Source organism: Parazoarcus sp. PS-13 R2A, assembly GCF_057621855.1.
This window is the reverse complement of record NZ_JBYEXN010000003.1, coordinates 225,153-281,918: the sequence shown is the minus strand read 5'-3', so window position 1 is coordinate 281,918 and position 56,766 is coordinate 225,153. Positions and strand designations below refer to the sequence as shown.

The following is a 56,766-nucleotide window of genomic DNA, read 5'->3' as shown; positions in this document are numbered from 1 at the left end:
CATTGCAGGGAACGCACCTGCCACCTGTTGCCCGCCCGGTGGCCTGCAGCTGGCCGAAGCGCTGGCCGCGCGACTCGGTCTCGCACTCGACGCCGGCGCCGTCCAGATTCAGGTGCCGCGCATCGCCGAGGTGCGCGAGGAAATCTGCATCGGATGCACGAAATGCTTCAAGTCCTGCCCCACCGATGCGGTGCTGGGCGCCGTCAAGCAGATCCACTCGGTGATTCGCGAGGCCTGCACCGGCTGCGCGAAATGCGAAGAAGTCTGCCCCACCGGGGCCATCGACCTTGCTCCGGTGCCCGTCACACAGCAAACCTGGGTCTGGCCGAAACCGGTCAGCGCCTGAGAGTGATGCCATGAATACCCCCGCCTTATCGACCCCCTCCTTCCTGCGCCGCATGCTGCAGCGCTGGGGCGCCCACCCCGAAGGCCGCAAACATCCGGCCGCGGATACCGAGATCACGGTGCTGCCTCTGCCTCCGCGGCTGATCCTGCCGCTTGCCCAGCATATCGGCGCGCCGGCACGCCCACTGGTGCAGGCAGGGCAGTATGTGCTGCGCGGCGAACTCATTGCCGAAGCGCAGGGAGCAATCTCCGCGCCGATACATGCGCCGACATCCGGCACCGTGATCGGCATCGCCGAGGTACCGGTGCCGCACGCCTCCGGCCTTGCCGGTCCGGCCATCCTGCTTGATACCGACGGTCTTGATGAAGCCCTGCCACCGGATCACACCGACCCGTTCAGCCTCGAACCCGCGGAGATTGCGCGCAGGGTTGCGGCTGCCGGCGTGGTCGGCATGGGCGGCGCAACCTTCCCGGCGGCCGTCAAGCTCGCCCTCGGCCAGAAGAACCCGATTCCCACGCTGATCCTGAACGGTGGCGAGTGCGAACCCTACCTGTCGTGCGACGATCGTCTGATGCGCGAACGCGCCCCTGAGGTCATTGACGGCGCACGCATCATCCTGCGGGCCATTGGCGGCGAACGCGCATTGATCGGAGTGGAGAATAACAAGCCTCAGGCGATCGCTGCCCTGCGTGCGGCGGCCGAGGGCGTCGCCGATGTGGAGGTCGTCGAGGTTCCGAGCCGCTATCCGATGGGCTCGGAAAAGCAGCTCATTTCCTGGCTGACCGGGCGTGAAGTGCCTGCGGAAGGCCGTTCGGCAGATATCGGTGTCATGGTGCAGAACGTCGGCACCGCCGCCGCCATTCACCGTGCGATCCGCTTCGGAGAGCCGCTCACCCGGCGCATCGTCACCGTCTCCGGCGGCGCCATCCGCACACCGCGCAACCTTGAGGTGCGCATCGGCACGCCGCTCTCCACCCTGGTGGCATTCTGCGGCGGAACGACGGAACCGGTCGCGCGCTGGGTCATGGGTGGGCCGATGATGGGATTGTCCATCCACTCGCTCGACATTCCGGTGATCAAGGGAAGCGGCGGACTGCTTGGACTGGTCGAACACGAACTCGCAGCCCTCCCGGAACCCGGCCCCTGCATTCGCTGTGCTTCCTGCGTGGGCGCCTGTCCGATCGGGCTGATGCCGCTGGAGATGGCTGCACTGATCAGGAGCGGCGATCTCAAGGCGTCGGTCGAGATCGGACTCAAGGATTGCATCAGCTGCGGTACCTGCTCCTTTGTCTGCCCTTCCCAGATTCCGCTCGTCCAGTACTTCAACCATGCCAAGGGCGAACTCGCAGCCCAGGGCCGGAACCGCATGAAACAGGATGCCATCAAGGAGCTTGTCGAAGCGCGTGAAAGCCGCATGGAACGCGAAGCGCGCGAAAAGGCCGAGGCTGCGGAGCGACGCAAGGCCGAGCGCGCCCGCGCCAAGGCGGCTGCCGCCGAAGCCGCAGCGGCAAAGGCAAGCGCAGCCGCGAAAACAACCGAGGAGACCACGGCATGAACCCGATTTCCTCGCCTCACGCGCACGGAGCCCGCTCCGTTGGCCGTGTCATGCTGCTGGTGATGCTGGCACTGACCCCGGCAACGATGGCCGGCTTCTGGCACTTCGGCTGGCCGGCGATCACGCTATGGTGTGTCACCATTCTTTCCGCCCTGATCTCCGAGGCCTTCTGTGCGCGTCTGGCGGAGCGCCCCGCAGGCCCCTTGCTCGCCGACGGATCGGCAATGCTCACCGGCTGGCTGCTCGCCCTGTCCCTCCCCCCCTGGGCACCGTGGTGGATCGCTGCGGCGGGCGCGAGCTTCGCCGTCATCGTGGCCAAGCACGCCTTCGGCGGCCTGGGACAAAACCTCTTCAACCCGGCAATGGCCGCGCGGGTGATGTTGCTGATCTCGTTTCCGGTCGAAATGACGCAATGGGTTGCCCCCCACGCAGCGGGCTTGAGCGCAGCGCTTGACCCGATGACCGCACTGAGCGTGACCTTCGGCGGCAACGTGCCAGACGCCATGACGAGCGCATCACTGCTGGGCCACGTCAAGTCCGAGGCATCGCGCGGCATCGCCCTGTCGCAATCGCTGACCGGACACTGGGATCCGTTCAGCTTCGGCCTCGGCCAACGCGCCGGCAGTCTGGGGGAAACCAGCGCCCTGCTGCTCGCCGCTGGCGGCGTGTTCCTGATGCTGAAACGGGTGATCGGCGTGCAGATTCCGGCCGCCTTCATTCTGGGTGTGGTGCTGCCCGCAGCCTTTGCGCACCTCCTCGCTCCGGATCAGTATCTGCCGCCCCTGGCTCATCTGCTGACCGGTGGCGTCATGCTCGGCGCCTTCTTCATTGCGACCGACTATGTAAGCTCGCCAAGTACCCCGCTCGGACAGTGGATCTTCGGTCTGGGCTGCGGCTTGCTGACCTGGGTCATCCGCACATGGGGGGCTTATCCGGAAGGCGTGGCCTTCGCCGTACTGCTCATGAATTCGGCAGTGCCCCTGATCGATCGCGTCACGCGTCCCCGCATCTTTGGCCGCCGCCGCAACGGTCACTCGATGACTGCCCCGTGAATCAACTTGAAGCGCCGAATCCAGCCATGCGCAAATCGCCATTGTCCTCTCCGCCCATCGAGGCCCTGTGGTACCAGGGCGCCTCGCTTGGCCTCGTCGCCCTGACTGCAAGCGCTGCACTCGCGTTCGCGCATCAGGCCACCGGACCTGCCATCGCCGAAGCCGCGGCGCGCGACACCGCCGCCTCGCTGGCTCAGGTTTTACCGCAGGGGTTTGCCGACAACGACCTGCTCAAGGACACCATCAGCCTGCCGATGGCTGGCACCCCGCCGCTGACCGTCTATCAGGCGCGCCGGGCAGCCGAGGTCCGCGGCGTGGTCTTCGCCGTGACCGCCAAGGGCTATGCCGGGCCGATCCGCATCATGATGGGCGTCGATCGCAGCGGTCGCCTGCTCGGCGTGCGCGTCACCCGCCACACAGAGACGCCCGGACTCGGCGACAAGATCGAGTTCGCCAAGAATCCGTGGATCGACAGCTTCGCCGGCAAGTCGCTTGAGTCCCCGCCACCAGCGCGCTGGGCGGTGAAGAAGGATGGTGGTGACTTCGACCAGTTCGCCGGCGCCACGATCACCCCGCGCGCAGTCGTCAACGCGGTCCGTGGCGGGCTCGAACTGTTTGCGCACAACCGCAGCGCCATGCTGGGCGAGGACGATCACCTGCTGACCCTGAAGAAGGAACCGACATCATGAGTCTGCACTGCAAGGACACAGGCTCCGAACCTGAAGCGGCCCCGAGGCTGCCATTCGGCAACATCATCCGCGACGGTGTGTGGCGGCAGAACGTCGTGTTCACACAGATGCTCGCGCTCTGCCCCCTGATGGCCGTCACCAGCACGGCCACGAACGGCCTCGGCATGGGGCTCGCCTCCACCGCCGTACTGGTGCTGTCGAACGCCATCGTTGCAGCGATCCGCAACTTCGTTAGTCCCAGCGTACGTATCCCGACCTTCATCGTGCTGATCGCGACCCTGGTGACCCTCGTGGATATGAGCCTGAACGCATGGCTGCACGATCTGCACAAGGTGTTGGGGCTCTTCATTGCCCTGATCGTGGTCAATTGCGCGATCCTTGGCCGTGCCGAGGCCTTCGCCTCCCGCCAGCCGGTGCTCTCCTCCATCGTCGACGGCATCGCCATGGGGCTGGGCTTCACGCTGGCACTGATCGTACTTGGCGCGACACGCGAAGTGCTCGGCAGCGGCACGCTGTTTGCCAGCGCCAGCCTGCTGCTGGGCGAGTCCTTCCGCTTCCTCGAGATCACGGTCATCCCGGACTACAAGGGCTTTCTGATGATGATCCTGCCGCCCGGCGGCTTCCTCGCACTCGGCTTCCTCATGGCATTGCAGCGTCATGTCGAGACACGACGTGCACACCAAACCCCCGCACCCGAAGCCTTGCCGGCGGAAGGCGCCTCTCTCTGAGCGAGCATCCGGATGAGAATCGGCATAGCGTATTCCGATGGCGCCCAGCACTGCTGGCTGCGCATCGATGTGGCGGACGAGGCCACGGTAAAGGATGCGATCGAGCATTCGGGCGTGCTGGCCATGTATCCGCAGATCGACCTCACGCAACAGAAGGTCGGCATCTTCGGCAAGCTGGTCAAGCTCGACGCCCCTTTGCAGCCAGGCGACCGGGTCGAGATCTACCGTCCGATCACCTGCGATCCGACCCAGGTCCCGCGGCGGGGCGGCATGGAGGATGAGGACTGAGCATCGACACGCTGGCAGCAGCATCACACCTGGGACATACTGTCGTCATTGAATGACCCGGGGCGACCATGCTCGTTGCCATTGTCGACGACACTCCGCTGAACCTGACCCTGATGGAGACGCTTGTCGGCCGCGTGGGCGGCTGCCAGGCGGAGTGTTTTGCCGAACCGCTCGCCGCGCTCGACTGGTGCGAGCGCAATGAGCCCGACCTGATCATCGTCGACTACATGATGCCGGGCATCGACGGTATCGAGTTCATACGGCGTATCCGCGCCTTGCGCGACCATGATGACCTGCCGATCCTGATGGTCACGGCCAATAATGAACGCCGCACCCGCTACGATGCGCTTGAGTTCGGCGCCAACGACTTCCTCAACAAGCCGATCGACCCGCACGAGTTCGAACCCCGGGTACGCAACATGCTCAAGTTGCGCGAAGCTCACCTGGCGACACGCGACCGCGCGGTGCGACTTGCCGAAGCGGTGCGCCAGGCGACGGCGGAGATTCACGCCCGCGAACGCGAAACCATTACCCGCCTGGCTCGTGCAGCGGAGTTCCGTGATCCTGAAACCGGTGCCCATATTCAGCGCATGGCGCACTATTCAGCACTCGTCGCCCGACGCCTGGACATGGGCGAGCAGTATGCGGATGAAATGCTGCAGGCTGCCCCCATGCACGACGTCGGCAAGCTCGGGATACCGGATTACATCCTGCTGAAAGCGGGCCGCCTCAGCGCGGAAGAAATGACGGTGATGAAGCGCCACCCGGCCATCGGCTACGACATTCTCAAGGACTCGTCTTCGTCGGTCGTGCGGATGGGGGCGATCATTGCGCTCAGCCATCACGAGAAATTCGATGGCACTGGCTATCCGGGCAAGCTGCGGGCCTCGGCGATCCCGCTCGAGGGTCGCATCGTTGCCGTGGCCGACGTTTTCGACGCGCTGACTTCGGAGCGCCCCTACAAGCGCGCCTGGACGCTGGACAAGGCCATCGCCTTCCTGCGTGAAGGCCGCGGCAAGCACTTCGACCCAACCTGCGTCGACGCCTTTCTGCGCGGCTGGAAGGATGTGCTCGAAATCCGGAAGCGCTTTCAGGACGAATGGTAGGCGGCTTACCGAGGCAGGCGCCGCCTACCCGCCAGGCTCAGCCCGGCTTGCGCTCGATTAGTTCAACCTTGTAGCCATCCGGATCTTCGACGAAGGCGATGACCGTACTGCCGTGTTTCATGGGCCCCGCTTCGCGTACCACCTTGCCGCCACGGGCACGGATATCGTCACAGGCCTTTCCGGCGTCCGGCACTTCCAGCGCAATGTGCCCGTAGGCAGTGCCAAGATCGTACTTGTCCACGTCCCAGTTGTGGGTGAGTTCAAGCACCGTGCCCTCGTCCTCGTCCTGATAGCCGACAAACGCCAGCGTGAACTTTCCGTCAGGGTAGTCATTGCGGCGCAACAGCCGCATGCCGAGCACTTCGGTATAAAAGGCAATCGATCGATCCAGATCGCCTACGCGCAACATGGTGTGGAGCATTCTCATGGTTCAGTCCTCTTGTATTACGGGGGTAAGATCCCGCGCATCGATCAATGGCAGTCGGCCACCCTGCACGCGCAGACGCCGACGCGCATCCTGCCAGCCCGGATATAGCCGTTCCACCACCGACCAGAAACGCGGTGAATGATTCATTTCCAGCAGATGCGCAACTTCATGCGCAACGACGTAGTCGATCAGTGCGGGCTCGAGGTGGATCAGCCGCCAGTGCAGGCGAATACCGCTCCTTGAACTGCAGCTGCCCCAGCGCGTGCGTGCTGACGACAGTCTGACCTCGGGCAGCGGAAGCCCCAGGCGATGGCAATACTCCTCGACCCGACCGCGAAACCAGTCGATTGCGCGTGTGCGCAGGGCGCGCACGAACCGCGCCGTCGTCGCGGAAGCGGGCAGCCAGATTTCGTCCGCACCATCAGCCGCAAGCCGCCACTGCACTCGCCGCCCCGACTGCAGAATGCACAGGCGCGCGGCTCTGCCCAGCAGGGGAAACTCGGCGCGATCGGCCATGACGAAACGCTGGACGTCGGCTTGCGCCTGCTGCGCACTGAGGCGCGCGAGCAGCCAGCGGCCATGCATGCGGACGAAATCTTCCGCAGCCGCCACCGAGGTACCGTGGGGCACCGCAACCCGGGCGCCGCGGTGGTCGACCTGCAGCGCAAAGGATCGCCGGCGCGAGTGTCGCATCACGAGAGCCACGGTGCGGCCCTCGACCTCCATCACATGCGCCGCTTCCACCGTCGCAGGCGCACGCAGGACACTCAGGCCTTGTCTGCCCACTCAAAGCCTCGCTCGAGCACACCTGCCTTGAGTCTGGCCATGGCTTCATCAACGCGTGCGGCAGTGCCTTTCATTCCGAGCTCGAGCGAGCGCCGCTCGCCTTCTCCGGCAATCGTCGGCAGGCTGAACAGGGTCGTATCGGGAAAGCTTTCCGTCAGTTCGCGCATGAGCCCGATCAGTTGCCCCTCATATGCGTCCCACACGGTCACCGCACGCTCGACATAGTCCTCTGCATGATGCAGATCGGCATAGCAATGATCGAGCACCCACTCCACCATCGGCCAGGCCATGATCGGGAAGCCGGGCACGAAATGATGCCTGCTCACCGAGAAACCCGGAATGCGGTTGTAGGGATTGGGAATGATCTGGCTGCCTACCGGAATCACGCCCATCTGCAAGCGCTCGGGCGTCACCTCGCCACCAAAGCGGGCCCGAATCTCGGCCTCGGCCTGAGGGTGAAGCGCGACGCTGGTACCAAGGGCAGCGGCAGCACACTCACGGGTATGGTCGTCCGGGGTCGCGCCAATGCCACCGAAGCTGAATACGACATCGCCGGTGGCAAAGGTCTGGCGCAGGGTATCCGTCAGTTGTGCGGGCTCGTCGCCGGCGTATCGGGCCCACGAGAGCTTGAGCCCACGCGCGCCCAGCAGCTCGATGAGACGGGAAAGATGCTTGTCGCTGCGGCGACCGGAGAGGATCTCGTCGCCGATGATGAGCGCACCGAATTTCATTTGTTGATCCGGTTCGGTTTAGGGACGGGGGCAGAAGCGGGAGCAGGAGCAGGGTCGAGTATCGTCACACCGTTATGCAGGCGCTCACGACGCAGGGACTCGAGCATGAAGTGCACGAAAGACAGGCCGGAAAACGCCGGCGCAATCAGGTTGACCAAGGGCACGTAGGCCAGCAGCGCGGTCCCGCCCCCCAGAACCATCATCGGCATGCGCTGATCCTTGCGCAGACGGACAAGCTCGTCGCGGTCGGCATGAAACATGAGCGCGTCGTACCCGAAGGCGCGCTGGTTGAGCCAGCCGGTAAGCAACACCGGCACGATCAGGCCGACACCTGGAATCAGCCAGAACGGCAGAGACAGCAAAATCGCGCCCAGAAACAGCAGGGTCGCAACCAGGGCATTCCATCCGCTCCCCACGTTGGAGCCGCCCCTGCGCTGCTCGAGATCGGCATAGTCGCGCTTGGCCACGCGCTCCAGCATGAGCGGCAAGGCCACCAGCGCAACAAGTACCGCGGCAGTGACATAGATCAGCGGCACAAAGGCGAGCGCGACGGCGATCTTGACCAGCACGAGCAGGATGCCCGCCGCCAGCTCGGACGACGCCAGCCAGCCGCTCAACCAGTTCAGGCTCCCGATCCAGTTCATCACGCCGTCGATGATGAAGGCCCAGGAGAAAATCGCGACCACCGTCCACAGGACCGAAGCCAGCACGCCCGGCCAGATCAGGTGCCAGAAGATCCCGGTCCGCGTCAGGCTGCGCAGCGAGCGTCCGAGCGCAAGAAAGATATCGCCCATGGTGAGCCTTCTAGCGGGGCATCCCCGGCATGCCGGGCAGCATGCCTTTCATGCCACGCATCATCTTTGTCATTCCGCCTTTGGAGAATTGCTTCATCACCTTTTGCGTCTGCTCGAACTGGTTCAGCAGGCGGTTGACCTCCTGCACGGTCACCCCGGCACCGGCAGCGATCCTGCGCTTGCGGCTGGCCTTGAGCAGTTCGGGCTTGGCGCGCTCCAGCGGCGTCATGGAATTGATGATGCCCTCGATGCGGCCAATGGCCTTTTCCTCGGTACCGCCCTGCAACTTGCCGGCTGCCTGTGCAAACTGTGCAGGCAGCTTGTCGAGCATCGACGACAGCCCGCCCATCTTGCGCATCTGCCCGATCTGCTCCTTGAAGTCGCTGAGATCGAAGCCCTTGCCGGTTTTCAGCTTCTGCGCGAAGGCACGGGCCTTGTCCTCGTCGACCCCCTTGCGCGCCTCTTCGACCAGACCGAGGATGTCACCCATGCCCAGGATGCGGCTTGCCATACGATCAGGATGAAAGGGCTCGAGACCGGAAAGCTTCTCGCCCACACCGGCGAACTTGAGCGGCTTGCCGGTGACATGGCGTACCGACAGCGCCGCGCCGCCACGGGAATCACCGTCGAGCTTGGTCAGCACCACACCGGTCAGGGGCAAGGCCTCATTGAAGGCACGCGCGGTATTGACCGCGTCCTGACCAAGCATCGCATCGACCACGAACAGGGTTTCGATCGGGTTTACCGCCGCGTGCAAGGCCTTGATCTCGGCCATCATGGCTTCGTCGATCGCAAGACGACCAGCGGTATCGACCAGCAGCACGTCGTTGTGATGCTTGCGCGCGTAATCCAGCGCAGCCAGCGCAATATCGACCGGCTTCTGCTCTGCAGTGGACGGGAAGAAATCCACCCCGGCCTGGGCCGCGACGGTTTTCAGCTGCTCAATTGCCGCCGGGCGATAGACGTCGGCCGACACCACCAGCACTTTCTTGCCGTGCGTCTCCTTGAGATGCTTGGCGAGCTTGCCGGTGGTGGTGGTCTTACCAGCGCCCTGCAGACCCGCCATCAGTACGACAGCCGGGGGCTGGGTAGCGAGATTCAGCCCCTGATGGGCACCGCCCATCAGGATCTTGAGTTCGTCATGCACCACGCCAACGAGCGCCTGCCCCGGGGTCAGCGAGGCAATCACCTCCTGCCCGACGGCCTTTTCCTTGACGCGATTGACGAAATCCTTGACCACCGGCAGGGCGACGTCGGCTTCGAGCAGCGCCATGCGCACCTCGCGCATCGCGTCCTGAATGTTGTCCTCGGTCAGGCGGGCCTGACCACGCAAGGTCTTGACGACTTTGGACAGGCGCTGAGTAAGATTATCTAGCATGTTCTGGAGACCTTCGGCCGGGGTGACTTGGAGTAAACTGCGGGTCTGTATGCAACCAATTCTACTTCATCTCCTCCCTGCGACGCTCTATGCCGGCCTCGGTGCCTGGTTCTGGCGTACCTGCGTGCTGGCGGCGCCCTCCGCCCAGAAACGACAATGCATGTCGGGACGCGAGCGTCTCGTCCTCCTTCTGGCCCTTCTCGCCCACGGCGCGGCACTCCACGCAGCGCTGTTCCCGGGCACCGAGATGCGCTTCGGTTTCGGCGTCGCGCTGTCGCTGATGGTATGGCTCGCGATCTGCTTCTACTGGGTCGAAACCCTGTACACACGACTCGACGGCCTCCATGCAGCGGTTCTTCCTGCCGGTGTGCTGGCCTGCCTGCTGCCGCTGGTCTTTCCGGGCGAGCATGTACTGACCAACGCCACCTCACCTGCGTTTCGTGCCCACTTCATCATTGCGATGCTCGCCTACAGCCTGTTCACGCTGGCGGCGCTGCACGCGATGCTGATGGCCATCGCCGAACGGCAACTGCACAGCGCGCGTTTCTCGCGCATGCTCTCGGGGCTGCCGCCGCTGCTGACCATGGAGGCACTTCTCTTCCGCCTGATCGGTATTGCCTTCGTGCTGCTGACCCTGACACTGCTATCGGGCATCGTGTTCTCGGAGACGCTGTTCGGGAAGGCATTCCGCCTCGACCACAAGACCGTTTTCGCCATCGTTTCCTGGCTGTTGTTCGGCACGCTGCTGTTCGGTCGCCGTGCCTGGGGCTGGCGCGGCAAGCAGGCCCTCAGGTGGACGCTTGCCGGTTTCGTGGCGCTGATGCTCGCCTATGTCGGCAGCCGCTTCGTCATCGAGGTGCTGCTCCATCGGCCTGCCTGAGGCTGATGGGCTGTCAACCGGCATGCATGCCGGTTGACACCAACTCCCCGGGCCTTCGATACTCAAGGCCCGCATTCTGTAGTCCACTCCGTGTCAGATATCGGCCTTACGGCGCAATTCAGCGCTCTGGTTTTCCTCCTTCTGGTGTCCGGCCTGTTCTCCATGTCGGAAACCGTGATGATGGCGGCAAACCGATACCGTCTGCGCTCACTGGCTTCGCAGGAGCATCGCGGCGCCATCCTCGCCGTGAATCTGCTGAATCAGACGGACCGCCTTCTCGGCGTGATTCTGCTGTTCAACAACCTGGTCAATACCGCCGCGGCGACCCTGGTCAGCGTCATTACCATGGAGCTTTTCGGTGACGACCGCTGGGCGCTGGGTGCCGCCACCCTGTTCGTCACCTTCCTGATCCTGGTGTTTTCCGAGATCACGCCGAAAGTCATTGGTGCGCACCATGCCGACCGCCTCGCCCTGATCGTCAGCTACCCGCTGAGCGGCCTGTTGCGCGTGTTTTACTCGGTCATCTGGTTCATCAACCTGTTCTCGAGCGGTCTTCTTCATCTGATGCGCCTGCAACCACGACACGACAATGGTGCTGCAGCGCTGTCGGTCGAGGAGCTGCGGTCGATGGTGCTCGAATCAGGCCAGTACATTCCGCAGACTCACCGCAGCATTCTGGTCAATCTGTTCGACCTTGAGAGCATTACCGTCGAAGACGTGATGACGCCACGGGGCGCGATTGACGGCATCGATCTGTCCATGCCAATCCACGAGTTGCGTGAACGCATCGCGACCAGCTATCACACCCGCCTTCCAGTCTATGACGGCGACAGCGAACAGGTGATCGGTGTCCTCCATCTGCGCCGCCTTCTGGGCGAGGTACTGGCGACGGAGCTCAACGTGGAGCTGATCCGTGAGCTTATGACCAAGCCCTACTTCGTCCCGGCTGACACGCAACTCTACTCGCAGATCCAGTTTTTCCAGGAGAACCGGCAACGACTGGCCCTTGTAGTAGACGAATATGGCGAAATGCTGGGCCTCATTACGCTAGAAGACATCATCGAAGAGCTCATCGGCAAGTTCACCACCAGCACGCCGGAATCCGGCCGCCACCTGAAGTGGGGTGAGGATGGCAGCATTACCGTCGATGGCAGCACGAACCTCAGGGAGATCAACCGCGCACTGGGTCTGGACCTGCCGATTGACGGCCCCAAGACCCTCAACGGCCTGCTCCTCGAGTACCTGCAGGACATTCCTGAAACCGGTCTGTCCGTTCGCATTGCCGGCACACCGATTGAAGTCATTCAAACCCAGGACCGGCGCGTTCGCACCGCCCGCCTGTTTCGCATGCCGTAAGCTGGACCGGGCTGGAACGCCCGGCGATCAGTGCGTGGCCCGGCGCGGGGCTTTACAAGCCGTTACGGGGCGTGCAACATCGAATGTCACTTAATTACGATTACCGGCGCAGACATCGCCGGTGCTTCGAGAGCGGGAAATGGCAGCAAACCCACAGACCGCACTGAGCGGACTTGCCCGGGCACTTATTCAGAATGGTCGCCTCACCGAAGCCGACGCGCTGAGCTGTTCACCCACTGCAAACGGCTCGTCCAACGCCTTCCTGCTTGAGATCTGCCAACGCGGACTGATGAATCCGCGCGAAATTGCAAAATTCGCAGCCGACACGTTTGGCTACCCCCTGCTGGACATCAATGCGGTCGAGCGCGGCTCGCTGCCGCGCGATGCCATCGATCGCAAGCTGATGAACCGCCACCAGGTCGTCGCGCTTGGGAAACGCCAGAACCGGATTACGCTTGCCGTCGCCGACCCGTCCAACATGCGGGTACTGGACGAAATCCGCTTTCAGACCGGGCTGCAGCTTGACCTGATCATTGTCGAGGTCGACAAACTCGGCAAGCTCGCCGAAGCCCTCAGCGAGACGGCACAACAAACGCTGCAGGACTTGACCGGCGAAGATTTCGACATGGACCTCCTGCAACAGGACGGTCCTACCGATCAACCCGCAGACGACAGCTCGGAAGTCGATGACGCCCCTGTCGTCAAGTTCATTCAGAAGATCCTGATCGACGCGATCAATGAAGGTGCGTCCGACATTCATTTCGAACCCTACGAGAAGTACTACCGCATTCGCGTTCGTACCGACGGCGTGCTACGTGAAATCGCACAACCACCCCTGGTATTGAAGGAAAAGATCGCCGCGCGGATCAAGGTCATTTCGCGCCTCGACATTTCGGAGAAGCGCGTACCGCAGGATGGCCGAATGAAGCTGGTGCTGTCCAAGACCAAGGCCATTGATTTCCGGGTATCGTCTCTGCCGACCCTGCATGGCGAAAAAATCGTGATGCGTATTCTCGACCCGAGTTCGGCAATGCTCGGTGTCGATGCGCTCGGCTACGAACCCGAGCAGAGGAAAGCGCTCCTCGACGCCGTTGAACGCCCCTACGGCATGATTTTGGTCACCGGCCCGACCGGTTCGGGCAAGACGGTCTCGCTCTACACCTGTCTCAATCTGCTCAACAAGGCGGGCGTCAATATCTCCACCGCCGAAGATCCAGCGGAAATCAACCTGCCGGGCATCAATCAGGTCAACGTGAATGAAAAAGCGGGCCTGACGTTTGCTGCCTCGCTACGTGCCTTTCTGCGCCAGGATCCGGATGTCATCATGGTTGGCGAAATTCGCGACCTCGAAACTGCCGAGATCTCGGTCAAGGCCGCGCAGACGGGTCACCTCGTCCTGTCCACGCTGCATACCAATGACGCCCCCTCCACGCTGGAACGCCTGAAGAACATGGGCGTCGCACCATTCAACATCGCGTCGTCTGTGATCATGATCACGGCACAGCGCCTTGCACGCCGGCTGTGCACATGCAAGAAGCCAATGGACATTCCGATCGAAGCCCTGCTCCAGGCGGGCTTTCACGAAGATGATCTGGACGGCAGTTGGCAACCCTACGGCCCGGTCGGCTGCGAGCGTTGCAAGGGCAGCGGCTACAAGGGGCGGGTAGGCATCTACCAAGTCATGCCGGTCTCTGAGGAAATTGCGCATATCATCATGACCAACGGTAACTCGATGGATATCGCAGCCCAGGCTGAGCGTGAGGGCGTGAAGGATCTGCGCAAATCCGGATTGCTCAAGGTTCGCCAGGGCGTGACCTCGCTAGAGGAAGTGCTGGCAAGCACCAACGAATAAAACAAATACACAGGAAGATCCACTCATGGCGACTGCATCCCGAACTGCCAAACGCCGCGTGAGCGTCGGGCCGAAGGAAGAGTTGTACAACTGGGAAGGCAAGGACAAGACCGGAAAGATCATTCGCGGCGAGATGCGCGCCACGGGCGACGCCATCGTTCAGGCAACCTTGCGCCGCCAGGGGGTGCTGGTCACCAAGGTCAAGAAGCAGAAGATGTCCCGTGGCCACAAGATCACGGAAAAGGATATTGCCCTGTTTACCCGCCAGCTGGCCACAATGATGAAGTCTGGCGTGCCGCTGCTGCAGGCGTTCGAGATTGGTATCAAGGGCTCGGGCAACCCCAGTCTGGCGCGAATGCTGAACGAGGTCCGCACGGACGTCGAAACGGGCTCTAGCCTGTCGCAGGCTTTTAGCAGACATCCGGTTCACTTCGACAAGCTTTTTTGCAACCTGGTAGCGGCTGGCGAACAGGCAGGTATCCTGGACAACCTGCTCGACCGCATCGCGACCTACAAGGAAAAAATTCTTGCCATCAAGAGCAAGATCAAGTCTGCACTTTTCTATCCGCTCGCAGTCATCGTTGTTGCAGCGCTCGTCGTTGCAGTGATCATGCTGTTCGTAGTCCCGGAGTTCAAGAACGTATTTGCGAGTTTTGGAGCAGAGCTACCCGGCCCGACCCTGATCGTCATCGCAATGTCCGACTTCTTTGTCGATTTCTGGTACCTGGTATTCGGCATCATTGCCGGCACCATCATGAGCATCGCATTCCTGTACAAGCGTTCTTCGGCAATGCAGATCGCTGTGGACAGGTTGGTGCTCAAACTCCCAGTGGTGGGCGACATCATCCTGAAAGCCACTGTGGCGCGCTGGTCGAGAACCCTGTCGACCATGTTTGCTGCCGGTGTACCTCTGGTTGAAGCACTGGAGTCCGTAGGCGGCGCCGCCGGAAACTATGTCTATCTGACCGCAACCAAGGCGATCCAGAACGAAGTGAGTACCGGAACGAGTCTCACCGTGGCGATGCAGAACAGCAACGTGTTTCCAACCATGGTGGTACAGATGGTGTCGATCGGCGAAGAGTCGGGCCAGCTCGACAGCATGTTGTCGAAAGTCGCGGACTTTTTCGAGCAGGAAGTGGACGACGCTGTTGCCGGCCTGTCCACCCTGCTGGAACCCATCATCATGGTCTTCCTCGGCGTCGTGATCGGCGGCCTGGTGGTTGCCATGTACCTGCCGATCTTCAAACTCGGCGCCGTTGTCTGACCTTTCCAGGCCCGGCGACAGCCGGGTCCTGACCTTCTGCAAATTCAATCCATGTCAGAGTTCCTGAGCGACCCGCTCGCCTTCACCCCACTCGTCACGCTGCTCGGTCTCTTTGTCGGCAGTTTCCTCAATGTCGTGATCCATCGCCTGCCGCGGATGATGGAGCGCGACTGGCAGGTGCAGGCGGCGGAGATGCGCGGCGAACCTGCCCCCGAATCCGAGCGCTTCAACCTCGCAGCCCCCCGGTCACGCTGCCCCCATTGCGGACACCTGATCACCGCGCTTGAAAACATCCCGGTGGTCAGCTACCTGTTCCTGCGTGGCCGTTGCGGGCACTGCTCCGCGCCAATCAGCCGCCGCTACCCCATGGTGGAAGTGCTCACGGCCGTGCTCTCCGGCTACGCAGCATGGCATTTCGGTTTCGGCCTCGCCGCCGCCGGCGCATTGCTCTTCCTCTGGGCCATGATTGCGCTTGCCTTCATCGATCTCGACACTCAGTTGCTCCCGGACGACATCACGCTGCCACTGCTCTGGCTTGGTCTCGCGTTCAACCTCGCCGGCGTCTATACGGACCTGCCGAGCGCGGTGATTGGCGCAATGGCAGGTTATCTGGCGCTGTGGTCGATCTTCTGGCTGTTCAAGCTTGCGACCGGCAAGGAGGGCATGGGGTACGGCGACTTCAAGCTTCTCGGCGCCATTGGCGCATGGCTTGGCTGGCAGACGCTGCCGCTGACCATTCTTCTCTCCTCGGTCGTCGGGGCGGTGATCGGCATCAGCCTGATCGTATTCGCCCGCCACGGCAGAAACATTCCGATACCGTTCGGCCCATATCTCGCGACGGCCGGCATCATCGCGCTGTTCTGGGGTGAAGCGATTACACAGCGCTACATGGGCGTGCTCTGAGCATCACACCAACAGGGCGTACGAACGCCGTCTCATCAGTGACTGCCGCCAGGCGCTGAGCCACACATGCAGTGGCAGGCTAAGCCTGCAAGGGGCGCTTGAATTCGGGTCCGACAGCCCCCATATCCACCGCAGCCAACAAAGCGTGGCACTTTGCTTTTTCCTTATGCTGCATTGCGTTAGACTTGCGCACTTGCCTTTCCGGAGCTTGTCATGCCCATCTACGAATACCGTTGTGAAAGCTGTGGATTCCAGAAGGAACATCTGCAGAAAATGAGTGATCCGGTGCTCGACACCTGTCCCAACTGCGGAAAAGGAAGCTACGTCAAACAGCTGTCTGCTGCCGGATTCCAGCTGAAAGGCAGTGGCTGGTATGCAACCGACTTCAAGGGCGGAAGCAAGACCTCATCCGCGGCGAGTGCCGCGACGACAGCATCGTCGGATGCGGGCAGTGCGCCCGCATGCGCAGGCAGCTGTGCCTGCCACCCGTCCTGACCTCCTGTCCTTGCGAATCGTCGCGTGAAAAAATACTTCATCACCGGGCTGCTGATCTGGATCCCGCTGACCATCACCTTCATGGTGCTGGCATGGATCATCAACACCCTGGATCAAATCCTGCTGTGGTTGCCCACGGGCTCCCAGCCGAGAGACGTACTCGGGTTCAACATCCCCGGCATTGGCGTGCTGGCCAGCCTGCTCATCGTGTTCTTCACGGGCCTGGTTGCCGCAAACGTGCTGGGACAGAAAGTCGTGCAGCTATGGGAAGGCATCCTTGCACGCATCCCGGTGGTGAAGTCGATCTACTACAGCGTGAAGCAGGTCTCCGACACGCTGTTTTCGAGCAGCGGTCAGGCCTTTCGCAAGGCGCTGCTGGTGCAGTACCCGCGCCAGGGCTCGTGGACAATTGCATTCCTCACCGGCAAGCCGGGGGGCGATGCGGCCAAGCACCTCGAGGGCGACTTCGTCAGCGTCTATGTGCCAACCACGCCCAACCCGACTTCGGGTTTTTTCCTGATGATGCCCAAAGAGGATGTCATCGAACTCGAGATGAGTGTGGACGAGGCACTGAAGTACATCATCTCGATGGGGGTGGTATCGCCCCCGACGCGCAAGCCGCCGCAACGGCCCGCGCTGCTCAACGAATGACCATTACCTGAATCCCGCAGCCCCTCTCGGGCTGCGTCTGAATTGCCGGAACTCAAACCATGCGTACTCAATACTGCGGTCAGGTCACTGCCGCCAACCTCGACCAGACTGTCACCCTGTGCGGCTGGGTGCACCGCCGCCGTGACCACGGGGGCGTGATCTTCATCGACCTGCGTGACCGTGAAGGCCTGGTTCAGGTCGTTTGCGACCCTGACCGTGCCGAGATGTTCGGCGTTGCAGAATCGGTACGCAACGAGTTCGTGCTCAAGATGAGCGGCAAGGTTCGCCGCCGCCCCGCTGGCACGGAGAACGCCAACCTGACCTCCGGCGAAATTGAAGTGCTCTGTCACGAGATTGAAGTGCTGAACTCCTCGGTGACGCCGCCCTTCCAGCTCGACGACGAGAATCTGTCCGAGACGGTACGCCTGACCAACCGGGTCGTCGACCTGCGCCGTCCGCAGATGCAGAAGAACATGATGCTGCGCTACAAGGCCGCCATGTCCTTCCGTCGCTTCCTCGACGGTGCCGGCTTCATCGACATCGAAACCCCGATGCTGACCAAGAGCACACCCGAAGGCGCTCGCGACTACCTGGTTCCGTCCCGCGTGCATCCCGGCCAGTTCTTTGCCCTGCCGCAGTCGCCGCAGCTGTTCAAGCAGTTGCTGATGGTGGCCGGCTTCGACCGTTACTACCAGCTCACCAAGTGCTTCCGCGACGAGGACCTCCGCGCCGACCGCCAGCCCGAGTTCACCCAGGTCGATATCGAGACCTCGTTCCTGAACGAGGTCGAGATTACCGCCCTGATGGAAGAGATGACCCGCTTCGTGTTCAAGGAAACCCTTGACGTTGAGCTGCCGTCGCCCTTCCCGCGCATGAGCTACACCGAGGCCATGCGTCGCTTCGGTTCGGACAAGCCCGACCTGCGCGTCACCCTCGAGCTGACGGACGTTACCGATGCGGTGCAGGACGTCGCCTTCAAGGTCTTCTCAGGCCCGGCCACGACGGGCGGTCGTGTTGCAGCGATGCGCGTACCCGGTGGCGCCAGCCTGAGCCGCGGCGAAATCGACGAATACACCAAGTTCGTCAGCATCTACGGTGCCCGCGGTCTCGCCTACATCAAGGTCAACGATGCGGCGCAGCCCAACGAAACAGGCCTGCAGTCGCCCATCGTCAAGAACCTGCACGAAACGGCGCTGCGCACCATTCTCGAGCGCACCGGCGCCCAGTCCGGCGACCTGATCTTCTTCGGTGCAGACAAGACCAATGTGGTCAACGACGCCCTTGGCGCCCTGCGCACCAAGCTCGGTCACGAAAAGGGATTCGTCACCGGCGAAGCCTGGTGCCCGCTGTGGGTGGTCGACTTCCCGATGTTCGAATACGACGACGAGAGCAAGCGCTGGACGGCCTGCCATCACCCCTTCACCAGCCCGAAAGATGAGCACCTCGACCTGCTCACCACCAGCCCGGGCGAATGTCTGGCCAAGGCCTACGACCTCGCGCTCAACGGCTGGGAGATCGGTGGTGGCTCGGTGCGTATCCATCGCGCCGACGTGCAGGCCAGGGTGTTCGATGCGCTCAACATCGGCCCCGAAGAGCAGCAGCTCAAGTTCGGCTTCCTGCTCGACGCCCTCAAGTACGGCGCACCGCCGCACGGTGGCATGGCCTTTGGCCTCGACCGTGTAGTGACCATGATGGCCGGCGCCGAGTCGATCCGTGACGTCATCGCCTTCCCCAAGACTCAGCGCGCGCAGTGCCTGCTGACCAATGCACCAGGCGAAGTAGACGAAAAACAACTGCGCGAACTCCACATTCGTCTTCGGCAGAAAGTCGAGACGCAGGTCGAGGTCGGCAAGAGCTGATCCGGTCTGCACCAACGAAAAATGCCGCGATCCGATCGCGGCATTTTTTTGTGTCATGCGAATCAAACGCGCAACTCAGTGCATGAAGCGCTCCTCGGCGATGGCGTCAGCCACTTCGCCGGTCGGACGTGCTTCCTTCAGTGCGCGCTCGAAGACCTCCATCAGGTTGTCGTAAATGCCTTCGACGTGGCCCACCAGCGCAGCGCGGTCGAAGCCGATGCGCTCGTGGTAGACGTCGATGATGCCGCCTGCGTTGATCACATAGTCGGGCGCATACAGGATGCCTCGCTTCATCAGTTCGAGCCCGTGGCGCGACTCGGCGAGCTGGTTGTTCGAAGCGCCGGCGACGATGGAGGCCTTCAACTGCGGAATGGTCTGATCGTTCAGGATGGCGCCGAGCGCACAGGGCGCAAACACGTCGACATCAAGACCGAAAATCTCGTCAGGCGCCACCACGGTCGCACCGAGCACTTTCGCGGCCTCGGCCAGCGACTCGCGATGGATGTCTGTGATCCACAGCTTTGCCCCCGCCGCCTTCAATTGCTGCGCCAGATCCAGCCCGACATGGCCCACACCCTGGACTGCCACGCGCAGCCCGTCGAGCGAATCACGATCGAGCTTCGCCTTCACCGCCGCCTTGATGCCGACGAAGGTGCCGTAGGCCGTGGCCGGAGAGGGGTCGCCGCTGCGGGTGCCGCCATCGGTCGGCTTGTCGACGATGCCTGACACATGCGAGGTGAACTGGGCCATGTACTTCATGTCTTCCACGCTGGTGCCGGAGTCTTCGGCGGCAATGTAACGGCCGTTCAGATTCTCCAGCGCACGTGCAAACGCCGCGAGCAGGGCCGGGGTCTTCTCGGTGCGCGGGTTGCCGATGATCACCGACTTGCCGCCGCCGAGCTTCAGGTTGGCCATGGCGGACTTGTAGGTCATGCCGCGCGACAGCCGCAGCACGTCGCGCACGGCCTCCTCTTCGCTGGCATACGGCCACATCCGGCAGCCGCCGAGCGCAGGCCCGAGGTTCGAGTTATGAACAGCGATGATCGCCTTCAGCCCGCTCTTGTCGTCGCTGCAGAACACGACCTGTTCGTGATCGGCGAAATCGCTCAATGAAAATACAGCCATGGGGGTCTCCTTCCTTGTGTGGATGGTTGCATCACGACACACACCCTCGCTTGTGGTGCGGGCTGTGTCGTGATGCGGGGTGGTGGTAGATAGATTTATCGCGGCCCGGAACGTTCATGTCGTGTCCGGGCCTAGCGCACTGACAGGAAGGCTTAGCCTGCAATCACCGCAATCGTCTTGCGCGCCTTCCCGCCGACAGTTGCCGCAAGCGGCTGACGCGATTGAAACGCCGCAAGCAGTGCAGCCTCGCGCTTCCTGGCCTGCGCCAGATAGCGTTCGCGCACATGACCAAAGCCCCGGATCTGCTCCGGCAAGGCAGCGAGCTCGACCGCGGTCTCGTGGTTGGCGAGCTCCAGCCCGCGCAGCAACTCGTCGATCAGCTGCTCGTAGTCCGCAATCAGTTGCCGGTCGAGCTTGCGATCGTGGCTGCGCGCAAAGGGATCGAGCGCGCTGCCGCGAAGATGCCGGAACTTCGTCAGCATCCGCATCGCCTTGAGCATCCAGGGGCCATAGGACTTCTTCTGCAACTCGCCGCTCTGCGGGTCCTTGTCCGCCAGCATCGGCGGCGCAAGATGGAAGACCAGCGAGTAGTCACCTTCGAACTGCTCCTCGACGCGCTTAAGGAAGTCGCTGTCGGTATACAGGCGTGCGACCTCGTACTCATCCTTGTACGCAAGCAGCTTGTAATAGCCGCGTGCCACGGCCTCGGTCAGCAGCGTAATGCCCGGCATCACCTGCGCCTCGGCAGCGCGCACGCGATCGACGAGCCTGGTGTAACGGGCTGCATACGCGGCATTCTGGTAATCGGTCAGCTGGGCCTGGCGACGGGCGATCACCTCGTCGACGGTGGTCGAGAGGGTGTGGTGGGCAGGCTTGCCATGCTGCGGCTTCGCCGCCTCGCTCACGGCATTCAGATCCACTGCGGCCCGACGCCCCCACTGGAACGCTGCCTTGTTTGCCGCCACCGCGGCACCGTTGATCTCGATTGCACGCAGAATGGCATCGTCGCTCAGCGGCACCAGCCCCTTTTGCCAGGCATAGCCGAGCATGAACAGATTGGTGGCAATCGCATCCCCCAGCAGGCTGGTCGCCAGACGGGAGGCATCGATGAACTCGGCCGCCTCGGCACCCACGGCCTCGACGATCTGCTGCTCCATCGAACCGGCCGGGAACTGCGGATCCGGCACTTTCATGGCATCGCCACTGCGGGCCTGAGCCGCAAAGCCGCGCACGAACTCGCTGGTCATGGATTGATCGCGGTTGATCACGACCCGCGTGTGGCCGTTGCGCATCTTCGCCAGCGACTCGTCGCTCGCGGCCACGACCAGGTCGCAGCCGATCACGGCATTGGCTTCGCCAGCCGCCACACGCGCAGCAAACAGCATGTCCTGACGGTCGGCGATGCGAACATGCGACCACACCGCGCCGCCCTTCTGCGCCAGTCCGGCCATGTCGAGCACCGAGATGCCTTTGCCTTCGAGGTGGGCGGCCATGCCGAGCAAGGCTGCAATCGTCACCACGCCAGTGCCGCCGACACCCGTTACCAGAATGCCCCACGGCGCTGCAGTGGAAGGCAGTTGCGGGCGCGGCAAGTCATCCGTCCCTTGCGACGCACTGGCCTTGCCCTTGCGCAGCTTGCCCCCCTCGATGGTGACGAAGCTCGGGCAGAAGCCCTTGATGCAGGAGAAATCCTTGTTGCAGGAGGACTGATCGATCGTGCGCTTGCGGCCGAACTCGGTCTCGACCGAGCTGACCGACATGCAGTTCGACTTGTCGCTGCAGTCGCCGCAACCTTCACAAACGAGGTCGTTGATCACCACCCGCTTCGCCGGATCGGGGAAGGTCCCGCGCTTCCTGCGCCTGCGCTTCTCGGCAGCACAGGTTTGATCGTAGATCAGCGCGCTCACGCCCGGCACCGTGCGCAGCTCGCGCTGCACCGCATCGAGTTCGTCGCGGTGGCGGATGGGAATGCCATGCGGCAGGTCGGACGGGCCATAGGCGCGCCCGGTACCGTCATTGACCACGACGATATTGTTCACGCCCTCCGCCTGGAGCTGGCGGGCGATGATGGGTACCGACAGCGTGCCGTCATGAGGCTGACCGCCCGTCATCGCCACCGCATCGTTATAGAGAATCTTGTAGGTGATGTTCACCCTTGCGGCCACGGCTGCGCGGATCGCCAGAATGCCCGAGTGCATGTAGGTGCCGTCGCCGAGGTTGGCGAACACATGCGGCGTGCTGGTGAAGGGCGACTGCCCCACCCATGGCACCCCCTCGCCCCCCATCTGGCAGAAGGTCTGGGTGGATTCCGGCGACAGCCAGGTCGCCATGTAGTGGCACCCAATACCGGCGAGGGCACGCGAGCCCTGCGGCACCTTGGTCGAGGTGTTGTGCGGACAGCCCGAGCAGTAGTGCGGTACGCGCGCCATCGAAAGACGCGGGCGCGCGAGCGCTGCTTCCTTGGCATCGAAGAAGGCCAGACGCGCCTTGATCCGGTCCGAGGTATGGAAACGGGCGATACGCGCCGCAATCACCCGCGCCACCATCGCCGGCGTCAACTCGCCCGCCGCGGGCAGCAGCCACTCGCTGTGCGGCAGTGCCCACTCGCCTTTCTCGTCGAACTTGCCGATCACCCGTGGGCGGACCTGCTCGTTCCAGTTGTAGAGCTCCTCCTTGAGCTGATACTCGAGGAACTGGCGCTTCTCCTCGATCACCAGGATCTCTTCCAGCCCGTCGGCGAACTTGCGCACGCCCTCGGCCTCGAGCGGCCACACCATGCCGACCTTGTACACCCGCAGACCGATGTCGGCCGCGATCCTGTCGTCGATACCGAGATCATCCAGCGCCTGGCGGACATCGAGGTAGCTCTTGCCGCTGGTGATGATGCCGAGCCGGGCATTGGGGCTGTCGATCACCGTACGGTTGAGCCCGTTGGCACGGCAGTAGGCCAGTGCGGCATACAGCTTGTGATGGAGCAGACGCTTCTCCTGCACCAGCGGCGGATCGGGCCAGCGCAGGTTGAGCCCGTCTTCCGGCAGCGGAAAATCGTTCGGAATCACTGTCCTGACCTTGAACGGGTCAACATCGACTGAGGCCGAGGTCTCCACGGTGTCGGTCAGGGCCTTGAATGCGACCCAGCATCCCGAGTAGCGCGACAGGGCGAAACCGTGCAGGCCGTACTCGAGGTACTCCTGGATGCCGGCGGGTGCGAGCACCGGCATCATCAGCGCCTTGAACACATGCTCGGTCTGATGCGGCAGCGTGGACGACTTGGCAGCGTGGTCGTCGCCAGCAATCACCAGCACGCCACCGTGCTTCGAAGTGCCGGCGGCATTGGCATGACGGAACACGTCGCCGGTACGGTCAACGCCGGGGCCCTTGCCATACCAGATCGAGAACACGCCATCGTAGAGCGCATTGGGATCAAGGCTTACCTGCTGCGTCCCCCACACCGCGGTTGCAGCCAGATCTTCGTTGAGGCCGGCCTGAAAGCGGATATGCATCGGCTCGAGATACTTCTTCGCCCGCCAGAACTCCTGGTCCACATTGCCCAGAGGCGAACCGCGATAGCCGGACACAAAGCCGGCGGTATTCAGGCCGGCCGCCTCGTCGCGCATGCGCTGCATCATTGGCAACCTGACCAGGGCCTGGATGCCGGTCATCCAGGCACGACCTTCCTTCACGGTGTATTTGTCGTCGAGCGAAACGGGGGGCAGTGTATTGAGCATCATGTCTGTGGGGTCGTTGCGCCCGGTCGCCTGCGCTTGTGGCGCGACGCCCCGCCTGCGGCCCCTGTCTCCTTGTTGGTGGCGTTCTCGTGGGGTGCGCCTCATGAACCGACGCAGGTACATGCTAAGGAGACATGCGAGAAAAATTTATCCTCATTTGGCGGCTTTCATGCACCTATAAGAAATATCTTTTCGCACATCAGTAATTACTATCCAGCCACTTCGCATCAGGCTCACGACCATGGTGCGGAGAAATGACAGGGCTGACGGCCGGCAAGCGATGTCAAACACACGCCTGCTGCAGCCTTGCGCACTGCGCCACAAGTGCGGTGTCACCAGAAAAACAGAAGGAGACTTTCGTGAATCGAACCATCCCGGGCACCGCTTGCCTGCCCTTGCTGTTATTGTCTCGCCCCTTGAATATCTGCCAACAGGAGCGATGACATGGCAAAGACCCACACCCATGCACAGTGGTCCTCCCGGATGGGCTTCGTGCTTGCAGCCACCGGCTCCGCTGTCGGCCTCGGCAACATCTGGAAATTCCCCTACATGATCGGCCAGAGCGGTGGCGCTGCCTTCGTGCTGGTCTATCTGGCCTGTATCGCGATGATCGGGCTGCCCATTCTCGTGTCCGAATGGATGATCGGCCGGCGCGGCCAGAAGAACCCGATCAACACCATGTCCGAAGTCGCAGCCGCCAACGGACGCAGCCGCAACTGGGCCGTCGTCGGTGCAACCGGCGTTCTTGGCGCGTTCCTGATCCTGTCGTTCTACAGCGTGATCGGCGGCTGGGCCCTGTCCTACATGGGCGACATGGCCAGTGGCAACTTCAACGGCATGGACAAGGACGCAGTTGGTGGCGCATTCACCGCCTTCCTGGCCGACCCCGGCAGCCTGCTGGTGTGGCATTCGGTATTCATGGCACTGACCGTGGGTGTTGTCGCCATGGGCGTTTCGGGCGGCCTGGAGCGCGCATCCAAGCTGATGATGCCGGCGCTGGGCATCCTGCTCATGGTGCTCGTTGCCTACGGCACCACGACCGGCGGCTTCGGGGCGGCAGTTCAGTATCTGTTCAACCCCGACTGGAGCAAGCTCGACGGCAAGGTGGTCCTGGCCGCGCTCGGCCACGCCTTCTTCACCCTGTCACTCGGCATGGGCATCATGATGGCCTACGGCTCCTATCTCGGCCAGGACGTCAATCTGCTGCGCACCGCGCGCACCGTCGTGCTGATGGATACCGTGATCGCGATTGCGGCCGGACTGGCGATCTTTCCCATCGTATTCGCCAACGGCCTCGACCCCGCTGCGGGCCCCGGCCTGATCTTTGTCACGCTGCCGCTGGCCTTCGGCAATATCTCCGGTGGTCTGGTACTGGGTACGATCTTCTTCCTGCTCCTGACCTTTGCCGCGCTCACCTCGGCCATCTCGCTGCTCGAGCCCGTGGTGGAGCTGGTCGAAGAGCGCACGCCGCTCAGCCGTCTCGGCGCGACCGCGGTCGCCGGCATGGCCACCTGGGCACTGGGCATCGCAGCCCTGCTGTCCTTCAATGTGTGGGGAGATGTGCTGATCTTTGGTCTGAACATCTTTGACCTGCTTGATCAGCTGACCAGCAAGTTCCTGCTGCCCCTGACCGGACTCGGCGCGATCGTCTTTGCGGCCTGGTATCTCGACCGCGACAGCGTACGCAAGGAGCTGGGGCTTTCGGCCGGCGCCTTCGGTGTGTGGTCCTTCGTGGCCCGCTTCGTGGCACCGGCTGGCGTGCTGATCGTGTTCGTCAGCAACCTCTGAGCAAAAAAACAGGACGGCACCACACCGGTGCCGCCCACATTCAGCAGCCCTGCCCGCTCATAGCGGCAGGGCTGTTTCGTTCTTGATCTCGCGCAGCGCCACGCTCGAATGGGTGACATCGATCTCGGGGATCTTGAGCAGGAAATTGTGCATGAAGGACGAAAACGCCTCCAGGCTCGGCAGATAGAGCTTGAGCAGACAGTCGGTCTCGCCAAGCAGTTCGTAGCACTCGACAACCTCGTTGCAGCCCTTGACCACCTGCTCGAAGCGGTCGAGCACATCGGCACTGTGCTGCTTGAGCTTCACCCGCACCCACACGCAGGTGCCAAGGCCGAGCTTTTGCCGATCGACCAGCGCAACATAGCCGCGGATCAGTCCGGCCTCCTCCATCTCCTTCACCCGCCGCCAGCATGGCGAAGGGGACATGCCGACCTTGTCAGCCAGCGCCTGGGTGCTGAGGGTGGAGTCTTTCTGCAGCAGCGAAAGAATGCGCAACTGGGTCTGGTCGAGTTTCATGCCATCCACTCTTGCACGCCCCACACGGGGCACGATATGCGATGAAAACGCGCGGGCACCTTCACCTGCGAAGCCCGCACGACGCTCAGATGACCTTCAGCAACTCGACCTCGAAGACCAGCGTCGCGTTGGGCGGAATCACGCCACCGGCACCACGCAAGCCGTAACCCAGCGCCGGCGGAATGGTCAGCTTGCGTTTGCCGCCGACCTGCATGCCCTCGACACCTTCGTCCCAGCCACGGATCACATGCCCCTTGCCGAGCGGAAAGTTGAACGGATCGTTGCGATCCTTGCTCGAGTCGAACTTGCTGCCATCAGTCAGCCAACCCGTGTAATGCACCGAAACCATCTGCCCCTTGCTTGCAGTGTCGCCGCTGCCGACTTCGATATCTTCGATGATCAGGCCGCTGGCCGTGGTGGTCTGGGTCATGCGCGTCTCCAGGCTGGAATGTAAAGGCTGGGATTTTAACTGTCCCGACGCCTGCGACTGGCAAACTTCTCGCGGAACTTCGAGACCTTGGGTGCAACAACGTACTGGCAGTAGGGCTGATCGCTGTGATTGGCGTAGTACTCGTGGTGCTCGACCTCCGCCGGCCAGAACGGCACTGAGCGCTCGACCCGGGTGACGATCGCGTGTGGGTAGATGCGTGCTTCCCCGAGCTCTTCGATCAGCGCAAGGGCGACGTGCAACTGCTCGTCGTCATTGACGAAGATCACCGAACGATACTGACTGCCGATGTCATTGCCCTGGCGGTTGAGCGTGGTCGGGTCGTGGATGACGAAGAAGATCTCCAGCAGGTCGCGGTAACTGACCTTTGCCGGATCGAACTCAAGCTTCACCACTTCGGCATGGCCAGTCGTGCCCTCGCACACCTGACGATATGCCGGCGCGTCGACATGACCGCCGGCATAGCCGGATGTCACTGACACCACGCCCTCAACCTCGCGAAATACCGCCTCAAGACACCAGAAGCAGCCGCCACCAAGAATGGCGGTTTCAAGCGTCGTGGGCTCCATCGTGTTCGTCATCGTTCATCCTCATGAAGTTCGGCAACAAGTCCTGCATCCGGAAGGCTCTTACCCGGCATCGCAAGCCCGCGATTTCCGGTCCTTCCAGTAGTGTGACCGCAGCACGGCAATTTCATTCGTGTCATCCGTCATCTGTCTGCAAGAATCAACGGAAGGAAAAAGTGTAGTAGATGTCGACCGCGTTGTCGGTACCACCCCGCGCGACCACCGACACCCGGCGCCCGAGCTGGTAGGTCAGCTTGACCAGCGACTCGGCGCCACCGAGGCTTTGTTCGAAGGACAGTACCAGATCAGAGCTCAGACGTTTACCCACGCTCAACACCTGCCCCGCCACGGTGGGACCACTGCTGATGCGCGAGCCGCTGCCCAGCACCCGGCTGCTCGCCGAACGCGAGGCGCTGTTGAGCTCACCCTGGCCAATCGAGAAGCTGTCGAAACCGAGACTGCGTGACAGCTCCTCGGTCATGCCGCCGCCACTGCCGCCGAGCAGGGCCTGCGCAGCCGGCACCAGCAGCGCCAGATCGGCGCCGCCGCTTGCATCCGGCGCACGGCCGAGCACGATCCAGGAGAGTTTTTCCGGGTCGGGCACCGCGGGGTCGGACACCAGCTTCACCTGCGGACGTCTGGCGCTGCCGCTGATCGACACCCCGGCCTCCACCTCCAGCCCCTTGCGCAGGGCGACGATATTCAGCCCCGGGTTGTCGACAGGCCCCTGGAAGTTGATCAGCCCGCGCTCGATGCTCAGGCGTTGACCATAGCCCTGATAACTCCCTCCCACTGTGGAAATGGAACCAACGGCATTGAGCGGCACCCCGGGGGCCATGCGCAATTCGAGCGCACCGGCGAGCCGGGTATCGACGCCCATCGCCGACAGGTAGAGCGCATCGCCAAGCTTTACACCGAGACGCACGGTGAGCGCGAATCCACCCGGCGCAGACGGCTGACGACCAAGGACGACGACATCGTCTGAAAGACTGGGCGGGGGCGAATCGTCGATTGAGAAGAAGCCCGCATCGGCGCGAAAGTCCGCATCGAGGTCCAGCGAGGTCCAGGTCGAATGCGCACGCCCCTTGCCCGACAGAATCAGCCAGCGATCCTCACGCTGCAGCAGGGGCAACCGGTCGGCCTCAAAGTTGAAGAGCCCCTTGCCCGATTCGAGAGCGATTTCGCCCGAGGCACTGAGATGTCCGGGCGTTGCGGTCAGCGCCTCAAACGGCACCCGGCTGTCTCGCGGCTTCACCCGGTTGGCCGACACGAAGCGCAGCGTGGACAGGCGCAGGCGGTCGCGGTCGAAATCTGCAACGAGCTCGCCACCGGACAGCACCAGCCCCTGATCGACGAGCGCGAACTGCAGATCACGTCCGTTGATGCTTCCGCTGGCGACAGGCGCATCGGGCGTACCCGACACGGAGAACACCGCATCGAGGCTGCCCGCAGTCTCCACGTTCTCCCGCATCAGACGCCCGACCCAGGCAATGGAAGGCATTTTCAGGCGCGCAGACCCCAGCAGCGGGGACCTCTGCGCAAGCTGCCACGCGCCCGACTGGGTGCGTTCAGCCAGCGCGGTAAACGAGCCGGAGAGTTCTCCCAGTTCCGTTCCGAGCGCACCGAGCGACAAGGCCAGACGATTGCCACGCGCAATCAGCCGCGCTTCGAAGCTCTCGAGGCCAAGCCGGGTGCCGATCTCACCGCTGACGACCAGATCGCCCGACTCGCGAAACAGGCGCGCTTCGCCCTCGACCGTATCGGCCAGCCGCACATCCCACTCGGCGCCCAGCACCAGCGGGCCCGCCCCACGCCTCGGACGCCCTTCCGGGCGCGAAACCAGACCGAAGGCGAGGCCCGTCAGCGAGCCCTTGATGGCGCTGCCTTTTGGCGACCAGCGCGTCTCGTCGAGCCGTATCTGCCCCTTCTCTCCGGCTTCGAGCACCGCCGCGCCCAGACTCACCTCATCGCTGCCAAGCGACAACGCTGCAGGAGCCTGCAACTGCGAGACGAATCGCCCCAGGGTTTCCAGGCTCGACAGCGTTCCTTGCCACCTCGGCGGCGCGCCATCCGGCACCGTCAGCCCGCCCTCAAGCGCAAGACTCAGCTCGTCCGCCTCGGCGCCGTTCACACTGAGCTCAATGCGATGGCGATCGCGTCTGCCGTCCGCCGATATCCGTACCGCCGACACCCAGTCGGCCTCAACGCCCACCGCGCCGACGCTCGACACACCGACCGACAACGTGAATGGCCCATCGACGCCAGCGGCCAGACGGCCCTGCCCGTTAAGGCCCCCAATCCTGACATCGCCCGGCAGACGCAGCTTCTCGCCGAAGAACTGCAGCGATCCGGCAGGTGCCTTGGTGCCGCCGGTGAGTTCGCCCTCGGCCCCCGCACGTCCGCTCAGTCCGTATCCGAGTTGAGCCAGCGCAGGCGCATCGACGGAAATCCGAAGGCGATCGGCAACACGCCCCCAGTCACCTTCCGCACGCAGGCGGTTACCGGCGAGGTCGAGCATGAGCGAAACATCCGAAAAGGACTCTCCGCGCACCTTGAGGCGACCATTCCCCGACAGCGCATGCCCCTCGAACGCGCTGTTAAGCAGCTTGAACTGCGCTGACACCGCAGGCTCTGCAGCCAGCACGCCCTCGGCATCAAGGTCCAGATTGAGGCGCGCGACCGGCGCAGCTGGGTGGAACTTCCGGGGGTCGACCTGGCGCAATTGCCCGGTCAGCTTGAATCGCTGTCCCGCACCGGGTGCAGCCTCTGCCTCCAGCACCCCGCTTGCGTCCACTCGCGCATCGCCTGCGCTCAGCTTGACCGACGCGGTTTGCCGCGCTTCACTCCCTTCGGCCTCGACACGGCCCGCAAGCACCTGCTTCGGCAAACGACCGTCAATGCGTGAAGTATCGATGCCGGCAATCTCAAGCAACATCGTCAGGCGTCCAAGCCCGGCGCCCGGCCCTGAACCTGCCGCCTCAGGGGCCGGCGCGGACTCGCCCGCAGGTGGCGTCCACGCCATTGCGCCGGCAATCTTTCCAGCGCCGGGCAGACGCACATCGAGTTCATCGACACGGGCGCCCTGCGCAGACCAGGCAAGCGTGCCGCCAAGGCTTTCAAGCGGCAGCCCCCCGGCATCAAGCGCAGCAGGACGCGCGTTGCGAATGGAGAACGGGCCGCTCAGGCTCAAGCCCTCAGTCGCACCCGCCAGCAAGCGCGCATCCAGTCGCAGCAGCGCTTTGGGGGCGGAAGGGACGAACATGGATGGATCGAGCTCACCAAGCGCGAGCTCAAGCGCTCGCAAGGGCACGTCGGCGAACGGCGTCGCCTCGACCCGCCCCTCACCGCTCAGCCCGGCGCCATTCGCGCGCAGCTTGAGCACTGGCTCGGCCAGCACACCGTCGGCATCCAGCTCAATGCGGTAATCGCGGGCCTCGGCTGCGAGCGCAATGCCCTCAGGCACCTGCGCGGCATCGATGCGGCCCTCAAGCGCCGCCCTGAATTCGAGCGCGAAAGGTGCCTCGGTGTCGATCCCACCCGTCAGGCTGAGCTTGCCGAACGGCAACGCTGCATCGAGTTGCTGCAAGCGGTGACGCTTGCCGTCGCTGTCGAGCGCAAGCGTGACAGCACTGGCGCTGAATACGCTGGCGGAGTCCGAAGACAGCGGCTCACCGGCCGCGACCTGATGAACCGTCAGCGATTCCACGCTGATGCGCGACACCTGCAGCCCGACCGGAAGGCGCAGATGGTCAGGCAGGCTCAGCGGAGGCGACGGCTCGTCGCTTGCGCGTGTGCGCACATCGAGCTTGCCGAGCGTAAGTTGCGAGACTACGACGCGGCGTGAAAGCAGGTCCCGTGGCGCCCAGTCCAGCTTCAGCGCCTCGAGTTCGAGCTCAAGATCGGGCATGCCCAAGGCGAGATCATCGACTTCAAGCGGGCCGATCAGGCGCCCGCGAACCTCGCCCAGCGTGAGCACGTCCGGCGTCGCCGACCTGACGAGGCTGGCAACCGCCTTCAGACCGGACTCGGTTGCCAGCCCCCAGCCCAGCACTGCAAAAAGCCCGAAGACCGCAGCACATGCAATGGCAAACACGCGCCGCCAGAGACGGCGGGATTGCGGGAGATCTGCTGCGGGCTCGGGGTCGTTCATAGGCTAGCCAAACAGGGCGCGCAGCCCCTGACCCGGGTCGGGCACCCGCATGAAGGCTTCACCGACCAGAAAGGCATTCACACCCTTGCCACGCATCAGGCTCACATCCTCCGGTCGCAGGATTCCCGACTCGGTGACCACGATGCGATCAGCGGGGATGGCCGACAGCAGATCGAGCGTGGTCTGCAAGGAGACCTCGAACGTGCGCAGATTGCGGTTGTTGATGCCGACCAGCGGCGTCTGCAACTGCAGCGCCTGTTCGAGCTCGGTACCATCGTGCACCTCGACCAGCACGGACATGCCGAGCGCGCTCGCAATCGACTCCATCTCGCGCATCTGCGCAAGATCGAGGCAGGCGGCGATCAGCAGAATGGCGTCCGCGCCCATGGCACGCGCTTCAAACACCTGGTACGGATCGACCAGAAAATCCTTGCGCAACACCGGCAGCGCGCACGCCGCCCGCGCCGCCTGCAGGTATTCCGGCGCGCCCTGAAAGAAGGGTCTGTCGGTCAGCACCGACAGACAGGCCGCGCCCGCCTGCTCGTAGGCGCGTGCGATCTCGGCAGGGCGGAAGTCCTCGCGGATCACGCCTTTGGACGGGCTCGCCTTCTTGATCTCGGAAATCACCGCAGCACTGCCCGCGGCGATTTTGTCGCGAATGGCGCCGACAAAATCGCGAGCTGCCGGTTGCGCTTCAGCCTCGGCGCGAATCGTGCCCAGCGGTTTGAGCGCGCTTGCCGCAGCGACCTCTTCGACCTTGACCGCGCAGATCTTGTTCAGGATGTCGCTCATCAGGCGGCCCCGAAACGGCGTGTGTACTGCACGAACTCGTCCAGTTTGGCGCGCGCCGCACCGCTGGCAATGATCTCGCGCGCACGGACGATGCCATCGTCGATCGAATCGGCAAGGTTGGCGGTATACAGCGCCACACCGGCGTTGAACACCACGATCTCGCACGCCGGGCCGGGCTCGTTATCCAGCGCACCCAGCAAGGTACGACGCGATTCGTCGGCATCTTCGACCCGCAGGTTGCGGCTGCCCACCATGGCCAGACCGAAGTCTTCCGGATGAATCTCATACTCGGTGATCTGATCGTCCTTCAGTTCAGCCACCAGCGTGCCCGAACCAAGGCTGACCTCATCCATGCCATCAAGTCCGTGCACGACCAGCACATGGTTGGCGCCGAGGCGCTGCATCACACGCGCCTGGATGCCGACGAGATCGGGGTGAAAGACGCCCATCAGGGTATTGGGCGCACCCGCCGGATTGGTCAGCGGCCCGAGGATATTGAAGATGGTGCGCACGCCCATCTCGCGCCGCACCGGGGCGACGTTCTTCATCGCACTGTGGTGATTGGGCGCGAACATGAAGCCGATGCCGGTCGCCTCGATACACTCACCAACCTGCTCGGCGCTCAGTGCCAGATTCACGCCCAGGGCTTCGAGCACATCTGCGCTGCCCGACTTCGACGATACGCCGCGATTGCCATGCTTGGCCACGCGCGCACCGGCAGCTGCCGCCACAAACATGGTCGCGGTCGAGATGTTGAAAGTGTGCGTGCCATCACCACCGGTGCCGACCACGTCCAGGAAGTGATCGTGCGGCGGGTTCACCACCACCTTGGTGGCCAACTCGCGCATCACTGTCGCCGCAGCGGTAATCTCGCTGATGGTTTCCTTCTTGACGCGCAGACCGGTCAGGATGGCGGCAGTCATTACCGGCGAGATTTCACCTGCCATGATCTGGCGCATCAGGGACAGCATCTCGTCAAAGAAAATCTCGCGGTGCTCGATCGTGCGCTGCAGCGCCTGTTGGGCAGTCATCATGATGTTCGTCCTCATGTCGGTCAGGCCGCAGCCGGCAATGAATCGCCGCGGTCGAGGAAATTCCGGAGCAGGTCGTGCCCGCGCTCGGTCAGAATGGATTCGGGGTGGAACTGCACGCCCTCGATATCCAGCGTCTTGTGGCGCACGCCCATGATCTCGCCATCGTCCGTCCAGGCCGTCACTTCAAGACAGTCAGGCAGGCTTTCGCGTTCAATGGCCAGTGAATGATAGCGGGTGCAAATCAACGGATTGGGCAGCCCCCGGAACACGCCCTTGTCGAGATGATGCACCGGCGAAGTCTTGCCGTGCATCAGGCGCTGGGCGTGCACGATGCGGCCACCGAAGGCGGCACCGATGCTCTGATGCCCCAGGCAGACGCCTAGAATCGGCAGTTTGCCGGCGAACTCGCGGATCGCCGCCACCGAGATCCCGGCTTCGGCCGGGGAGCATGGCCCGGGCGAAATCACCAACTGCGCGGGTTGCATGGACGCGATCTGCTCGAGCGTGATCTCGTCGTTGCGGAATACTTTCACCTTGGCGCCCAGTTCGCCGAAGTACTGCACCAGGTTGTAGGTGAAGCTGTCGTAGTTGTCGATCATCAGCAGCATGTCAGTCGTCCTTGTCAGCCTTGAGTATCCAGGCCGCCTTCGGCCATCTCTGCCGCCCGCAGCATCGCACGGGCCTTGCTGTGGGTTTCCTGCCATTCGGCCTCGGGGTCGGAGTCGGCAACGATGCCGGCACCCGCCTGCACGTGAATCTGCCCATCCTTGATCACCGCAGTGCGGATCGCGATTGCCAGATCCATGTCGCCATGGAAGCCGACGTAGCCCACTGCGCCGGCATAGATGCCACGCTTGACCGGCTCAAGCTCGTCGATGATTTCCATCGCCCTCACCTTCGGCGCGCCCGACACCGTCCCGGCGGGGAAGGTCGCGCGCAGCACGGCGAGCGCGTTGAGCCCTTCCTTGAGCTTGCTTTCGACGTTGGACACGATGTGCATCACATGCGAATAGCGTTCGACGGTGAATTGCTCGGTGACCCGCACCGTACCGGTTTCCGACACCCTGCCGGCGTCGTTGCGGCCGAGATCGAGCAGTTGCAGATGCTCCGCGCACTCCTTCTCGTCGGAGAGCAGATCCTTTTCCAGTGCCAGATCCTCGGCCACGGTGGCGCCGCGCTTGCGCGTGCCGGCGATCGGTCGAACGGTGACGTTTTCGTCCTCGAGTCGAACCAGAATCTCGGGAGAAGACCCGACAACATGGAAATCCTCGAGATTGAAGTAGAACATGTAGGGCGACGGGTTCAGCGAGCGGATCGCGCGGTACAGCGCCATCGGGTGCGCAGCAAACGGTTTGCTCATGCGCTGCGACAGCACCACCTGCATGATGTCGCCGTCGACGATGTACTGCTTGGCACGGCGCACCGCGTCCTTGAACGCCTCCTCGCCGAAACTCGACTCCGCCGGGGCCGAGGCCGCGCGGGCTTCGACCGGGACCTGCACCGGCGCACGCAGTCGCCCAAGCAGATCCTGCAGGCGCTTCTGCGCACGCTTGTATGCACCGGGCACCTCGGGCTCGGCATACACCACCAGGGTGAGCTTGCCGGTGAGGTTGTCGACGATCGCAATTTCTTCCGACAGCAGCAGCAGGATGTCCGGGGTACCGAGCGTGTCCTTCTTCTCCGTCTTCGACAGCCTGGGTTCGATGTAGCGCACGGTGTCGTAGCCGAAGCAACCCACCAGGCCACCCGCAAAGCGCGGCAGATGCTCGCGCGGCGGCACCTTGATGCGGTTCATGAACTCGGCAACGAAATTGAGCGGATCACCGTAATCGCGACGTTCGACGAGGCGATTGCCTGTCAGCAGCAGCGCCGAACGGCCATAGACCTCGATACGGGTGGGCGACGAAAGCCCGATGAAGGAGTAGCGCCCGAAGCGCTCACCGCCCTGCACCGACTCCAGCAGGTAGGTGTAGGACTCATTGGCGAGCTTCAGGTAGATCGACAGCGGCGTGTCGAGATCGGCAAAGGTCTCGAGCGTGACCGGAATGCGGTTATAGCCCTCGGCGGCCAGGGCGTTGAATTCTTGTTCGAGCATGGGAGCTCCACTGGGAACGGGTTTGATTCGGACGGGGCACTGCAGGCGGGTGGCGGGTCAATCCGGAGTCCGGGGCAACCGGCGACCCGCAAGGGGTTCGCGTTATTTGTGGCCCACAGGCCAACGCCAGCCGGTCCGCCACGAAGGCTGGAGGCTGAGAGCAAAGGCCGGAGCGAGGGGCGAAACCCTGTTTGCGTGCGTCACGATTCGATCTGTAGTGGAGATGTCTGACGAGGCGAAAAGATTCATGGGCGGTCGATGTGATCCAGCACATGAAGTGCGTTCGATAGTAGCCCATCGCATTCGATACTGTCCACCGGCATGCCTTCGCTATAGCCGTAGGTCACCAGAAGCACCGGCATCCCCGCGCCACGGGCGGCAAGCGCGTCGTTCTGCGAGTCCCCGATCATCAAGGCCTCGGCGGCCTCAACCTGCAGCAGTTCGCAGGCGTGATGCAGCACCGCGGGGTCGGGCTTTTTCACTGGCAGCGTGTCGCCAGTCACGACCGCATCGAAGTACGCGCTGAGCCCCATGCGCTCGAGCAGCGGCAGGGTGAAGTCCCCCGCCTTGTTGGTCACGACGGCAAGCTTGAACCGGCTCTCGCGCAAGGCATCCAGCACCTCGGTAACGCCGGGGTAGATGCGCGTCGTGCGCCCATTGACCAGCGCATAGTGCTGCCGGAATACGGCCATGGCCGTCTCGATCTCCGCCTCGGTCGCGTGCGCATTCTCGGTCATGCAGCGGCGCACGAGGTTGGGCAGGCCCTTGCCGACAAAACTGTGGATCTCGTCCTGGCTGCGCGCCGGCCGGGACAGTTCGGCCAGCATGAGGTTGGCCGCCTCGGCCAGATCGCCAATGGTATCGAGCAGGGTGCCATCGAGATCGAACAGCACCGCCCGCGGCGAGAATCTCCGCCCGCTCATGCCTGCACCGTTGCCAGTTCGGCACGCAGACTGCCGATGATCGAGTCGTAGCGATGGGCGTCGGTGTCCTTGCCTGCACCGAATACCGCCGAACCGGCGACAAAGGTGTCTGCACCGGCACGCGCGATCTCGGCGATGTTGTCGGATTTTACGCCACCATCGATCTCGAGCAGGATGTGGCGTCCGGTTTCGGCCTCGTAGGCCTCGAGTCGCGCACGCGCGGCACGCAGCTTGTTGAGCGTCTCGGGGATGAACTTCTGCCCGCCGAAGCCCGGGTTGACGCTCATCAGCAGGACGACGTCGATCTTGTCCATGACGTGATCGAGGTAGTGCAGCGGCGTGGCGGGGTTGAACACCAGCCCGGCCTGACAACCCGAGTCGCGGATCAGACCCAGGCTGCGATCGATATGCTCTGAGGCCTCGGGGTGAAAGGTGATGATGTTGGCGCCGGCCTTGGCAAAGTCCGGAATGATCCGGTCGACCGGCCGCACCATCAGGTGCACGTCGATCGGCGCCGTGGTCACCGGCCGGATCGCCTCGCACACCAGCGGACCGATGGTGAGGTTGGGCACGTAATGGTTGTCCATCACGTCGAAATGGATCCAGTCGGCACCGGCGGCAACCACATTGCTCACTTCCTCGCCCAGTTTGGCGAAGTTGGCGGAAAGCAGACTGGGGGCGATGCGGAACATTGGCGGACTCCGGAAACGGTTCGAAGCCCGGATTCTAACCGGCGCCGGCAGGATCGTGCCGGCGCCATTACTCGGAAACGGTCAGCGCACGCAGACCTTGCGCACCTGCTTGAGGTCGGTAATGCCCGCCAGGATCTTCTCGAGACCGTCCTGGCGCAGGGTACGCATCCCCTCGGACAAGGCCGCACCAAGCAACTCCGCAACGCGCGCACGCTCCTGAATCATCTGCTTGATCCGGTCCGAACCGAGCATCAGTTCGTGAAGCCCGAGCCGTCCCTTGTAGCCCTGGGTGCATTCGACACACCCTACCGGGCGGTACAGGGTGAACTTGCCTTTTTCATTCGCATAGGCGGTTCGCCAGTGCGCCAGGACCGCCTGTCGGGCCGCTTCCGGATCGGCAATGAATGCGGGCGTCGAGTGCATGTCGGCACAGTATTCGTCGAGCAGGAGCCCGATCTCGGTCTCGTCCGGTTCGTACGCTTCCTTGCAGTGCTTGCACAGGCGCTTGGTCAGCCGCTGCGCCAGCACGCCAAGCAGGGCGTCGGAGAAGTTGAACGGGTCCATGCCCATGTCGAGCAGGCGCACAACGGATTCCGGCGCGCTGTTGGTGTGCAGCGTGGAGAACACGAGGTGGCCCGTAAGCGACGCCTCGATACCCACAGAGACGGTTTCCTCGTCCCGCATCTCACCCACCATGATCACGTCCGGATCGGCACGCAGGAAGGCCCGCATCATGGTCGCAAAGTCGAGCCCGGCCTTGCGATTGACCTGAACCTGGCGCAGACCTTTCTGGGTGATTTCGACGGGATCCTCCGCAGTCCAGATCTTGGTCTCCGGAGTGTTGATATGGCCCAGGATGGAGTGCAGCGTGGTCGTCTTGCCCGATCCGGTCGGACCGCACACGAAGAAGATTCCGTAGGGCTTGGCCACCGCGCCCTTGAGCATTTCCAGGTTTGCGGGGGTCAGACCAAGTTCGTCGAGCGGAATCGGCTCGCTGTTGGCCAGCACCCGCATCACCACATCCTCGAGGCCGCCTGCGGTCGGAATGGTGGCCACGCGCAACTCGATGTCGAGCGGCGCGTACTTGCGGAACTTGATCTTGCCGTCCTGCGGCTTGCGACGCTCGGAGATGTCGAGATCGCACATGATCTTGATACGGGTAACGAGCGGATTCCGGTAGCTCGCCGGCACCTCGATATACGGCACCAGCGTTCCGTCCTTGCGGAAGCGGATCTGGGTCTTCTCCTTGCCCGGACGTGGCTCGACGTGAATATCGGAGGCGCCCTGCTTGTAGGCGTCGATGATGATCTTGTTGACCAGCTTGACCAGTTCGTTGTCGGCCGCCGCATTCACATCATCGGAAAAAATCCCGTCGTCACTTTCCTCGTCGAGATCGGACAGCAGGTCATCCACCGAACTCGCGTCCAGCGACGGCTCAAAGAACTGGTTGACCGTGCGCTCGAACTCGTCGCGGGTGGTCACCCTGAAGGCGAGCCGTTTCTTGGGAAACACATTGTGCGCAATTCGCGAAGTCCGGATCTGCTCCGGATCGACCGCCATGATCACGACACCTTCGGTGGTCTCCTCCAGCGGCAGCCAGTGGTTCTGCTGCACGTACTCGCGCTTCAGATTGCGCAAGAGATCGATCGGCTTGACCCTGTCAGCGTTGAACGGCTCGTACGGCACCCCGTAGAAGCGCGAAGCTGCAGCGCCGATGTCCGCATGGGACAGGTCAAGCGTTCCGATGAGCAGGGGCTCGACCGGCGCGCCGCTGTCGCGAGCATCACGGGTGACCTCGGCCAACTCTTCGGCAGTGATCAGACCGTCGGCGACCAGCGCATCGAAACGCGAGCGCAGTTGCGCCGGTGGCGCCGAGATATGGCGCGAGAACGCGACGCCCAGCGTCTGCGTCAGGCCGAGCAGACCTTCCTCCGCAATGGCCGAGAACGGCCCCTCCGAATTATGGTTGATCAACTGGATCACGCCCCGACGCGCGCCGCTTTCCGGATCGTTGATCGCGGCGGCCAGCATCTCTCGGGCACGAAAACCGGTGGTGTCATCGACTTCATGGCGAAACTGCAATTCGGGCGAGATGGCCTTCAGCGCCACCGTGTCATAGACGTCCGCAATATTGACGGTTTGCCCGGTCAGCGCGACAAATCCGGCAATGCTGTTCTCGGCAATCGGCAAACGAATGTTCTGTACCGAATGCAGCCCCGTCTTCACCTTGGTCGAAATGGACTCGCCCGATGCATCCACCGCATAGATCGAAAGTCGTGCCGCATCGAAAAGCTGGCAGATCTCTTTCGACAGTTCCAGGATGATTTCATCGATATCATGCGTGGCATGAACGCGGTTGGTGATTGCCTGCAAGCCCTTGAAAAAGGCGAGGCGACGGGCAACTTCGCTGGAAGCCGAAAGCTTTGTGCTCATCAGTGGACGTCTGCGTATGTGAGTTGGTGCGTCCCCATTCTACCGGCCTGCCGGAGAATCTGTGTTCAGAACTCGAGTATCTGACCCTGAACGAGTGGCTTAGGTTGCAGGCGCCCCCGCCCGGCCTCGATCTGCGCCATGATGCGCGCCCCCTGGCCGGGCTTCAGATGACTGATGAAGACCTCGGGTGAAACCGAAAGCTCCTCGAGCATGGCGACGAGCATGCTCGGACACAGATGTCTTGAGGCCATCGCCAGACCGCGCTGCTCGTCGGAAAACGCGGTCTCGATGATCATGTGCCGCAGCGCCGGGAGTGCGTTGATCGCCTCGATCAGCTCCGGACAATACGCCGTGTCGCCCGAATAGAGCAGCTGCGCGTCGCCGCTGTCCAGGGCATATGCGACCGCGGGCACCGTGTGATGCGCAGGCAGCGCGGTGATGGTGCGCGTTCCCAGACGCACCGACTCGCCCACCTTGAGCGGCTGAAAGCGCAGGAACGGTCGATGGCGGTCGGGAATCGAGGTGAAGTCTGGCCAGATCAGCCAGTTGAAGATATGCGAACGCAGGATACGCAAGGTTTCCGGGGTGGCATAGACCGTGATCGGATAACCGCGCTCCTCACCCACCGAATCCACCAGCAGGGGAATCGACGCAATGTGATCGAGATGCGAATGCGTGATGAAAATATGATCGATCTTGCGCAGCGCATCGAGCTCAAGATCGCCCACACCGGTCCCGCAATCGACCAGGACATCGTCGTCGACGAGAAAGGCGGTCGTCCGCGCAGTCTCGCCGCCAATTCCGCCACTGCAGCCAAGCACCTGAAGTTTCATCAAAAGTTCTTACCCGGACTCACGAGCATTGCACCGATTGGCCTCGCCACCCCCTGGATCATGCCAAACCTTAGCAGGCGACAACCGGGGGGCATATGGCAAAAATCACGGCATGCCCGCAGCCCTCAGGTCTTGAGAAAAAACTCCATCTTCACGCCAGCAATCTCGATGATGTCGTGATCGCCAAGTCGGTGGGCCTGGGCATCCAGCGTGCGGCCGTTGACCGTCGGAAAGCTCGCACCTTCTACATGAGTGATGAAATATCCATGCGGCCGCCGGGTGATGACCGCAACCTGACGCCCCGGCTTGCCAAGCGTGGTCAGCGACTTGCTTAGCTCAAGCTCACGGCCGGCGTTCGCACCACTCAGGACCTGAATGACCCCGAGGCGATCGAGCGGAGGCTCCGCAGGTGCGCCATGCTCCAGTGCGTCGGCTGGCAGCACCTGGGTCCGGATCGCACTGCCGTCACGCGCGCCCGGCGTAACCGGAACCGACTCCGCTGCGGACGCAGCAGACGTCATGTCGAATGGCTTCAGTGCAGCCGTGTCGACCATCTCGGAGGCAGAGAGGCCGGGCTGCGAGGTGTCGGTCAGAAACTTGAGACGATATTTTCCGAGCTCAACCACGTCGTTGTTCTGCAGAACATGCTTCTTGATCGGCTGCCCATTCACGTAGGTGCCGTTGGTACTGTTCTGGTCCTCGAGGAAGGCATCGTCGAGGATGCAGGTGATCACCGCATGGTGCCCACTGATCGCAAGGTTATCAATCTGAATGTCATTGTTTTGCTTGCGCCCGATGGAGGTTCGCTCCTTGTCGAGCACGATTTCCTTGAGCACCAGCCCATCCATGCTAAGAATCAACTTCGGCATTGCCTGCACCCATCTATCGGTTGGCGCGCCCAGCGCGCAGAATCCTCACAATCATGCCGTCAGCCGGCAAAGCGCGCAATGATGACGGACACATTGTCGCGCCCGCCATGGGCAAGCGCGGCGTCAACCAGCCCCTGAGCCACCTCATCAACTGAACCTGTCGCACCGAGCAGACGCGCAATTTCACGCGCATCGAGCATGTCGGTCAAGCCGTCCGAACACAGCAGAATGCGGTCCTTGTCCGCAAGCGCATGCATGCCAACGTCGACGACCACCGTCGGCGCCACGCCAAGGCCTCGCGTCAGCAAGCCCCGATTCGGCATCTGCATGGCCTCGTGCCGAGCAATCAGGCCCGCATCGACCTGCGCCTGCAGAACCGTGTGATCGCTCGTCAGCTGTTCGAGCTCGCCATGTCGAAGGCGATACAGGCGGGAGTCCCCCACGTGCGCACACACCAGCGCGTCCCCGGCCACGCATGCCGCCACCATCGTTGCCCCCATCCCGCTCAGATCTGCGTTGGCCGCACCCGCCTGACGAATCGCCTCGTTGGCTGCGTTCAGCCCCTCGCACAACACGTCGGCCAGGGCGTTCGCCTCAAGATGGGCGCCATCCGCACTGCGCTGCAGATACTCAAGGACGGTACGAACCGAAAGCGCCGAAGCCACATCGCCGCCCTGATACCCCCCCATGCCATCCGCCAGCAGGAGCCAGCCATTGTTGGCGTCAATACAGATGGCATCCTCATTCCTGCGCCGAACATGCCCGACATGCGACAAGCCCGCATACTCGAAACCGGATGTGTTCGCTGTCACGGGGGAAAGCCGCACTTCGGGCTCAGACATCGTCGCTGGACTCCTTCAGATCGTTGGGGGCACCCCATGAACGGCAATTCATACCGCCATTCTAGACTGTCCAGTCACCCGGCCGGCAGCGATCGAGTAGGGGACGGGGTCGCCCCCGTCGCCCTCTCACACCACCGTACATGCGGTTCCGCATACGGCGGTTCATGAAAAACACTGGAGTCGTCGCGTCGTGTCGAGCAGCGACACCAGCCCCAAACGATCAAAGAAGGACTTCGGGAAGGCCGCATTCATGTGGCTGGCGCCACTGTTCCACCACGGCCCGCGCTGATTGAACGCTGAGCGAAACGCCCGCTCCTCCTTCAGTCCTGCCCTCACCAGGCTCTTGGCACGCGTATAGGGCCGCTTCCACTGCCGCCACAGGATGCAGCGCAGCTTACGCCGGAGCCAACCGTCGATCTCTTCCAGCACCCGCTTGGTCTCGGTCAGCTTGAAATACGCTGCCCAACCCCGTAGCACCGGATTCAATTCTTCGATCGTGGCGCGCACGCTGCGACCCCTCGCGCCTTTGAGCACATCGCGAATCTTGTCCTCCAGCCGTTTCAGGCTGACTGGCGCAATCCGCAGCTTCGGGGTCTTGTGCCATGTCAGGCTATAGCCCAGAAACTTCCTCTCCCACGGTCGTGCGACCGCGCTCTTGGCCTCATTGACCGTGAGCTTGAGCCGCTCGGATAGAAACTGGCTGATACCCGCCAGAACACGCTCGCCTGCCGCATGGCTTCGGACGTAAATGTTGCAGTCGTCTGCGTAACGGCAGAACGCGTGGCCCCGACGCGCCAGCTCCCGGTCCAATTCCGTCAGCACAATGTTCGACAGCAGCGGACTCAATGGGCCGCCTTGCGGCGTACCCTGCGTCCTCGGGCTGACCACCCCCTCTGCCATCATCCCTGCCTCCAGATACCGTCGAATCAGCTTCAGTACCCGCCCATCCTCGATCTTCTTCGCCAACTTTGCCATCAGGATGTCGTGATTGACCCGGTCAAAGAACTTCTCCAGATCCATATCCACCACGACTCGTCTGCCTTGGGCGACGTATTGCTGTGCCGCCTTGACCGCCTGATGGGCAGACCTCCCCGGTCGGAAGCCGTAGCTCGACTCGGAGAACTCCGCCTCGAAGATCGGTGAGAGCACCTGATGCAACGCTTGCTGGATCAAGCGATCCGTCAGCGTCGGAATGCCCAGCATCCTCATCCCACCTTGCGGTTTCGGAATATCCACTCGGCGCACTGCTTGCGGAACGTACATCCCCGCCAGCAGCTTGGCCTTGATCGTCGGCCAGTGTTGCTGCAAGTGAGCCTTGAATTCGGACACCCCGATGCCATCGACACCGGCCGCACCCTTGTTCCTGACCACCCGCTCATACGCAAGCCACAGGTTGCCGCGCTCACACACGACTTCCATCAGCCCGCTTTCACACGCCCACTCCGCTTTCGTCCGCTCAACACCCGCCGATTCAACCTCGACACGCAGCCCAGCACCCTCCAGATACCGTCCAGACTCCTCTGCCCGCGCCCCATCTGCCCGATGGGCTTCTGTCTTCGTCAGTTTCATCGAGAAACGTTCGCCTACTCGCGTTCTTCCATGTTCGGCCCTTCGCCCCAAACCGGCGGCTACTATGGCCTCGGCTGACTTCCTCACGCGCATCCCGACGCCTCACGACGTCAGTAGCACCATGGCACCCGTGAGGATCTCCCCGGGTATGACGCACATACCTTCACGCTTATGCCTGTCGGATCTACGCCACAGCGTTCCGTGCAAGTTTCGGGCTTTGACGATATTGGCCGCCTCACCCCACTGCAGCGCCTCGTATCCGCTTCCTGTTCGTCAGGCCAGCGCTTTGCCTTCGGCTTCCTCCAGATTCGCAGTTGCCCGCGACACCCTTGCCGTTCAGCTAACTCTTCCCCTTGCCGGGTGAGTAGAGGACTTACACCTCCTAGTAAGTGCGCCCTGCCGGGCGCACCAAAAAAAAGCGCCGGACTCGCCGGCGCCTTTTTCAGTCATCGTCTGCAGACGATCAGAGCATTGCCTTGAGCAGCTTGGCCATCTCGGACGGGTCGCGCGTGACCTTGAAGCCACACTCTTCCATGATCGCGAGCTTGGCATCGGCCGTGTCGGCGCCGCCGGAGATCAGCGCACCGGCGTGACCCATGCGCTTGCCTGCCGGCGCCGTGACGCCAGCGATGAAGCCAACGATCGGCTTCTTCATGTTGGCCTTGCACCATTCGGCAGCTTCAGCTTCGTCCGGACCGCCGATCTCGCCGATCATGATGACCGCATCGGTATCAGGATCGTCGTTGAACATGCGCATCACGTCGATGTGCTTCAGACCGTTGATCGGATCACCACCGATACCGACAGCGGAAGACTGACCCAGACCGATCTCGGTCAGCTGGGCAACAGCTTCATAGGTCAGCGTACCGGAGCGGGATACCACGCCGATACGACCCTTGCGGTGGATGTGACCCGGCATGATGCCGATCTTGATTTCGTCAGGCGTAATCAGACCCGGGCAGTTGGGGCCCAGCAGCAGGGTTTCCTTGCCGCCGGCAGCAACCTTGGCCTTCATCTTGTTGCGCACTTCCAGCATGTCGCGAACGGGGATGCCTTCGGTGATGCAGATTGCCAGATCGAGGTCGGCTTCAACAGCTTCCCAGATCGCGGCAGCAGCACCTGCGGGCGGCACGTAGATCACCGACACGGTAGCGCCGGTTTCAGCAGCAGCGTCCTTCACCGAACCGAAAATGGGGATGTCGAAAATGGACTCGCCCGCTTTCTTCGGGTTTACGCCGGCAACGAAGCAGTTCTTGCCGTTGGCGTATTCCTGGCACTTCTCGGTGTGGAACTGGCCCGTCTTCCCGGTGATGCCCTGGGTGATGACCTTGGTGTCTTTGTTGATCAGGATGGACATTCAGACTCTCCTTACTTGACCGCGGCCACGATCTTGGTGGCAGCATCCGCCATCGTGTCGGCGGTGATGATCGGCAGACCCGACTCGGCGAGGATCTTCTTGCCGAGGTCTTCGTTGGTGCCCTTCATGCGCACCACGAGCGGGACGGAGAGATTCACTTCCTTGGCTGCAGTCACCACGCCGGTGGCAATGGTGTCGCACTTCATGATGCCGCCGAAGATGTTGACCAGGATGCCCTTGACCTTGGGGTTCTTGAGCATGATCTTGAACGCTTCGGTCACCTTCTCGGCCGTGGCACCGCCACCGACGTCGAGGAAGTTGGCCGGCTCTGCGCCGAACAGCTTGATCGTGTCCATGGTGGCCATCGCCAGACCGGCGCCGTTCACCAGGCAGCCGATGTTGCCATCGAGGCTGATGTAGGCCAGATCGAACTTGGAGGCTTCGATTTCGTCAGCATCTTCTTCGTCGAGGTCGCGGTAGGCCACGATTTCCGGATGACGATAGAGCGCGTTGGAGTCGAAGTTGAACTTGGCGTCGAGCGCCTTCACGGTACCGTTGCTCTCATGGATCAGCGGGTTGATCTCCGCCAGCGACGCATCGGTTTCCATGTAGCAGGTGTAGAGCTTCTTCAGCGCATCGACCGCATTGGCGATCGAGCCTTCCGGCATGCCGATACCCTTGGCAAGCTCGGTGGCTTGCGCGTCGGTCAGACCGACTGCGGGATCAACGAATACCTTGAGAATCTTCTCGGGCGTGCTGTGAGCGACTTCCTCGATGTCCATGCCGCCTTCAGACGAAGCCATCATGGCAACGCGCTGGGAAGCACGATCGGTCAGTGCAGCGACATAGTATTCGTGCTGAATGTCAGCGCCTTCCTCGATCAGGAGGTTGCGCACCTTCTGACCTTCCGGCCCGGTCTGATGAGTGATCAACTGCATGCCGAGGATATCGGTCGCATATTGACGCACCTCATCGAGCGACTTGGCGAGCTTCACGCCACCGCCCTTGCCGCGGCCGCCGGCGTGAATCTGGGCCTTCACCACCCAGACCTTGCCACCGAGCGTTTCCGCTGCCTTGACCGCGTCGTCGACGCTGGTGCAATGAATACCGCGCGGCGTCACAACGCCGAACTTTCTTAGAACTTCTTTTGCCTGATACTCATGAATCTTCATGATTGCCCTTCGATCGAAGTCGTGGCGTATGGGTCGCCGCGAGCAGGTTGATGGGACGCTTCGGAGCTTCGCTCCGCGACGAACGCCGTCTCCCTCGACCGACGCCCACCGCTCTAAGCCAGACCGACTGCGCCTGACCTGTCTATTGGCTCGCCCGCTGCAATGCGTGGTAACCGCAAGAACGCCAAATTATAACCGTTTTTCCGCAACGCACAGGCGCGCGTATGCCTGCCCGCTATGCAGCGGGGTCTCCGCGACGGTACCACTTGGGATAATAGCGCTGCACTGCCGCAGACGACGTTTCAAGCGCGTGGCAGCGATCGAGCTGGAAGGGCTTCTCTTTCGTCTCTTCGTTGTCGCGCCGGAAGGTCGCAAAGGTCTGAATTGCAGCCGTCGGCAGGGACAGCAGCAACTCGGTGATATGCGTACAGCCACTGACGTCGGGAAACATCTCCCCCACGGTTCGTCTGAAGCCCCGCACAAGATTGAGCCCGACCAGCCTTTCATATACCGGACCAATGGTGTCGCAATAGCCGGGATAAGGCACGCCATCCGAGCACGCCGCGGCGGCGATGATATTGAAGCCCTCGTCGAAGGTCACCCGGACCCGCATCAGATGCACGGGGATGCCCGCAGGCCGAACCCCGGAAGCAATCGGGTAATCGAGATCCTTGATGTCGGTCAGACTGGCATCGAGTTCGAGCATTCCGTCTTCGCGGAGAAAGCCTTCGACTTCGATACGTCTGGTGTGTGCGCGCTGACGCGCGACGGCAGGCGTTGGGAGCGGCATGATTACGTACGGCATCGTATGGATCCTGCAGTTTAACCCAAAGGCCAAGGCATCCGTGACGCCCACCCCTCCGCCGTTTCAGCCAAAACAGCGCGACCAGCGAATTAATTCCGCACAATCGGACAACTTCGCTGGAATACCGCTCGATTGTCTGATAAAAACAGCGACATGATTTTACGCAACCGCCGGGCAAGCGGAAAATGACAATAAGACGGACTCCGATCGCGACCCTTATCGCCAGCCTTACCCTGGCAGCATCTCCCATCGCTCAATCGGCGGTACTGGGCGACGTCGTTTCGCTGTCAGCAATTGGTGCGCCCCTGCGGGTCGAAATCGGGCTCCGCGACGGCCGCCCGGGCGATGCCGGCGCCTGCCTCAGAATCGTGTCCGCGCAGGAAGCAGGCAATGGCCTGCCCTCGATCAGGCGCGCCCGGATCAGCGCCGTGGGCAGCGGTCGCGCAGCCCGGATCGTGCTCTCTTCGCCGGACACCATGGACGAGCCCGTTGCACAGCTGACAATCGAGAACGTCTGCGAGATACGGCTGCGGCGCACCTACACGCTGCTCTTCCCGTTTGCCGGCACTCCGGTTGCAGCGCCGCACGCAAGCGCAGCCGCCACGCAGCCCCGTACATCGGGCAGGGCGGCAGCAACGGCTCAGCCTCCCTCCGGGGGCAGCGAATGGATCAGCGCCCCGGGTGAATCACTGACCGGAATTGCACAGACGCTCTACCCCAGAAACAGCGCCGCACAACGCCGTTTCGTGCGCGATGCGGCGAAAGCCAACCCCGCGCTCTTTCCTGACCTGGCCTCGCGCAGCCGGCAATTGGTGCCCGGCACGCAATTTGTCGTGCCGAGCCTTGCAGCCATCTCGCGCAACAGCCCGCCGCCTCCGCAGCGCGCTGCCAGCGCAACGCCCCGCGCCGACCGCCCGGTCTCGACCGAGGCCCGCAGCGAACCTGCACCTGGCCCGGTAAGCGGCGACCGCCTCATCGTTGCGCCCGAGGAAGCAGACAACCGGTCTGCGCCAGCCCCCACCGCAGCCCTCGGAAATCGCAGCGGGGAGATGTCCGGCCTCGAACGCAGGGAGCAGGAAATCGCCTCGGCGATCGACCGCAGCATCGTCACCCAGATGGAGCTTCTGGCCCGCATCAAGGAGCTCGAGCAGATCCAGACCCGACTGATGGAGCAGGCCGGCCGCATTGGCGTTGCACCACCACCTGTCGTGGCGCCCCCTCCGGCGCCCCCGCGCATTGAACCGGCGCCTCAGGAACCCGCGCCGGCTTCCGACGACTGGATGCGAAACGCGGCACTCGCACTCGGCGGCCTCGGCATTGCGGCACTCCTGTTCCTGCGCTCACGTCGCAAGACAGAGGAGGCGCCTGCGGCAGAACCCCGCATCGCACCGGCGCCGACACCGCAGACCCCGCCACGACCGACAGCAGATGCAGAAGCACCGGCCTCCACCAGCACGACAGATGAGTTCGATGCACCGCTGACACAGATTCCCGCACCGGCCGGCGTACTGCCACTGGAGTGGGACCATGAGCCTTCCGGATTCGGCTCCACCGAACTGGCTCCGCTTGCGGAAGAAGAGGAAGTCGAAGAGCACGACTCTGCGATCGAGCTGGCAGAGATCATGATGAGCTTTGGCCGCGTTCACGGCGCTGCCGAAACACTGGCTGACTTCATCCGCAGCAACCCGAAACAGGCCGTCACACCATGGCTGAAGCTGCTTGAAGTCTATCGCGCGGCCGACCTGCGGGCCGAGTTCGACGGCCTTGCCCGCCAGCTGAACAAGACCTTCAACGTCAAGACTGTCACCTGGGACAATTTCGACGAAGCCCGCCGCGCTCCGGACACGCTCGAAAAGATGCCGCACCTGGTCAATTCGCTGCAGCAACTCTGGGGCACGCGCGAGTGTCAGGCGTATCTGAGAAGACTGCTGCGCGACAACCGCGACGGCACCCGACAGGGCTTCCCCCTGAACGTCATCGACGACATTCTGTGCCTCAGCGCCATCCTCGAGCAGCAACTCGGCCCCTACCGCCCCACCCACGACGAGCTCGAGGACAACGGGCCGCAGACCGAGCGCCCGCCCGAGAACAGCTGACCGGACTCAGACCGGATTGGGCAGATCGAGAAACGTTGCCTGCAATCCCAGGCTGTCAGACAGGTAGATGGCCATCGACATCGGACCGTAGCGCTCCGTCGCGTGATGGCCGGCGGCGATATAAGGCACACCGGATTCGCGGGCAACATGCGTGGTCGGCTCCGAGATTTCCCCCGACACATAGAGGTCGGCGCCAGCCTGAACAGCCTGTTCGAAGTAGCCCTGCGCACCACCGGTACACCACGCAATCCGTTTCACCTTGCGCTCACCGTCACCCACCAGCAAGGGCTCACGCCCTAGCCTGACGGAAATCGCAGCCGCCACGTCGGACGCTGACATACCCTCGGTTTCCGGCCTGCCGATCCAGCCCAGGTCCTGTTCCGCAAAGCGCCCCTCGCCCACCCAGCCCATGATTGCAGCCAGTTGAGCGTTGTTACCCAGTTGCGGATGCACATCGAGCGGCAGGTGGTAAGCAAGCAGACTGATGTCGTTCTTCAGCAGCGTGGACAGGCGTCGCTTGCGCATGCCGGTGATACGCCCATCCTCGCCACGCCAGAAGTAGCCATGATGAACCAGCACGGCATCATAGTCGCCCGCGACCGCCGCATCGAGCAGCGCCTGGCTCGCCGTGACGCCGCACAGCACACGGTTCACCTCCTCGCGTCCTTCCACTTGCAGCCCGTTTGGGCAATAATCGCGCAGCCGCGCGACCTCGAGCAATTCATCCAGATGGTTTTGCAAAGCGCTGAGCTGCATGCCGTATCCACTCATTTTCACGTTCAACAGGGCGACCCTTCCGGCCGGAAATCGCCTCGAAATCGAGCAACATTATGCGCCGCCTGTGGCTGATCTTTGCGCAGGCCGTGACTGCAAGCGTCGCGGTTCTGTTCGTCCTCAACACCCTCAAGCCGGAGTGGCTGCGCAACACAGCTCCGGATGCAGTGGTGGCCATTCTCGAAGCACCGGCGAGCGAACCCGGTGCGCGTGCTGCTGCGGGCTCGTATGCCGAGGCCGCACAGCGCTCGATGCCTGCCGTCGTTCACATCTACACGACCAAGGCTGCGCGCGCATCGCGCCACCCCTTGCTGAACGACCCGGTGTTCCGCCACTTCTTCGGCGACCGTCCCGACGAAGGAAGGCAGCAAAGCTCCGGGCTGGGCTCCGGCGTCATCGTCAGCCCGGACGGTTTCATCCTGACGAACAACCACGTCATCGACGCCGCAGACGAGATCGAAGTGGCCCTCAATGACGGGCGCCAGTACTCCGCAAGCGTGATCGGCAGAGACCCCGAAACCGACCTCGCCGTTCTTCGCATCACGGCCGACGCCCCCCTGCCCGCAATCACCCTCGCCCGCGGCGACATGCTTCACGTTGGCGATGTCGTGCTTGCCATCGGCAATCCTTTCGGTGTCGGCCAGACCGTCACCATGGGCATCATCTCGGCACTTGGCCGCAGCCACCTTGGCATCAACACCTTCGAAAACTACATTCAGACCGACGCTGCCATCAATCCCGGCAACTCGGGTGGTGCGCTGGTCGACAGCACGGGCAACCTGGTGGGCATCAACACTGCCATCTACTCCCGGTCTGGCGGATCGCTGGGCATCGGCTTCGCAATCCCCATCTCGATCGCGCGCAACGTCCTTGAACAGATCGTTGCCACCGGCGAGGTTACCCGCGGCTGGGTGGGCGTGGAGATTCGGGAGATCACTCCCGAGCTTGCGAGTTCGTTCGGACTGCAGGGCACGGAAGGCGCCCTGATCGCCGGCGTGCTCAGAGGCAGCCCTGCAGAACAGGGCGGTGTGCGTCCGGGCGACGTTCTCGTCGCCGTAGATGGGAAGACCGTTCAGGACCCGAAAGCCATGCTTGAACTCGTTGCGGCCCTGCCACCGGGCAAGACTGCTTCGTTCCGGGTGCGCCGCTCGGGCAAGGATGTAGATCTGACTGTCGCCGTCGCGCGCCGCCCCATCCCGCAGGCTGCACGCTAGACGGTCAGCGTGTCTTACTTGCCCTCGCGCTCGGCGTCCTCGATGCGGTCGAGCTCACGGTCCATTTCGACCGCCGTTGGCGCAACGTAATCGGGTTCGGCCGCGGGCTTGGAGATCATGTTCGCGAGCATGATGCCCAACTCGTAGAGCAGACACATCGGGACGGCAAGCATGAACTGCGAAATCACGTCGGGCGGCGTAATGATTGCCGCAATGACGAAAGCCCCGACAACCACGTAAGGCCGAACTTCCCGCAGTTTGGCAACTGTCACCACGCCCGCCTTGACCAGCAGGATCACCGCGACCGGCACCTCGAAGGTCAAGCCGAAGGCAATGAACATCGACATGACGAAGGAAAGATACTGTTCGATGTCTGGCGCCGGGACGATGCTCTTTGGCGCAAACTCGGCAATGAAGCGGAACACCGTTCCAAATACGAAGAAGTAGCAGAACGCCATCCCGATCAGAAACAGCAGCGTGCTGCCGGCAACCAGCGGGATCGCGAGCTTGCGCTCATGTGCATACAGCCCTGGCGCCACGAAAGCCCAGGCCTGGTAAAGCACCACGGGCAGCGCCAGCACGAAAGCCACCATCATCGTGACCTTGACCGGCACGAAGAACGGCGTCACCACCCCGGTCGCAATCATGTGCGTACCTTCGGGCAGCGTATCCATCATCGGCTTGGCCAGTACGTCGTAGATCTCGCCCGCCCAAGGCATCAGGCAAATGAACACGATGACCAGCGCAACCATCGCCCGCAGCAACCGGTCGCGCAACTCGACCAGATGCGCAATGAAAGTTTCCTGCATTTCGCTCATGCCTTGTCCACCGGTAAGGGCTGACGAACCGCGGGATCGAGCCCCAGCTCGAGTTGCGAAGTCGACTCTGCCGAGCCATCTGCCACGGCGGCCTGCTCACCTGGCGCCGCCTGCTGCTGCGCGCCTGTCGTCGCAGCACCATCGCTGGCCGGCTCTGCTCCCGGCAGCGCGGCCTTCACCTCATCCACCGTCTTGCCCAGCCCGGATTCGAGACTGCTGACCTGCTCACGCACCGAAGTTTCCATTTCGTGCGCCTGCTCCTTGACCTGCTCCTGCAGCTTCTTCAGCTCTTCGAGCTGCATTTCACGCTGGATGTCCGACTTCACGTCGGAGACGTAGCGCTGCAGCCTGCCAAGCAGGTGGCCTGCAGTTCTTGCCACTTTGGGCAAACGCTCGGGCCCCACCACGATCAGCATCACAACGCCGATGACAACGAGTTCCGAAAAACCGAAATCGAACATTTTTCCTGGCCCAACGCGAAAAGAAGGGGCGCTCGTGCGCCCCTGCGTCGCGGGTTAAATGCGTTTCAGGAGGAGGACTTCTCGACCTTCTCGCGCGCCTCGCCCTCGATCGTCTGACCGGTGGCGATCTTCTGCTTGTCAGACGCGTCAGCCGAAGCGTCCGCCTCCTTCATGCCTTCCTTGAAACCTTTTACCGCACCGCCCAGATCCTGACCGACGTTACGCAGTTTCTTGGTGCCAAAAACGAGCATGACGATGACCAGAACGATCAGCCAGTGCCAGATACTGAATGAACCCATACCGCTCTCCTTAGTGCTTCAACATGGGCGGTAGCGGCTGCGGCCCGCCCACAATATGAACGTGAAGATGATACACCTCCTGCAAGCCCACCCGCCCGGTGTTCACAATGGTTCTGAACCCGTCCGTGCAGCCTTGTTCCCGAGCGATGCGCGATGCGACCACCATCAGGCGCCCCATCACGGCCTCGTGACCGAGCTCAAGATCGGCCATTGATGCAATATGAAGCTTTGGAATCAAGAGGATATGAACTGGCGCGGCGGGTTGAATGTCATGAAACGCCAGCACCAGATCGTCTTCAAATACTTTGCGCGCGGGGATCTCCCCACGCACAATCCTGCAAAACAGACAGTCAGTCATGAGGCGCGGCTCAGGCAGTACGAGACTTCTTCTCGTCGATGCCAGACACCCCCTCCCGACGCCGGAACTCGGCAAGAACATCATCCACCGACAGACCGAAGTGTGTCAGCAGCACCAGCGAGTGGAACCAGAGGTCAGTCACTTCCCACACCACGTGGAGCATGTCCTTGTCCTTGGCGGCCATGATGGTCTCAGCCGCCTCCTCGGCCACCTTCTTGCAGATGGCGTCGGTACCCTTGGCATACAGACTGGACACGTAGGACGAATCGGGATCAGCCTTCTTGCGCTCGGCCAGTGTGGCCGCCACGCGATGGAGCACTTCGATGTCGATCATTGGTAGATATCCTTCGGGTCTTTGAGAACCGGTTCGACGGCCTCCCAGCGGCCATCGGCGAAAAACTTCTGGAAGAAGCAACTGTGGCGACCAGTGTGGCAGGCAATGCCGCTCACCTGTTCGATCTTCAGCAGCACGACGTCGTTGTCACAATCGATGCGAATTTCGACCACCTTCTGCACATGGCCCGACTCCTCGCCCTTGTGCCACAGCTTGCGCCGCGAACGTGACCAATAGACTGCCTCTCCGGTCTCGGCTGTGCGCTGCAGCGCGTCACGGTTCATCCACGCAAACATGAGCACATCGCCACTGGACGCTTCCTGAGCGATGACCGGCACCAGCCCGTTCTCGTCCCACTTCACGTCGTTGAGCCAGCGGTTGTTATTGCTCACAGCCGTACCTCGATCCCATGTGAACGCATCAACTCCTTGGCTTCGCGCACCGTGTGCTGGCCAAAATGAAAGATGCTGGCAGCCAGTACCGCGTCGGCTCGACCGGTGGACACGCCCTCTGACAGATGCTCGAGCGTTCCGACACCACCGCTCGCAATCACCGGAATGCGCACCGCGTCGGATACCGCCCGGGTCAGGCCGAGGTCGAAGCCCGCCTTGGTGCCGTCGCGATCCATGCTGGTCAGCAGAATCTCGCCGGCGCCAAGCGCCTCGACACGTTGCGCCCACTCGATTGCGTCAAGCCCGGTGTTGTTGCGGCCACCATGCGTGAACACCTGCCACTTTCCCGGTGCCGTCTGCTTGGCATCGATGGCAACGACGATGCACTGACTGCCAACCTTGCTGCTGGCGTCATGCACCACCTGAGGATTGTTCACCGCGGCGGTATTGATACTGACCTTGTCGGCCCCCGCATTGAGCAGGCGCCGCACATCCTCGACCGTACGCACGCCGCCACCAACCGTCAGCGGGATGAAGACCTGATCCGCGACCTGTTCGACCACGTGCAGGATGATATCGCGGGCATCCGAGCTCGCCGTGATGTCGAGAAACGTGATCTCGTCCGCACCCTGCTCGTCGTAACGCTTGGCGATCTCGACCGGATCCCCCGCGTCACGCAGTTCGACGAAATTGACGCCCTTGACCACGCGGCCGGCACTGACGTCGAGACAGGGAATGATGCGTTTTGCGAGCATTCAGTCGGCCTGGCCGTTGAGTTCGTCCGCACGGGCCTGCCCGGCGGCAAAGTCGAGCGTACCTTCGTAGATGGCACGACCGGTAATCGCGCCCATCACGCCTTCCTCCTCGACGGCACACAGCGCATCGATGTCCGACAGCGCAGCCACACCACCGCTGGCAATCACGGGAATCCGCAGCGCTTGCGCCAGGCGCACGGTCGCCTCGATATTCACGCCCGACAGCATGCCGTCACGCCCGATGTCGGTGTAGATCACCGACTCGACACCGTAATCTTCGAACTTCTTTGCCAGGTCGATCACGTCGTGCCCGGTCAGCTTGGACCAGCCATCAACCGCCACCTTGCCGTCCTTGGCGTCGAGACCGACGATGATGTGGCCTGGGAAGGCACTGCAGGCGTCGTGCAGAAAGCCGGGATTCTTGACCGCAGCGGTACCGATGATGACGTAGCTGATGCCATTGTCGAGATACTGCTCGATGGTATCGAGATCGCGGATTCCGCCCCCGAGTTGCACCGGAATGTCGTCACCCACCTCATTGGTGATGGCGCGAATGGCGCCGCCATTTTTGGGTTTGCCGGCAAAGGCACCGTTCAGGTCGACAAGGTGCAGGCGACGTGCGCCCTGTTCGATCCAGTGCCGCGCCATGGCAGCGGGGTCTTCAGAGAATACGGTGGCATCGTCCATTTCGCCTTGTTTAAGGCGAACACAATGACCGTCCTTGAGATCGATGGCGGGAATGAGCAGCATACCGGAATAGAGACAGTGAATTGATGGGTGACGGGTCGCAGGTCAGGGCGCCCAGCGAATGAAATTCGACAGCAGGCGCAAACCGGCCTGAGCGCTTTTCTCGGGATGAAACTGAACCGCAAAGATATTAGCCCGAGCCACCGCACTGGTAAAGCGCCGTCCGTACAGGGTTTCCGCAGCAGACACGGCGGGATCCGACGGTGACACATAGTAACTATGGACGAAATAGAAGCGCTCACCGTCGGGAATGCCCTCCCACAGGGCATGCTCCCCGACTTGCCAGACTTCGTTCCAGCCCATGTGCGGCACCTTCAGCCGGGCGCCATCCGCCCCGAGCATGTCCGCATCGCGAAAACGCACGACCTCGCCCTCGAACACGCCAAGCCCAGGCACGTCGCCCTCTTCGCTGTGTTCGAACAGCATCTGCTGCCCAATGCAGATCCCGAGAAAGGGCTTGGTCGCAGCGGCTGCGAGCACCGCCGGACGCAGGCCGCGCAGATCAAGCTCGCGCATGCAGTCCGGCATCGCCCCTTGGCCGGGGAAAACGACGCGGTCGGCCGCAGCCACGACTGCAGGATCGCAGGTCACGTGAATGCGGTGGCCCGGCGCCACATGCTCAACAGCCTTGGCAACGGAGCGCAGATTGCCCATGCCGTAATCAATGATGGCCACGGTGGTCATCGTTTCAATGCTCGCGTAAAGGGATGGAAAAGGAATGCGTCAGAAAATCAGAGCGCGCCCTTGGTTGAGGGGATGGTACCTGCAGCGCGTTCATCGCGCTCGGCAGCCATCCGCAAAGCGCGGGCGAAAGCCTTGAAAATGGTTTCGCACTGGTGATGTGCATTGTCACCACGCAGATTGTCGATATGCAGCGTCAGACCTGCGTGATTGACGAAGCCCTGGAAGAACTCGCGAACGAGATCGACGTCGAAATTGCCGATCCGCGCCCGGGTGTAGGTCACGAAATAGTGCAGGCCGGGGCGACCAGAGAAATCAACGACGACCCGTGACATTGCTTCGTCAAGCGGCACGTAGGCATGTCCGTAGCGACGCACGCCTTTCTTGTCGCCAAGCGCCTTGGCAAAGGCCTGGCCGATCGTGATACCGACGTCTTCCACCGTATGGTGGTCGTCGATGTGGGTATCGCCCTGACAACGCACGTCCAGATCGATCAGCCCGTGGCGGACAATCTGGTCGAGCATGTGATCGAGAAAGGGAACCCCGGTTTCGAGTGTGCCCTTGCCCGTACCATCGAGATCGATGCGCACGGAAATCTTGGTTTCGAGGGTATCGCGAGTGACGTCGGCTTGCCGCATGGACATTAAGCTACTGCAGGTGGAGGCATGGAGAGCCATGATACCATCGCTCGACGAATTCCACCCGACCCCTCCTGCCCCGCGGAAAACCCACGCATGAGCCGTTTCTGGAGCGCCGTGACGCACGGCCTGACCCCCTATGTACCGGGCGAGCAGCCCAAGATTGAAAACCTGGTCAAGCTCAATACGAACGAGCATCCATATGGTCCCTCACCGAGGGTGCTGGAGGCGATTCGCGAGGCGACGTCAGACACCCTCCGGCTCTACCCCGACCCCAATGCCGACCCGCTGAAAGCCGCACTCGCGGCACGCTACGGCGTTC

55 protein-coding genes (2 of these 55 running past the window's edge) are annotated in these 56,766 nt (G+C 62.6%); 19 read left to right on the top strand and 36 right to left on the bottom strand.

Going from position 1 to position 56,766, the window contains the following annotated elements:
• From AC22G6_RS05175 to AC22G6_RS05145, 7 genes are all read left to right on the top strand, one after another.
• On the top strand, positions 1-346 hold the 3' portion of the coding sequence (locus AC22G6_RS05175; protein WP_108949305.1) for an RnfABCDGE type electron transport complex subunit B. 182 nt of this gene lie to the left of the window's left edge; only the last 346 of its 528 coding nucleotides appear in the window; its start codon lies beyond the left edge, outside the window; it ends in the stop codon at positions 344-346.
• A 10-nt stretch (positions 347-356) separates the two neighbouring features.
• Complete coding sequence (gene rsxC, locus AC22G6_RS05170) at positions 357-1,901, top strand: electron transport complex subunit RsxC (protein ID WP_108949306.1); 1,545 nt, start codon at positions 357-359, stop codon at positions 1,899-1,901.
• On the top strand, positions 1,898-2,953 hold the full coding sequence (locus AC22G6_RS05165) for an RnfABCDGE type electron transport complex subunit D (RefSeq protein ID WP_487365888.1): 1,056 nt from the start codon (positions 1,898-1,900) through the stop codon (positions 2,951-2,953). Before rsxC ends, AC22G6_RS05165 begins: the two co-directional genes overlap by 4 nt.
• 26 nt (positions 2,954-2,979) lie before the next feature.
• Positions 2,980-3,642, top strand: a complete 663-nt coding sequence (rsxG, locus tag AC22G6_RS05160) for an electron transport complex subunit RsxG (RefSeq protein WP_108949308.1) — start codon at positions 2,980-2,982, stop codon at positions 3,640-3,642.
• Positions 3,639-4,370, top strand: coding sequence for an electron transport complex subunit E (locus tag AC22G6_RS05155; RefSeq protein ID WP_487365887.1), 732 nt, complete (start codon positions 3,639-3,641; stop codon positions 4,368-4,370). The genes rsxG and AC22G6_RS05155 overlap by 4 nt, the downstream gene beginning before the upstream one ends.
• Before the next feature lie 12 nt (positions 4,371-4,382).
• The gene (locus AC22G6_RS05150; RefSeq protein ID WP_108949310.1) at positions 4,383-4,658 is read left to right on the top strand and encodes an RnfH family protein; all 276 of its coding nucleotides are present in this window, start codon (positions 4,383-4,385) and stop codon (positions 4,656-4,658) included.
• Between the two features lie 68 nt (positions 4,659-4,726).
• Positions 4,727-5,764 carry an HD domain-containing phosphohydrolase gene (locus AC22G6_RS05145; protein ID WP_487365886.1) on the top strand — a complete coding sequence of 346 codons (1,038 nt, stop codon included), beginning with the start codon at positions 4,727-4,729 and terminating at the stop codon, positions 5,762-5,764.
• Between the two features lie 37 nt (positions 5,765-5,801).
• Here AC22G6_RS05145 and gloA read toward each other — a convergent pair whose 3' ends face one another.
• Genes gloA through ffh form a run of 5 tightly spaced genes read right to left on the bottom strand, consistent with a single transcriptional unit; the run spans position 5,802 to position 9,880 of the window.
• Entirely contained in the window at positions 5,802-6,191 is a 390-nt protein-coding gene (gloA, locus tag AC22G6_RS05140; protein ID WP_108949312.1) for a lactoylglutathione lyase, read from the bottom strand.
• Between the two features lie 3 nt (positions 6,192-6,194).
• Entirely contained in the window at positions 6,195-6,977 is a 783-nt protein-coding gene (locus AC22G6_RS05135) for a M48 family metallopeptidase (RefSeq protein ID WP_487365885.1), read from the bottom strand.
• Positions 6,959-7,708 (bottom strand): competence/damage-inducible protein A, encoded by a 750-nt coding sequence (locus AC22G6_RS05130; RefSeq protein WP_487365884.1) that lies wholly within the window; start codon positions 7,706-7,708, stop codon positions 6,959-6,961. The genes AC22G6_RS05135 and AC22G6_RS05130 overlap by 19 nt, the downstream gene beginning before the upstream one ends.
• The gene (locus AC22G6_RS05125; RefSeq protein ID WP_487365883.1) at positions 7,705-8,502 is read right to left on the bottom strand and encodes an EI24 domain-containing protein; all 798 of its coding nucleotides are present in this window, start codon (positions 8,500-8,502) and stop codon (positions 7,705-7,707) included. Before AC22G6_RS05125 ends, AC22G6_RS05130 begins: the two co-directional genes overlap by 4 nt.
• Positions 8,503-8,512: 10 nt before the next feature.
• Entirely contained in the window at positions 8,513-9,880 is a 1,368-nt protein-coding gene (gene ffh / locus AC22G6_RS05120; RefSeq protein ID WP_487365882.1) for a signal recognition particle protein, read from the bottom strand.
• A gap of 49 nt (positions 9,881-9,929) precedes the next feature.
• Between ffh and AC22G6_RS05115 the strand changes: the two genes are divergently transcribed.
• The 8 genes from AC22G6_RS05115 to aspS all read left to right on the top strand — a co-directional run bounded on the left by AC22G6_RS05115 (position 9,930) and on the right by aspS (position 19,140).
• Positions 9,930-10,760, top strand: coding sequence for a cytochrome C assembly family protein (locus tag AC22G6_RS05115; protein ID WP_487365881.1), 831 nt, complete (start codon positions 9,930-9,932; stop codon positions 10,758-10,760).
• Between the two features lie 90 nt (positions 10,761-10,850).
• A complete protein-coding gene (locus AC22G6_RS05110; protein WP_487365880.1) occupies positions 10,851-12,116 on the top strand; it encodes an HlyC/CorC family transporter in 1,266 nt (421 codons plus the stop codon).
• 139 nt (positions 12,117-12,255) lie between these two features.
• Positions 12,256-13,968 carry a type IV-A pilus assembly ATPase PilB gene (gene pilB, locus AC22G6_RS05105; RefSeq protein WP_108949318.1) on the top strand — a complete coding sequence of 571 codons (1,713 nt, stop codon included), beginning with the start codon at positions 12,256-12,258 and terminating at the stop codon, positions 13,966-13,968.
• Between the two features lie 25 nt (positions 13,969-13,993).
• Entirely contained in the window at positions 13,994-15,232 is a 1,239-nt protein-coding gene (locus AC22G6_RS05100) for a type II secretion system F family protein (protein WP_487365879.1), read from the top strand.
• A gap of 51 nt (positions 15,233-15,283) precedes the next feature.
• The gene (locus AC22G6_RS05095; RefSeq protein ID WP_487365878.1) at positions 15,284-16,135 is read left to right on the top strand and encodes a prepilin peptidase; all 852 of its coding nucleotides are present in this window, start codon (positions 15,284-15,286) and stop codon (positions 16,133-16,135) included.
• 213 nt (positions 16,136-16,348) lie between these two features.
• On the top strand, positions 16,349-16,630 hold the full coding sequence (locus AC22G6_RS05090; protein ID WP_108949321.1) for an FmdB family zinc ribbon protein: 282 nt from the start codon (positions 16,349-16,351) through the stop codon (positions 16,628-16,630).
• Positions 16,631-16,654: 24 nt separating this feature from the next.
• Complete coding sequence (locus tag AC22G6_RS05085) at positions 16,655-17,281, top strand: DUF502 domain-containing protein (protein WP_487365877.1); 627 nt, start codon at positions 16,655-16,657, stop codon at positions 17,279-17,281.
• Between the two features lie 59 nt (positions 17,282-17,340).
• On the top strand, positions 17,341-19,140 hold the full coding sequence (gene aspS / locus AC22G6_RS05080; RefSeq protein ID WP_487365876.1) for an aspartate--tRNA ligase: 1,800 nt from the start codon (positions 17,341-17,343) through the stop codon (positions 19,138-19,140).
• 75 nt (positions 19,141-19,215) lie between these two features.
• Here aspS and AC22G6_RS05075 read toward each other — a convergent pair whose 3' ends face one another.
• Positions 19,216-20,265, bottom strand: coding sequence for a Glu/Leu/Phe/Val dehydrogenase dimerization domain-containing protein (locus AC22G6_RS05075; RefSeq protein ID WP_487365875.1), 1,050 nt, complete (start codon positions 20,263-20,265; stop codon positions 19,216-19,218).
• A gap of 152 nt (positions 20,266-20,417) precedes the next feature.
• Positions 20,418-23,993 (bottom strand): indolepyruvate ferredoxin oxidoreductase family protein, encoded by a 3,576-nt coding sequence (locus tag AC22G6_RS05070; protein WP_487365931.1) that lies wholly within the window; start codon positions 23,991-23,993, stop codon positions 20,418-20,420.
• Positions 23,994-24,437: 444 nt separating this feature from the next.
• Between AC22G6_RS05070 and AC22G6_RS05065 the strand changes: the two genes are divergently transcribed.
• Entirely contained in the window at positions 24,438-25,781 is a 1,344-nt protein-coding gene (locus tag AC22G6_RS05065) for a sodium-dependent transporter (protein WP_487365874.1), read from the top strand.
• Positions 25,782-25,838: 57 nt separating this feature from the next.
• Here AC22G6_RS05065 and AC22G6_RS05060 read toward each other — a convergent pair whose 3' ends face one another.
• The 18 genes from AC22G6_RS05060 to AC22G6_RS04975 all read right to left on the bottom strand — a co-directional run bounded on the left by AC22G6_RS05060 (position 25,839) and on the right by AC22G6_RS04975 (position 46,862).
• Positions 25,839-26,297: an Lrp/AsnC family transcriptional regulator gene (locus tag AC22G6_RS05060; protein ID WP_108971201.1), complete on the bottom strand. Its 459-nt coding sequence runs from the start codon at positions 26,295-26,297 to the stop codon at positions 25,839-25,841.
• 85 nt (positions 26,298-26,382) lie between these two features.
• The gene (locus AC22G6_RS05055) at positions 26,383-26,727 is read right to left on the bottom strand and encodes an FKBP-type peptidyl-prolyl cis-trans isomerase (RefSeq protein ID WP_487365873.1); all 345 of its coding nucleotides are present in this window, start codon (positions 26,725-26,727) and stop codon (positions 26,383-26,385) included.
• 35 nt (positions 26,728-26,762) lie between these two features.
• Positions 26,763-27,326: a peptide-methionine (S)-S-oxide reductase MsrA gene (msrA, locus tag AC22G6_RS05050; RefSeq protein WP_487365872.1), complete on the bottom strand. Its 564-nt coding sequence runs from the start codon at positions 27,324-27,326 to the stop codon at positions 26,763-26,765.
• A 145-nt stretch (positions 27,327-27,471) separates the two neighbouring features.
• The gene (locus tag AC22G6_RS05045) at positions 27,472-31,461 is read right to left on the bottom strand and encodes a translocation/assembly module TamB domain-containing protein (protein WP_487365871.1); all 3,990 of its coding nucleotides are present in this window, start codon (positions 31,459-31,461) and stop codon (positions 27,472-27,474) included.
• A gap of 3 nt (positions 31,462-31,464) precedes the next feature.
• A complete protein-coding gene (trpC, locus tag AC22G6_RS05040) occupies positions 31,465-32,253 on the bottom strand; it encodes an indole-3-glycerol phosphate synthase TrpC (protein WP_487365870.1) in 789 nt (262 codons plus the stop codon).
• A complete protein-coding gene (trpD, locus tag AC22G6_RS05035) occupies positions 32,253-33,284 on the bottom strand; it encodes an anthranilate phosphoribosyltransferase (protein WP_199915305.1) in 1,032 nt (343 codons plus the stop codon). The genes trpC and trpD overlap by 1 nt, the downstream gene beginning before the upstream one ends.
• A gap of 23 nt (positions 33,285-33,307) precedes the next feature.
• Positions 33,308-33,895, bottom strand: a complete 588-nt coding sequence (locus AC22G6_RS05030; RefSeq protein WP_487365869.1) for an aminodeoxychorismate/anthranilate synthase component II — start codon at positions 33,893-33,895, stop codon at positions 33,308-33,310.
• Positions 33,896-33,909: 14 nt separating this feature from the next.
• Positions 33,910-35,382: an anthranilate synthase component I gene (gene trpE, locus AC22G6_RS05025; protein WP_487365868.1), complete on the bottom strand. Its 1,473-nt coding sequence runs from the start codon at positions 35,380-35,382 to the stop codon at positions 33,910-33,912.
• Between the two features lie 245 nt (positions 35,383-35,627).
• Positions 35,628-36,305, bottom strand: coding sequence for a phosphoglycolate phosphatase (locus AC22G6_RS05020; RefSeq protein WP_487365867.1), 678 nt, complete (start codon positions 36,303-36,305; stop codon positions 35,628-35,630).
• Entirely contained in the window at positions 36,302-36,997 is a 696-nt protein-coding gene (rpe, locus tag AC22G6_RS05015) for a ribulose-phosphate 3-epimerase (protein ID WP_487365866.1), read from the bottom strand. Before rpe ends, AC22G6_RS05020 begins: the two co-directional genes overlap by 4 nt.
• An 81-nt stretch (positions 36,998-37,078) precedes the next feature.
• The gene (locus tag AC22G6_RS05010) at positions 37,079-39,430 is read right to left on the bottom strand and encodes an ATPase, T2SS/T4P/T4SS family (protein ID WP_487365865.1); all 2,352 of its coding nucleotides are present in this window, start codon (positions 39,428-39,430) and stop codon (positions 37,079-37,081) included.
• A 65-nt stretch (positions 39,431-39,495) separates the two neighbouring features.
• The gene (locus AC22G6_RS05005; RefSeq protein ID WP_487365864.1) at positions 39,496-40,263 is read right to left on the bottom strand and encodes an MBL fold metallo-hydrolase; all 768 of its coding nucleotides are present in this window, start codon (positions 40,261-40,263) and stop codon (positions 39,496-39,498) included.
• A 125-nt stretch (positions 40,264-40,388) separates the two neighbouring features.
• Positions 40,389-41,132, bottom strand: a complete 744-nt coding sequence (locus AC22G6_RS05000; RefSeq protein WP_487365863.1) for an FHA domain-containing protein — start codon at positions 41,130-41,132, stop codon at positions 40,389-40,391.
• Between the two features lie 59 nt (positions 41,133-41,191).
• A complete protein-coding gene (locus tag AC22G6_RS04995; RefSeq protein WP_487365862.1) occupies positions 41,192-41,974 on the bottom strand; it encodes a Stp1/IreP family PP2C-type Ser/Thr phosphatase in 783 nt (260 codons plus the stop codon).
• Between the two features lie 162 nt (positions 41,975-42,136).
• Positions 42,137-43,636 (bottom strand): group II intron reverse transcriptase/maturase, encoded by a 1,500-nt coding sequence (ltrA, locus tag AC22G6_RS04990; RefSeq protein WP_487365803.1) that lies wholly within the window; start codon positions 43,634-43,636, stop codon positions 42,137-42,139.
• A gap of 370 nt (positions 43,637-44,006) precedes the next feature.
• On the bottom strand, positions 44,007-44,900 hold the full coding sequence (sucD, locus tag AC22G6_RS04985; RefSeq protein ID WP_108949338.1) for a succinate--CoA ligase subunit alpha: 894 nt from the start codon (positions 44,898-44,900) through the stop codon (positions 44,007-44,009).
• Positions 44,901-44,911: 11 nt separating this feature from the next.
• Positions 44,912-46,072: an ADP-forming succinate--CoA ligase subunit beta gene (gene sucC / locus AC22G6_RS04980; protein WP_108949339.1), complete on the bottom strand. Its 1,161-nt coding sequence runs from the start codon at positions 46,070-46,072 to the stop codon at positions 44,912-44,914.
• Positions 46,073-46,307: 235 nt separating this feature from the next.
• On the bottom strand, positions 46,308-46,862 hold the full coding sequence (locus tag AC22G6_RS04975; RefSeq protein ID WP_487365930.1) for a DUF2889 domain-containing protein: 555 nt from the start codon (positions 46,860-46,862) through the stop codon (positions 46,308-46,310).
• Positions 46,863-47,062: 200 nt separating this feature from the next.
• On the opposite strand from AC22G6_RS04975, the gene AC22G6_RS04970 reads away from it, so the two are divergent.
• Positions 47,063-48,973: a type IV pilus assembly protein FimV gene (locus tag AC22G6_RS04970; protein ID WP_487365861.1), complete on the top strand. Its 1,911-nt coding sequence runs from the start codon at positions 47,063-47,065 to the stop codon at positions 48,971-48,973.
• 6 nt (positions 48,974-48,979) lie between these two features.
• On the opposite strand, the gene AC22G6_RS04965 is transcribed toward AC22G6_RS04970, so the two are convergent.
• Positions 48,980-49,729, bottom strand: a complete 750-nt coding sequence (locus tag AC22G6_RS04965; protein ID WP_487365860.1) for a Nif3-like dinuclear metal center hexameric protein — start codon at positions 49,727-49,729, stop codon at positions 48,980-48,982.
• A 74-nt stretch (positions 49,730-49,803) separates the two neighbouring features.
• Between AC22G6_RS04965 and AC22G6_RS04960 the strand changes: the two genes are divergently transcribed.
• The gene (locus AC22G6_RS04960) at positions 49,804-50,961 is read left to right on the top strand and encodes a Do family serine endopeptidase (protein WP_487365859.1); all 1,158 of its coding nucleotides are present in this window, start codon (positions 49,804-49,806) and stop codon (positions 50,959-50,961) included.
• Positions 50,962-50,975: 14 nt separating this feature from the next.
• Here AC22G6_RS04960 and tatC read toward each other — a convergent pair whose 3' ends face one another.
• From tatC to hisB, 10 genes are all read right to left on the bottom strand, one after another.
• The gene (tatC, locus tag AC22G6_RS04955) at positions 50,976-51,779 is read right to left on the bottom strand and encodes a twin-arginine translocase subunit TatC (protein WP_487365858.1); all 804 of its coding nucleotides are present in this window, start codon (positions 51,777-51,779) and stop codon (positions 50,976-50,978) included.
• Positions 51,776-52,240: a Sec-independent protein translocase protein TatB gene (tatB, locus tag AC22G6_RS04950; RefSeq protein WP_487365857.1), complete on the bottom strand. Its 465-nt coding sequence runs from the start codon at positions 52,238-52,240 to the stop codon at positions 51,776-51,778. The genes tatC and tatB overlap by 4 nt, the downstream gene beginning before the upstream one ends.
• A 65-nt stretch (positions 52,241-52,305) precedes the next feature.
• Positions 52,306-52,539 carry a Sec-independent protein translocase subunit TatA gene (tatA, locus tag AC22G6_RS04945; RefSeq protein ID WP_108949345.1) on the bottom strand — a complete coding sequence of 78 codons (234 nt, stop codon included), beginning with the start codon at positions 52,537-52,539 and terminating at the stop codon, positions 52,306-52,308.
• Positions 52,540-52,549: 10 nt separating this feature from the next.
• Positions 52,550-52,897 carry a histidine triad nucleotide-binding protein gene (locus AC22G6_RS04940; RefSeq protein WP_487365856.1) on the bottom strand — a complete coding sequence of 116 codons (348 nt, stop codon included), beginning with the start codon at positions 52,895-52,897 and terminating at the stop codon, positions 52,550-52,552.
• Positions 52,898-52,907: 10 nt separating this feature from the next.
• Positions 52,908-53,231, bottom strand: coding sequence for a phosphoribosyl-ATP diphosphatase (locus tag AC22G6_RS04935; protein WP_108971224.1), 324 nt, complete (start codon positions 53,229-53,231; stop codon positions 52,908-52,910).
• On the bottom strand, positions 53,228-53,623 hold the full coding sequence (gene hisI / locus AC22G6_RS04930; RefSeq protein WP_487365855.1) for a phosphoribosyl-AMP cyclohydrolase: 396 nt from the start codon (positions 53,621-53,623) through the stop codon (positions 53,228-53,230). Before hisI ends, AC22G6_RS04935 begins: the two co-directional genes overlap by 4 nt.
• Positions 53,620-54,378 carry an imidazole glycerol phosphate synthase subunit HisF gene (gene hisF / locus AC22G6_RS04925; protein ID WP_108949349.1) on the bottom strand — a complete coding sequence of 253 codons (759 nt, stop codon included), beginning with the start codon at positions 54,376-54,378 and terminating at the stop codon, positions 53,620-53,622. Before hisF ends, hisI begins: the two co-directional genes overlap by 4 nt.
• Positions 54,379-55,128, bottom strand: coding sequence for a 1-(5-phosphoribosyl)-5-[(5-phosphoribosylamino)methylideneamino]imidazole-4-carboxamide isomerase (gene hisA, locus AC22G6_RS04920; protein WP_108949350.1), 750 nt, complete (start codon positions 55,126-55,128; stop codon positions 54,379-54,381). It abuts the gene before it with no gap.
• A 42-nt stretch (positions 55,129-55,170) separates the two neighbouring features.
• A complete protein-coding gene (gene hisH, locus AC22G6_RS04915; RefSeq protein ID WP_487365854.1) occupies positions 55,171-55,809 on the bottom strand; it encodes an imidazole glycerol phosphate synthase subunit HisH in 639 nt (212 codons plus the stop codon).
• A 47-nt stretch (positions 55,810-55,856) separates the two neighbouring features.
• Positions 55,857-56,444, bottom strand: coding sequence for an imidazoleglycerol-phosphate dehydratase HisB (hisB, locus tag AC22G6_RS04910; protein WP_108976864.1), 588 nt, complete (start codon positions 56,442-56,444; stop codon positions 55,857-55,859).
• Between the two features lie 96 nt (positions 56,445-56,540).
• Between hisB and hisC the strand changes: the two genes are divergently transcribed.
• Positions 56,541-56,766, top strand: partial view of a histidinol-phosphate transaminase gene (hisC, locus tag AC22G6_RS04905; RefSeq protein WP_487365853.1) — the start only. Its footprint extends 848 nt past the window's final position; only the first 226 of its 1,074 coding nucleotides appear in the window; the start codon lies at positions 56,541-56,543; the stop codon falls past the right edge of the window.

Excerpts from the sequence above, each read along its gene's own strand:
- rsxC (WP_108949306.1), top strand. The coding sequence starts at position 357 with ATGAATACCCCCGCCTTATCGACCCCCTCCTTCCTGCGCCGCATGCTG.
- AC22G6_RS05165 (WP_487365888.1), top strand. The coding sequence starts at position 1,898 with ATGAACCCGATTTCCTCGCCTCACGCGCACGGAGCCCGCTCCGTTGGC.
- rsxG (WP_108949308.1), top strand. The coding sequence starts at position 2,980 with ATGCGCAAATCGCCATTGTCCTCTCCGCCCATCGAGGCCCTGTGGTAC.
- AC22G6_RS05155 (WP_487365887.1), top strand. The coding sequence starts at position 3,639 with ATGAGTCTGCACTGCAAGGACACAGGCTCCGAACCTGAAGCGGCCCCG.
- AC22G6_RS05150 (WP_108949310.1), top strand. The coding sequence starts at position 4,383 with ATGAGAATCGGCATAGCGTATTCCGATGGCGCCCAGCACTGCTGGCTG.
- AC22G6_RS05145 (WP_487365886.1), top strand. The coding sequence starts at position 4,727 with ATGCTCGTTGCCATTGTCGACGACACTCCGCTGAACCTGACCCTGATG.
- gloA (WP_108949312.1), bottom strand. The coding sequence starts at position 6,191 with ATGAGAATGCTCCACACCATGTTGCGCGTAGGCGATCTGGATCGATCG.
- AC22G6_RS05130 (WP_487365884.1), bottom strand. The coding sequence starts at position 7,708 with ATGAAATTCGGTGCGCTCATCATCGGCGACGAGATCCTCTCCGGTCGC.
- AC22G6_RS05125 (WP_487365883.1), bottom strand. The coding sequence starts at position 8,502 with ATGGGCGATATCTTTCTTGCGCTCGGACGCTCGCTGCGCAGCCTGACG.
- ffh (WP_487365882.1), bottom strand. The coding sequence starts at position 9,880 with ATGCTAGATAATCTTACTCAGCGCCTGTCCAAAGTCGTCAAGACCTTG.
- AC22G6_RS05115 (WP_487365881.1), top strand. The coding sequence starts at position 9,930 with ATGCAACCAATTCTACTTCATCTCCTCCCTGCGACGCTCTATGCCGGC.
- pilB (WP_108949318.1), top strand. The coding sequence starts at position 12,256 with ATGGCAGCAAACCCACAGACCGCACTGAGCGGACTTGCCCGGGCACTT.
- AC22G6_RS05100 (WP_487365879.1), top strand. The coding sequence starts at position 13,994 with ATGGCGACTGCATCCCGAACTGCCAAACGCCGCGTGAGCGTCGGGCCG.
- AC22G6_RS05095 (WP_487365878.1), top strand. The coding sequence starts at position 15,284 with ATGTCAGAGTTCCTGAGCGACCCGCTCGCCTTCACCCCACTCGTCACG.
- AC22G6_RS05090 (WP_108949321.1), top strand. The coding sequence starts at position 16,349 with ATGCCCATCTACGAATACCGTTGTGAAAGCTGTGGATTCCAGAAGGAA.
- aspS (WP_487365876.1), top strand. The coding sequence starts at position 17,341 with ATGCGTACTCAATACTGCGGTCAGGTCACTGCCGCCAACCTCGACCAG.
- AC22G6_RS05075 (WP_487365875.1), bottom strand. The coding sequence starts at position 20,265 with ATGGCTGTATTTTCATTGAGCGATTTCGCCGATCACGAACAGGTCGTG.
- AC22G6_RS05070 (WP_487365931.1), bottom strand. The coding sequence starts at position 23,993 with ATGCTCAATACACTGCCCCCCGTTTCGCTCGACGACAAATACACCGTG.
- AC22G6_RS05065 (WP_487365874.1), top strand. The coding sequence starts at position 24,438 with ATGGCAAAGACCCACACCCATGCACAGTGGTCCTCCCGGATGGGCTTC.
- AC22G6_RS05060 (WP_108971201.1), bottom strand. The coding sequence starts at position 26,297 with ATGAAACTCGACCAGACCCAGTTGCGCATTCTTTCGCTGCTGCAGAAA.
- AC22G6_RS05055 (WP_487365873.1), bottom strand. The coding sequence starts at position 26,727 with ATGACCCAGACCACCACGGCCAGCGGCCTGATCATCGAAGATATCGAA.
- msrA (WP_487365872.1), bottom strand. The coding sequence starts at position 27,326 with ATGACGAACACGATGGAGCCCACGACGCTTGAAACCGCCATTCTTGGT.
- AC22G6_RS05045 (WP_487365871.1), bottom strand. The coding sequence starts at position 31,461 with ATGAACGACCCCGAGCCCGCAGCAGATCTCCCGCAATCCCGCCGTCTC.
- trpC (WP_487365870.1), bottom strand. The coding sequence starts at position 32,253 with ATGAGCGACATCCTGAACAAGATCTGCGCGGTCAAGGTCGAAGAGGTC.
- trpD (WP_199915305.1), bottom strand. The coding sequence starts at position 33,284 with ATGACTGCCCAACAGGCGCTGCAGCGCACGATCGAGCACCGCGAGATT.
- AC22G6_RS05030 (WP_487365869.1), bottom strand. The coding sequence starts at position 33,895 with ATGCTGCTGATGATCGACAACTACGACAGCTTCACCTACAACCTGGTG.
- trpE (WP_487365868.1), bottom strand. The coding sequence starts at position 35,382 with ATGCTCGAACAAGAATTCAACGCCCTGGCCGCCGAGGGCTATAACCGC.
- AC22G6_RS05020 (WP_487365867.1), bottom strand. The coding sequence starts at position 36,305 with ATGAGCGGGCGGAGATTCTCGCCGCGGGCGGTGCTGTTCGATCTCGAT.
- rpe (WP_487365866.1), bottom strand. The coding sequence starts at position 36,997 with ATGTTCCGCATCGCCCCCAGTCTGCTTTCCGCCAACTTCGCCAAACTG.
- AC22G6_RS05010 (WP_487365865.1), bottom strand. The coding sequence starts at position 39,430 with ATGAGCACAAAGCTTTCGGCTTCCAGCGAAGTTGCCCGTCGCCTCGCC.
- AC22G6_RS05005 (WP_487365864.1), bottom strand. The coding sequence starts at position 40,263 with ATGAAACTTCAGGTGCTTGGCTGCAGTGGCGGAATTGGCGGCGAGACT.
- AC22G6_RS05000 (WP_487365863.1), bottom strand. The coding sequence starts at position 41,132 with ATGCCGAAGTTGATTCTTAGCATGGATGGGCTGGTGCTCAAGGAAATC.
- AC22G6_RS04995 (WP_487365862.1), bottom strand. The coding sequence starts at position 41,974 with ATGTCTGAGCCCGAAGTGCGGCTTTCCCCCGTGACAGCGAACACATCC.
- ltrA (WP_487365803.1), bottom strand. The coding sequence starts at position 43,636 with ATGCGCGTGAGGAAGTCAGCCGAGGCCATAGTAGCCGCCGGTTTGGGG.
- sucD (WP_108949338.1), bottom strand. The coding sequence starts at position 44,900 with ATGTCCATCCTGATCAACAAAGACACCAAGGTCATCACCCAGGGCATC.
- sucC (WP_108949339.1), bottom strand. The coding sequence starts at position 46,072 with ATGAAGATTCATGAGTATCAGGCAAAAGAAGTTCTAAGAAAGTTCGGC.
- AC22G6_RS04975 (WP_487365930.1), bottom strand. The coding sequence starts at position 46,862 with ATGCCGCTCCCAACGCCTGCCGTCGCGCGTCAGCGCGCACACACCAGA.
- AC22G6_RS04970 (WP_487365861.1), top strand. The coding sequence starts at position 47,063 with ATGACAATAAGACGGACTCCGATCGCGACCCTTATCGCCAGCCTTACC.
- AC22G6_RS04965 (WP_487365860.1), bottom strand. The coding sequence starts at position 49,729 with ATGCAGCTCAGCGCTTTGCAAAACCATCTGGATGAATTGCTCGAGGTC.
- AC22G6_RS04960 (WP_487365859.1), top strand. The coding sequence starts at position 49,804 with ATGCGCCGCCTGTGGCTGATCTTTGCGCAGGCCGTGACTGCAAGCGTC.
- tatC (WP_487365858.1), bottom strand. The coding sequence starts at position 51,779 with ATGAGCGAAATGCAGGAAACTTTCATTGCGCATCTGGTCGAGTTGCGC.
- tatB (WP_487365857.1), bottom strand. The coding sequence starts at position 52,240 with ATGTTCGATTTCGGTTTTTCGGAACTCGTTGTCATCGGCGTTGTGATG.
- tatA (WP_108949345.1), bottom strand. The coding sequence starts at position 52,539 with ATGGGTTCATTCAGTATCTGGCACTGGCTGATCGTTCTGGTCATCGTC.
- AC22G6_RS04940 (WP_487365856.1), bottom strand. The coding sequence starts at position 52,897 with ATGACTGACTGTCTGTTTTGCAGGATTGTGCGTGGGGAGATCCCCGCG.
- AC22G6_RS04935 (WP_108971224.1), bottom strand. The coding sequence starts at position 53,231 with ATGATCGACATCGAAGTGCTCCATCGCGTGGCGGCCACACTGGCCGAG.
- hisF (WP_108949349.1), bottom strand. The coding sequence starts at position 54,378 with ATGCTCGCAAAACGCATCATTCCCTGTCTCGACGTCAGTGCCGGCCGC.
- hisA (WP_108949350.1), bottom strand. The coding sequence starts at position 55,128 with ATGCTGCTCATTCCCGCCATCGATCTCAAGGACGGTCATTGTGTTCGC.
- hisH (WP_487365854.1), bottom strand. The coding sequence starts at position 55,809 with ATGACCACCGTGGCCATCATTGATTACGGCATGGGCAATCTGCGCTCC.
- hisB (WP_108976864.1), bottom strand. The coding sequence starts at position 56,444 with ATGCGGCAAGCCGACGTCACTCGCGATACCCTCGAAACCAAGATTTCC.